Consider the following 55,895-nt stretch of genomic DNA (forward strand, 5'->3'; position numbering starts at 1 on the left):
GTCAAGCAGAACGCCGACAACGCGCGCCAGGCCAATCAGCTTGCGGTGTCCGCTTCCGAAGTGGCGGTCAAGGGCGGCAGTGTCGTCTCGCAGGTGGTCGACACGATGGGCTCCATCAATGCATCGTCGCGCAAGATCGTGGACATCATCGGCGTCATCGACGGCATCGCCTTCCAGACCAACATCCTTGCCTTGAATGCAGCAGTCGAAGCCGCCCGCGCTGGCGAGCAGGGCCGCGGCTTCGCCGTCGTGGCCTCCGAAGTGCGCAGCCTGGCCCAACGCTCAGCCGCCGCAGCCAAGGAAATCAAGACGCTCATCGGCGACTCGGTAGAAAAAGTCGAGGAAGGCAGCAAGCAGGTGGCCGAAGCCGGAAAGACCATGGAAGAGATCGTCGACAGCGTCAAGCGCGTGACGGACATCATGGGCGAGATCACTGCCGCGAGCCAGGAGCAGACGTCCGGCATCGAGCAGATCAATCAGGCGATCACGCAGATGGACCAGGTCACGCAGCAGAACGCGGCGCTGGTCGAAGAGGCCGCCGCTGCGGCAGGCTCGCTGCAGGATCAGGCGGCCAGCTTGTCGCAAGCTGTGAGCGTGTTCAAGCTCGGCGCTGGCAGCGCCGCCGCAGCTGGGCGATGAGCGCCTCGGCGGTCTCGTCAGCCCGTTCGAGCTGGCGCACACGATCGTTGATCACGCTGAGCAGTTCGTGTTCGCCGCACACCAGGGTCGCACCGGACTCCGGCGCACCGTCCGTCATCTCTCCCGGGAAGGAGAGGTTCCAGTAGGGCCAACCCATCGGCCTCACTTCGATGTTGTAGGCATCGGCCAACGCGAACGCCGGCACCGCCACGGATTCAAGGAACTTGTGGTCCGGCGGGGCAAGGGCGACCACTCGCTGGCGAGTCACGGTGAAGGCAAACCGAACCGACGCTTGCATGTCCAGCATTCCGTCGCGAACCAGCGTGCCGAGGTCGGCCGGTGCGCTTCTTGTCCACGCCGCGGCCTGGCTGCCCAGGAATGCGAACGCACCGCCATCGCAGATCGCGAAAAGCCGTTCCGTCGGGCCCGGCGTTCGGGCATAGGCGCGGAGCAGCTCGCCCATGGCTGGCCGGCGGCGCACGTCGGCATACAGCCGATGCGGGTCATAGCCGAACCGAAAGAACGCCGCGTGGCATGCGTCTTCGGGAGAAACCCCGCCGTTGACGCCTGAGAGTCCCTTCAGGTCGGCCATGCACTGCCTCAGCATGCGGTCCACCACCGTCAACGCCTGACCGGTGATCGCCGCCAGTGCCGCCGGGATGGGTTCGACCTCGCCCGCTCGGTCGCGGATGATGGGGTGGAGTGTTCGCGTTGCGGTGGTCGTCATTGAGCAACCTCGCTTCAAAGGATCAGGGTGACGTGAAGGAAAAATAATCTCATGAGCGAAGCCCTGGCGGCGAACCGTCTAGAAAGCGCCACTCAGCAATGGAGACTACTTCACGAAACGAAGAAGCAAATGCTGGCTGCGATCTCAGCGCGTGAGGCCGACCGAGCCCAGGAGGAAACGCACGAGCAATGCCAGCAGGAAGAGCGTGCCGACGCTCACCGCCCACAGGGCTGCCAACCATCCGAGCCTCCGCAGCCAAAGCTGCCAGCCGCGCCGGGCCTCAGTGGTAGCCATCGCCATGCCGCACCTTGCCGCGGAACACCCAGTAGCTCCACGCCGTGTACATCAGGATGATCGGGATGATCATCAGCGCCCCGACCAGGGCGAAGCCCAGACTTTGAGGCGGACCGGAGGCTTGCCAGATCGAGATGTCCGGCGGGATCACGTTGGGCCAAAGGCTGATGCCCAGTCCGCTGTATCCGAGGAAGAGCAATGCCAGCGTGAGCACGAAGGGCGACGCATGCGCGTCACCCCGCAGGTCCTGCAGCAGCCGCCACACGACCAAGCAAACCAGCAGGGGCACCGGCGCGAAGTAGAGCAGGTTGGGCAGCGTGAACCAGCGCGCTGCGATTGCGGCATGCGCCAAGGGCGTCCACACGCTCAGCGCGCCGATGACGCCGAGCATCACCCACACCAGCGGCCGTGAGAGCTTGCGCATGCGGTCGTGCAGCTCGCCCTCGGTCTTCATCAGCAGCCAGGTCGCGCCCAGCAATGCATAGGCCGCCACCAGCGCCAGCCCCGTGAAGATCGCGAACGGGGTCACCCAATCGAAAGGCCCGCCGGCGAAGTTGCCGTCCACGACCTTCAAGCCATTGAGGAAGGCGCCCAGGGTCACGCCTTGAAAGAAGGTGGCAGTGATCGAGCCGCCGATAAAGGCCGCATCCCACCAGCGACGCTTGCCGGCACGTGCCTTGAAGCGAAACTCGAAGGCCACGCCGCGGAACACGAGCCCCACCAGCATCAGGATGAGCGGCAGGTAGAAGGCGCTGAGGATGACCGCATACGCCAGCGGAAATGCAGCCAGCAAACCGGCACCGCCCAGCACCAGCCAGGTCTCGTTGCCGTCCCACACAGGTGCGACGGTGTTCATCATGACGTCGCGGTCCGCCTTGGCGGGAAAGAACGGAAAGAGGATGCCGATGCCGAGATCGAACCCATCCATCACGACATACATCATGATGCCGAACAGGATGATCACGGCCCAGATGAGGGGAAGGTCAATACCCATTACACGGCCTCCGGTGCGGCGAGATCGCCTTGTTCATCGATGCCATCGGACGCGGCCGAGAGCGGGCGCATCGGTTGGCGCGACTCTCCGGGCCCGCCGTGTGCCGGCAGGTCGCCTTCGTTGGTCGATGGCCCCTTTGCAATCAGGCGCAGTCCGTAGGCAGTGCCCGCGCCGAACACGACGAAATACACCAGCACGAACAGTGCGAGCGTGAAACCCACCTGCGAAGCCGAATGCTGTGGCGAAGCCGCCTCGGCAGTGCGCATGAGTCCGTAGACGATCCAGGGTTGCCGTCCGATTTCGGTCGTGTACCAGCCCGCCAGGATCGCCGCCAGGCCCGCGGGCGAAAGGGCGAGGGCGAAACGCAGGAACCAGCGATGACTGAACAACCGCTGTCCGCGGCGCAACCAAAGTCCCCAGAGCGCCAGCGCGATCATCAGCAAGCCCATTCCGACCATCGCGCGAAAGGTCCAGAACACAATCGTCGAGTTCGGCCGGTCTTCCCTGGCGAAGTCTTTCAGCGCGGGAATCTGCCCGTCCCAGCTATGGGCAAGAAGCAGGCTGCCCGCGCGCGGAATCTCGATCGCGAAGCGAGTCACTTCGGCTTCCATGTCGGGCCAGCCGAACAGCAGCAGCGGAACGCCTTCGCCCTCCGGCGTGCGCTCCCAGTGGCCTTCGATCGCGGCCAGCTTGGCCGGCTGGTGCTCCATCGTGTTGAGGCCGTGCTGATCGCCGATGAGCGCCTGGATCGGTGCAGCCACGAGCAGCATCCAGAGCGCCATTGAAAACATCGTGCGAACACCGCTGTTGTCGCGCCCCCGCAGCAAGTGCCATGCGGCCGCGCCGCCCACCATCAGCGCGGTGGCGATGTAGGAGGCGACCACGGTGTGCGCGAGGCGATAAGGAAAAGACGGGTTGAGGATCACCTTAACCCAATCGACCGGCACCACCCGGCCGTCGATGATCTCGTGGCCCTGCGGCGTCTGCATCCAACTGTTGGATGCGAGGATCCAGGTCGCCGACACCAGCGTGCCGACGGCCACGGCGAGCGTCGCGATGAAGTGCAGGCCGGGCCCGACCCGGTCGCGCCCGAACAGCATCACGCCGAGAAAGCCTGCCTCGAGGAAGAAAGCGGTGAGTACCTCGTAAGTGAGGAGAGGCCCGGTCACGCCACCCGCGAAGCGGGAGAAGTTGCTCCAGTTGGTGCCGAACTGGTAGGCCATCACCAGGCCCGACACCACCCCCATGCCGAAGGCCACCGAGAACACCTTGATCCAGAACTGATAGAGATCGATGTAGACCTTGCGGTGAGTGCGAAGCCACAGCGCCTCCAGCACGGCCAGATAGCTTGCCAGGCCGATGGTGAGCGCCGGAAAGATGATGTGAAACGAGATCGTGAAGCCGAATTGGATGCGGGCGAGCGTGAGTGAATCCATCTCTTGGCATCTCCATGGAAGGCTGCTGCAGCGGTTCTGCGAGAAGTGCTATTGAACATGAGGGCGAGCCCATTGGGAATAGGACAAGTTGTCCGCGACACCGTTTGCCGTTCCCGCTAGGATGTGACGCGCCACGGGAGGACAGCAAAACACCTCATAGGATTCGCAGCCCATGCCGATCTCGTTCAACAGGCACGGACCCTTCTATCGACTGCAGCGCAGGCTTGGCCTTCTCAGCGAAACCGACCTCAGTGTGCGTCGCCGCGCGATGCTGTTCGTAGCGGTGGCCTGGATACCGGCCGTGGTCCTTGCAGCAACCCAGGGGCTCGCGATCGGTCCCCACCACGAGCGGGCGATCCTGCTCGACTACAGCACCTACGCCTTGGCGATCGCGATCGTTTGCTTCGTCGTGATGGAGCAGTCATCGGACACGCGCATGGCCCGCCTCGTCAACGAGTTCGAGGCGCGCGGGATCGTGACTGAAGCGTCCCGCATCTGCATGGCGAGGGCCAAGGCGAACATGGGCCGACGCACCGGCTCGTCCCTTGCCGAAGCAGCCATCCTGGTGTTGGCGTACGCCTTGGCATACCTCTGGCTCCTGAACGCGCCCATGACGACCGATCAGGGCGCCTGGCATGGACGCATGGTCGACGGCTCCCTCCAACTCACCCTTGCCGGCTGGTGGGTGGCCCTTGTCTCGCTGCCTCTGTACTGGTTTCTCTTCGGCCGCTGGCTATGGCGCTTCGTCACCTGGGGGATCATGCTCTTCGATATCTCCCGTTGCGGACTGCGCCTCGTCGCCACCCACCCGGATCGCTGCGGCGGCCTCGCCTTCGTGGGACAGTACCCAAGAACCTATGTGCTGTTCGTGTTCGCGGAAAGCACCGTCGTGTCGGCGACCGTGCTCAAGGCGGTGGTGTATGGCGGCGCCAGCTTGATGGGATTCAAGTTCGCGCTCCTTGGGATGATCGTGCTCTTCGCGCTTGCCTTTATCGTTCCACTGGCGGTGTTCATGCCGCAACTGGTTGCGCTCAAGCACCAGGGACTTGCGCACTACGGCTCATTGGCGAGCAAGCACAACCTCTCGTTCGATGCGAAATGGATCTCCGGCGAGGAGCCGGCCGAGGAGTTGCTTGGGTCTCCGGACCCATCCTCGCTGGCGGATTTCGCGGCGGGCTACGACCTCATCAGGCGAATGCTGCCTGTGCCGGTCAATCTGGAAAGCGTGATCCCGATCGTCATGGCTGCGCTCATACCGCTGATTTGCGTCGCGCTGACGCAGGTGCCGGTTGTCCAGGTCGCCGACGAAATCAAGAAACTGATGCCCTTCTGAAGTCAGGAAGTCTTCTTGCGCAGCAGTTTGCCCAAGCGCGTCCTCAGCGGGGCGGGCATCGCACTCTTGCCCGCACGGTAGGCATCGCGCTGCACCTGCAAGGCGGCTGCCAGAGCGGCGACGCTTGCACTGTCGTAGCGCCAGATGCCGGTGACCACGAAATGCGCCGCCTTGGGCGTTACCCGGATGTCCTGGGCGCCAATGCTCTGCAGAATCTCGGACCGCGCCTTGGCCAGCAAAGCCTCGCGGCCATCGAAGTCGGCGATCTCGCGACTGAGCTCGATGCCGATCGTATGAATCGACGGGCGCAGATCAGCGATGAAGCTGACCACCTCGGCCAACACCAGCTTGGGGAGGGCACCGATCCGAAAGCCCTGGAAATCGACGGTGATGAAGTTCTCGATCAACACCTCCGCTCCGTCCGGACTGAGCCTCACGGACTGAACACGTCCGATCAGCGTCTGCCCGTCGAAAACATGGATGGGGTCGCCAAGATCGTATTGGCAGCCGCCCGGGCCGGTGAGGCGCAGTCCCACCGCCGTCATTCGACGCGCAGTCCGAGTCTGCGTCCCTTGCCGTTGGCATGGGTCCTGATTGATCCGCGGATCGCGGTTTCCAGCGAGTTCATGGTGATGACCATGCGCTGAGCTTAGCCGGATCTGCCCGCGCTCCTTCCGGTCGAATTGAAGGGACGGCGAATGGAAAGTGAATTCAATAGAACTAGTTTGCCCATTGCAGGCTTTCGCCCAATGTCAATTTCCATCTGATTCAAGTCCTTTTCCACACATTGGCTCTGCGCAGCTGACTTAGGATGACCGCACGGAGAGTAGTTATTGATGGAAACGAATTTACAAGACGGCGACCTGGGGCGCTGGGGTGGCCAACTCGCCGTGCTGACGGCCGAGGCCGATTTACGTGGTCTCGAGCACCTGGAACGCTCGATGAGCGCGCTGCTTCGCGTGGTGCGCGAGCAGCTCAACCTGGAAGTGGTTTTCGTCGGCGAATTCGTTGGCGGCGAGCGCGTGTTCCGTCACGTTTCGGCGAAAGCGCCGGCCCCGGTCATCCAGATCGGGCAGTCGCACGCGCTGGACAAGACCATTTGCCAGCGCATCGTCGATGGGCGAATGCCCCGGCTATTGAAGAGCGCGCGGCAGGAGCGCGCGCGTTACGGATTGCCGGAGCACTACGACGTATTGGGCGGACATATCGGCGTGCCGGTCAGGTTTTCAGACGGCAGCCTCTACGGCGTTCTCTGCGGCTTCAGCTTTACCGCCTGCGATCACCTGGACGAGCGCGATGTGCGACGGCTTGAAATGGCAGCGGGTGCGGCAGCGCGCCTGCTGGCGCAAGCCGAAGGCCACGATGTCGATCGCACATTCGAGCGCGATTCAGTGAACTGAGAGGCTGCCGGCGCCTCAGATCGCCCCACAAAGGGCAAATGCATAAGCGGCGTCTTGGGCCGCCACGAACCCCGGTTGGCCGGGAAGCCGGAGATCGGCGGTCGATGGCGGCGGCGCAATGGATGGATTGTTCGAGAAGCGCCTGAAAACGCCTTCGCGCTTCGACGTCGCAACCGCGGGCTTCGAGGAAGGCCTCACGGTGATGTCCTTGATGCGCTTTCTGTCGTGGCGGACGATGGCCTGCCGGTCGCCGTCGACGACACAAAGCGTGCCCCGCTCGGTCTCCAGCACGTCGCGAAACTGATCCCAGACCATCGGAACGGACGGCTTGATGCCGGCGAGCTCGCATCCCGTGCGACGTGCGAAGGCCGCGAGTTCTTTCGGCAATTCGAGCGGCACGCAGGAGACGAGCTGCCCGTTGTCGTCCGAAGGCGCTGAAAAATAGAAGGCTGAAGAGCTCGCGTCCTGATCGAACAATTGCTCGAAGCGTGCGCGGGCATAGGCATCGCGCAGGCCCCGATCGATCAATGCGGGGGACCAGGGCAGCACGAAGTACTGCGTCTCGCCCGCTCCGATGATCCAAGTCAGTGCCCGGCCCGCCGGGCCCTGCCCGATCCAGGAAGCCAGGGCCTCCATGGCGGCGCCCCGGTCGCCATCGGCGAAATCGAAGTGAGCTTTGCGCGTGATCAGCGGCCTGAGCCAGAGGCGCGCCACCTCGCAAGCGATCAGGGTACGCGGCGCGAGATGCACGCGTATTTCCGCACGGCTCAGAAGCGACGTCATGGCCGGCGCCCCATGCGGCGACCAGGCGATGCGGCGAGCTTCGCTTGTCGCGGGCTCACGCAGCGAGTCACAGGCAGTTTCATGCCTCGATTTGAGGCGAGCAGCCGCAACCCGATAACTAGCAATTCTGGTAGGTAGCCCGCGAAAACCCCCTCGCGTGCGACCGCTCTGTGACAAAGTACCTGCGAGCCCCAGCCCTCGCAGCGCGGCGGCGCGTTGGATCAAGCGCGGGCAGGAGCGAATCAGTTCAGCAGCCCGGCCATCAGGGCCTGGACCACGGCGGCTGTCTTGTTCGCCGCCTTCATTTTTTGAACCGCGTTCTTGATATGAAAGTTGACCGTCGGGATCGAAATGGAAAGGATGTCGCCGATTTCCGCGGCGGTCTTGCCATCGGCGCTCCACTTGAGCACCTCGATTTCACGCGCCGTCAGGGCGGCATCCGGCTGCACCACATACTTCGGCTTGAGCAATCGCGACATCGCAAGGTGCGCCGCCTGCACCAGCCAACGCATTTCGCTTTCCTTCGACGCGAGCTCGTTCGCAGTCAGCGGATCGCCCGAGCGCGACAGCGTCAGCATCCCGCCGATACCGAAGCCGTCCAGGCTCGACTGCGCCCAGCCGACCCGCAGGCCTTGCTCCCTCGCTTCGGCCCAGAACTCCTTCGAAGATGCGAATACATCGTCAGTCCACAGCAGCGGGCGCTGACTGAGACTGCCATGTCGAACGCTGGGGTCAATGGCCAGATAGCCGGCCTTCTGATATCTCTCCTGCCACGCTTTCGGGTAGTTGTTCAGCGTGATGACCTTCGGGTTCGACACGGGCACGGCGAGTCGAAGGCCGTACGCGCAGTGCTCGAAGCCCAGTTCGCGGGCCGCCGCCAGCAAGGCCTCGAAGACGACGTCCTCGCCGGACGCTCGATCGAGCGCCGTGAGCAGGTTTTCGTTGAACGCACGCATGAAGGTGGGCTCGTTGGCAGCTTTGGCGTCGCGTCGGCGGCTGGGTGGAAGAGGGACTCTCGGGATATGCGGCAGCAGTGCGAATTCTCGCGCCTGCGTGAAACAAGCCACCAATCTAGCGGAAACGCATCACCGCCGCTGCGACGCCTGCATCGCGCGGCCTCCAAATCAGGACCGTTTGCACGGTTCGACGCACTTGCACAGGAGCCACGACATGATCATTCCCTTGTCCACTGGACTGCTTCGGATCGCACGACGCGATCTCGACCAGCTGCAGCTGGCCCATCTGGTCTCCGGTCTCGACGATGACGCGGGACAGGCCCGCGCCTGTGGGGCGGTCATCGCGCTGTCGGGCTACACGGAGTGGGTCTGTCCCGCACAGCCCCGCCTCAGCCTCGGGTGGGACTGGCAGTTCGACGAAGCCGCGTCGCCTCCGCAAATCTGCAGAATCGGACTGCCGCGCACCAACATCCTGCTGCTCGACGGCGATGGAGCGGCCTTGCCATGGAATGAAAGCCTGCAAATGCTCGCCAATTTCATCGACGGCTTTGCCTGGAATGCGCTGGCTTTCCGGGCGGTGTGCGAGCGCTACGCCGCCTGACCTGTCAGAAATGATAGTTTCGCCGCCGACTCATGGCGGCTGAAATCTTCCCGACCTACAACCGGGAACAAGCAATGGCAATGGAAATATTGGCAGGACGGCCGACCGAGATGGCGCCGCACATCCTCGACGAAGTCGCACGCTACCGCCACAAGGTGTTCGTGGAGACGCTGGGCTGGGATCTCCTCACCGAAGAAGGGAAGGAAAGAGACCAGTTCGACCGCGACGACACGCTCTACCTCGCCGCGCGAGACGTCGGGCAGAACATTGTCGGAACCGCGAGGCTGCTGCCCACGGACCGGCCTTATCTGCTGGGCGACGTCTTCCCCCAATTGCTCGGCGGCGAGCCTGTTCCTTGCGATCCGCGGATCTGGGAGCTTTCGCGATTCGCCGCCGTCGACTTCGCGGCGACGCAAGGCAATGCGCTGCACCAGTTTTCGTCGCCGGTAGCCGTCGCGCTTCTCGAAGAATCACTGGCGATCGCCCGCCGAAGCGGCGTCGAGCGCATCATCACGGTCTCCCCGCTCGGCGTCGAACGACTGCTGCGCCGCGAAGGCTTTCGTGCGCATCGCGCAGGCCCGCCGATGATCGTCGGCGGCCACCCGATCTTCGCGTGCTGGATCGAGGTGACGGAGCGCGCTGTCGAAAGCTGAAAGGGAGCGGGCTCCCTGGCGTCATTGACGCACCCGCCAAGGACGACGCCCGCCGGCGGGCAGTCGATGCTGTCCTTCATGCAGTCAGAGCCTTGTCCGGCAGGTTGCGCGCGGGGTGCGGCTAGATTTGCTGCAGATCAAGGAGACCCCATGGCAGACCTCGTCAAGGCCGCGAAGCATCCGCGTGCGGCAGGGAATCGCTGAAATGGCCACCGGCGGCAGAACGCTCTGGAAAGGCGCCATCACCTTCGGACTGGTCAACATCCCCGTCGGGCTTCACACCGCAACGACGGAACAAGGCGTGGACTTCGACTGGCTGGACAAGCGCAGCATGGACCCGGTGGGCTACAAGCGAATCAACAAGAGAACGGGCAAGGAGATCGACAAGGACGACATCGTCAAGGGCGTCGAATACGAAGACGGCAAGTACGTCGTCATCTCGCCTGAAGAGATCGAGGCCGCCTATCCGCGAACGACCCAGACCATCGAGATCCAGCGCTTCGTGGACGCCAATGCGATCCCGTTCGTCTACCTGGAGCGCCCCTATTACGTTGCGCCGGTGAACAGGGGCCAGAAGGTCTACGCACTGCTCCGCGAGGTGCTCCTGAAGACAGGGAAGATCGGGCTGGCCAAGGTGGTCATCGCCACCAAGCAGCACCTGGCAGCCTTGGTGCCCAGCGACAAGGCACTCGTGCTGAACCTGATGCGGTGGGGCGACGAGGTGAAGTCGCTCGAAGGGCTCGACCTTCCAGCCGCGGGTGCGAAGTCTTCGAACATCAGCGCTGCCGAAATGAAGATGGCCGAACAACTCGTCAAGGACTTGTCGGGCGAGTGGAAACCCGAAGACTTCCAGGACGAGTTCAAGCATGCCGTGATGAAGCTGGTCGACAAGAAGGTCAAGGCAGGCGACACCGAAACCGTGATCGAACCGCAGGAGGAAGCGCCCTCCGAAGGCGCTGAAATCATCGACCTGACCGAACTGCTGGCGCGCAGCCTGAAAGGGGACAAAGCCCCGCGCAAAGCCACCGCAAAAAAGGCCGCTCCACGAAAGGCGGCGAGCCCCTCCAAGGCAAGGAAGGCGGCGCCCACTAAATCGCGCAAGGTGGCTTGACCATCGGCCGCCCTGATGACCATGGCCAGCCTGCGCCGCATTGCCGTCACGGTCGACGAAATCCGTGAAGGCCGCTTTGATTGGGTGCTGATGGAAAAGGACACCGAGTCCCATGAGTGGAAGCCGATCCGCCGGGCCGATTCATCGGCAGCCACCTATCACGAAGCCATGGCCGCGGGCTTGATGGCGCTGCAGGCCATGGTGGGCGATCTGGACACGGGACCGCGGGAAGGGACTGCGGAGAAGCCTCCGGACGAAGCTGCGGAGCAGCGCGGCGGCAAGCGCTTCGGCTTTGGCGGCCTGCGGGAGTAGGGCCGCTCACAGGAGCTTGTCGATGGTCGCGGGCAGGTCGCGAATGCGCTTGCCCGTGGCGTGAAAGATGGCGTTGACCACGGCGGCCGCCGTCCCCACGATCCCGATCTCGCCCAGTCCCTTGACGCCGAGCGGCGTCACTTCCGGATCGGGCTCTTCAACGAAGATGACTTCGATGTCGTAGATGTCGGCGTTCGCTGGCACGTGGTATTCGGCAAAGTTGTGATTCATTACCCGGCCGAGCCGGTGATCGGTGAATGCGTCCTCGTGCAAGGCCATTCCGATGCCCATGACCACACCGCCAAGAATCTGGCTGCGTGCAGTCTTCGGGTTGATGATTCTTCCCGCCGCCACGGCGGACACGATGCGTGTGACCCGCACGACGCCGAGTTCTTCATCGACCTTCACCTCCGCAAAGATCGCGCTGTGCGTATTGCTTGCCTTGAGCATCTGGCCGATCTTGTCGCCGATGCCGGGCTTGGCAGTTTCCTCGGCGCTCAACGCATTCTTGCCGGACGCACGCATCACGTCGGCGATGCTCACGGAGCGTGACGGGTCGGATTTCAGCTCGATCATTCCGCCCCGAAACTCCACCTCCTCGAGCTTCGGCTTGCCGAGGGGCTTGCCGTCCATCTCGTGGGCCGCGTCGATCAGTTGTCTGCCGATCGACTGGCAGGCGAGCTGCACCGCAGCACCGGCCGATGCCGCCATCCATGAACCGCCTTCGACGGGCGATGCAGGCAGCGCGCTGTCGCCGAGTTGCGGCGTGATGCGCGCCAGCGGCAAGCCCAGGGTGTCGGAGGCGACCTGGGCCATCACGGTATAGGTGCCGGTGCCGATGTCCGAGGCCGCGCAGGCGACGACCAGATCCCCTTCGGCGCTCAGGCGTGCACTGGCCGTGGTTTTCATGAACATCGCATCCCACATGCCGGTCGCCACGCCGAAGCCGACAAGCTCGGAGCCCTCTCGCATCGATCGCGGCGCGGGCGAGCGGCGGTCCCATCCGAACCGGGCTGCCCCTTGTTCGTACGCCTGGCGCAGCGCTTTCGACGTGAATGGCTTGTCGCCCATCGCATCGACCTCGGAGTAATTGAGCAGACGGAACGCCAGCGGATCCACCTTGGCGAGGCAGGCCATCTCGTCGATGGCGATCTCGAACAGCGTCATGCCGGTGGCTGCGCCGGGCGCGCGCATGTCCCCGGGGGTGTACGTGTCCACGGGCGCGAGGGTGTACTCACCCGATGCGTTCTCGCACGCATAGTTCATCAAGCCCCAGTTGCAGACCACCTCCATGTAGTTCTCGAAGCGCGATGTGGACGTGGTCGCATCGTTGACGATGGACTGCAGCCGGCCCTGCGCATCCGTCGCCAGGCGCACCGACTGGAGCGCCTCCGGCCGGTGCACGTGGGTGAACATCTGTTGGCGCGTGAGCACCACGCGCACCGAGCGTTCGAGCATCTTGGCCGCCAGGGTCGCGAGATAGACCTGATATTGCGGCCGAAGGCCGGAGCCGAACGCGCCGCCGACGTAGGGGTTCAGCACGCGCACGTCATCGGGGGAGAACCCGAAGACCGAAGCAAGGTAGGACTGGACATTCTGCGAACCCTGCGTCTTGTCGTAGACGGTGATCTTGCCTCCGCCTTCCCAGATCACGGTCGATGCGTGCATTTCCATCGGGTTGTGGAAATGCAAGGGCAGGTGGTAGTCAGCGGCATGCTTCAGCGGCGCTGCGTCGAACCCCGCCTTGGCATCGCCACGTGCCTTGGGCGACTGGAAGGTGCCGCGCTTTCTGACGGGCTCGAACTTTTCCTTGAGAGCGACCATGAAGTCCGTGTTGTGGGGCTCTGGCGCGTAGGTCACCCGCACCAGCGCTGCCGCATCGCGCGCCGCTTCCAGCGTTTGCGCCACCACCAGCGCCAGCGGTTGCCCGCTGAAGACGACGGCGCCGTCGTAGAGCGGGCGAAACGGCGAGCCAGGCACCGCGACCTCGTCCTGGTAGCTGCGGTCCAACCATGCAACGTGCGGGCGGTTGAAATGGCTGATCACTTCCACCACGCCCTCGATGGCCCGGGCCGCCGAGTCGTCGATCGACAGCACTTTGCCCTTGGCGATGTCGCCCGAGACCACCCAGCCGTACAGCAGGTCGGCTGCGCTGTGCTCGGCCGCATAGCGAGCCCGGCCCGTCACCTTCTCGAACCCGTCCACCCGGTTGATGGCGTCACCGATGCGGGCACTCGTATTGGATGCGTTCATGTCATGCCACGCGTTTGTCGTTTTGAGATTGAGGGGTCTTTGCGGCCGCCTGCCGCAACGCTCGCACGATGGCGCGTCGTCCGAGCTCGATCTTGAAGTCGTTTCCGCCTTGGCCCGAAGCGCCCGCCAGGAGCCGATCGGCCGCTTTGGCGAAGATTGCGTCGGAGGGGGTCGCGCCGGTCAGCAACGCCTCCGCCTCGGGCACGCGCCAGGGCTTGTGCGCGACGCCGCCGAGTGCCACGCGCGCTACCTCGATGCGACCATCGCCATCGAAGCGCAGAGCCGCAGCGACCGAGACCAGTGCGAACGCATAGGAAAGCCTGTCACGCAGTTTCAGGTACGTGTAGTGCTCGCTGAAGTCTTCCGCGGGCAGGTCGATCGCGGTCACGAGTTCGCCGGGTTGGAGCGTGTTGTCGCGCGATGGATCGTCTTCCGGCAAGCGATGGTATTGGGCAAAGGCGATCGTGCGTTCTCCCGCCGGGCCCTGCACGCGCACTTGGGCGTCCAGTGCGGCCAACGCAACGCACATGTCCGACGGATGCGTTGCGATGCAATGTTCGCTCGCGCCGAGAATCGCGTGGATGCGCGTCACACCACCGATGGCTCCGCAACCGGAGCCGGGCGTGCGCTTGTTGCAGGCCGTCGCGGTGTCATAGAAGTAGTAGCAACGCGTGCGCTGGTTGAGGTTGCCACCGTTAGTCGCCGCATTGCGCAGTTGGGGGCTTGCGCCGGCCAGGATCGCCGATGACAGGAGCGGGTAGCGGGCGGCCACCCGCGCGTCGTAGGCGGTGTCGGCGTTCGTCGCCAACGCGCCCAGGCGCAGGCCGCCGCCATCGATGTCGGAGATCTCTCGCAGTGGCAAGCGGCGGATATCGACCACGGTGGCCGGCCGTTCCACGTTCTCCTTCATCAGGTCGACGAGGTTGGTCCCGCCCGCGAGAAAGCGCGCGCCCTGCACGCCGGCGAACTGGATCGCCTGGGCTGTGTCATGCGCGCGGCTGTATTCGAAGCGGTTCATCGCTGCGCCTCTTCGCGCTCCATGACGGACATCACGGACATGATGGCATCCACGATGTTTGTGTAGGCACCGCAGCGGCACAGGTTGCCGCTCATCAGCTCCCGCACTTCGTCTCGCGTGCGGGCTTTGCCTTCCTCGAGCAGACCCCGCGCCGAGCAGATCTGCCCCGGCGTGCAATAGCCGCACTGGAATGCATCGTGCTCCATGAAGGCCTGCTGGAGCGGGTCCAGCCCTTCGGCGCCATCGCTTGACGCCATGCCTTCGATCGTGCGAACGGACGAACCGTCCACGCTCACAGCCAGCACCAGGCAGCTGTTCACCCGGCGGCCATCGAGGAGGACCGTGCACGCGCCGCACTGGCCGTGGTCACAACCCTTCTTCGTTCCCGTCAGTTGCATCTCTTCGCGCAACAGATCGAGCAAGGTCACCCGGGGCGGCACTCGTGTCTGGTGGTCGACGTTGTTGACGTGCAGGTTGATGGGGATGGCCTCGTTGCTGGCGATCCCGCTTGCAGGTGTGGTTTGGGTGTCCATGGCGGACCCTTGCTTTCATCGCCTGCTTTTGGGCGCCGGCTCGTCGCTCGGGAGATTCGAGTCCGACAGCTGTTCGGAAGGCGGCCCGAGCCGGCCGCTGTCGGCGCCTTCGGCTGCAGAAGTGCCTCCAGCTCTTTGCGCCTTGCCGCGACCGGACATGATTTCGTCATCATCGAAGTCCAGCGGCTCGGGCGCGCCTTGATCGGGCCCGCGATCGACCCGCCCCCGGGAGGGTGGTTGCGGGCCATGGGGACCGATCGCGTCCGGCAGACCGTCGTCCTCGATCATATGCTTGGGCGATGTAGCCATGTGTACTCCTGGGTTGATTTGCCGCAGCAATGCGCGCAAGGACCCATGTTCTCGCCCACAGCCGCCCGCACTGTGGGCGAGCCCGCCTGGCGCTTGTAGGAGTGGTCGACAGCGGCTCTGCGGCTAACGAGGCAATGCGTACGCGATGACGCTGTCTCCGGCCTTCGTGCCGAGCGAACCATGCCCGCCTGCGACCACCAGCAGGTATTGGCGGCCGTCCGCGCCCGAATAGGTCATGGGCGTTGCCTGACCCCCAGCGGGCAACCGGCTGCGCCAGAGTTCCCGACCGTCCGTCATGTCGTAGGCCCGGACGTAGTTGTCCAGCGTGCCGGAGAGGAAGGCGACCCCGCCTGCCGTCACAACAGGACCGCCAAGGTTGGGCACGCCCATCCTGAAAGGCAAGGGCACAGGCGCCAGATCCCGCACGGTGCCGTTGCGGTGCTTCCAGAGGACCTTCGCCTGATCGAAATCGACGCCAGCAACATAGCCCCACGGCGGCGCTTGGCACGGAATGCCCAGCGGACTCACGAACGCGGAGAGCTTCACCGCGAACGGCGCACCGAAGTTCTCGCCAAGTGCGGGAAGACTGCCCTTCGGACGCTCCTTGCCCTGCACCAGCAGGGACGTTTCGTCTGTGCGCGGCACGAGGCGCGAGACGAAGGCCAGGTAGGTCGGCGTCGTGAAGCCCATGCGGCGCACGGGATCCACCGCAATGCCGCCCCAATTGAACACGCCGAAGTTGCCTGGATAGACCAGCGTGCCGCGCGTGGAGGGCGGCGTGAAGCGGCCTTCGTAGCGCAGGCGATGAAACGCGATGCGGCAGTAGAGCTGGTCGAACATCGTCGTGCCCCACATGTCCTTGCCCGTCAGCGGCTTCGGGTCGAAGGAGAGGGTGGAGCGGGGCTGGGAAGCCGCCGCCTTGTCGCCGGTCGCGGCACCTTGCGGGGCAGGGGTCTCGGTCACCGGAAAAACCGGCGTGCCCGTGCGGCGGTCGAGAACGAACAATTCGCCTTGCTTCGTGGGCTGTACCAGCGCGGGCACGACGCTGCCGCCCACCTGAAGGTCCACCAGAGTGGGTTGCGCGGGTACGTCGTAGTCCCAGAGGTCGTGGTGCACCGTCTGAAAGCTCCACCGCACACGCCCGGTCGCAAGCTCCAACGCGACCACGGCCGACGAGAAGCGCTCCACCGCTTCGCTGCGCTGGCCTCCCCACTGGTCCGGCGGCTGATTGCCCATCGGCACGTAGACCAGTCCCAAGCCTTCGTCCACGCTGGAGATGGACCAACTGTTCGGCGAATTCGCGGTGTAGCTTTCGCCAGCCGCAATCGGCGCCGTCGCTTCGGGCTTGGCCGAATCCCAGTTCCAGACGAGGGCGCCGGTGTCGATGTCGAAAGCGCGGATCACGCCCGACTGTTCGTTCGTCGAGACGTTGTCCAGCACCGTTCCGCCGACGATGACGAGCTTGCGCGTCACCACGACGGGCGACGTCGAGTAGTAGGCACCGGGCTGCCGGTTGGGCATGTGAGCCCACAGGTCGATCTGGCCCGTTCCGCCACCGAAACTCGCGCAGGGCGTACCGGTATCCGGATTGAGCGCCAGCAGCCTGCCATCCGCGGTCGGCATGAAGAGCTTGCCAGGACAGGCGCCTGCCGCCGCATTGCCGGCCGCAGCATTGGCGGCCGCCGCTTCGGGTGGCTGGTACGACAGGCCTCGGCAAGTCAGATGCTGAAGCGCGAGGTGGCCCTCGATGGCGACCTTCGGGTCGAAGCGCCAGACCTCCGCACCCGTGGTGGCGTCGAGCGCCAGGACGCGTTGATGTGGCGTACACAGGATGAGGCGATTGCCGATCTTCAGCGGCGTGACTTCGAAGGTCGTCTCCTCGGGGTCGCCGGGCCGGCCACGCACGTCGCCGGTGTGCATCTGCCACGCGATCTGGAGCTTGTCCACATTGGCAGGCGTGAGTTGATCAAGCGGCGAGTAGCGCTGCCCGAATGCGGTGCGGCCATAGGCATGCCACTCTCCCGAAGGCAGATTGGCATCCGCTTGCGCAGCAGCCGAGGACGCAGGCCGCGATGCGATGCGGCCAGTGATGTCGTGCGGGTCATGAAACCACGATGCAACGGCGACCACCGCAAAGACAGCCAGAACGGCGGTGAGGGCCAGCCCCGTGCCTCGCCAGGGCGACACCCGGGATGATGGCGTTCGCCAGCCCAGCCCGCGCGTGACCCATGGCGTCAACAGCAGGAGCCCGAGGACGAACAGCATGTCCATCCGTGCTGCGAGCGGCCACCAGTCCAGACCTGTCTCCCACAGCGACCAGATCAAGGTGGCGGCCACGATCAACGCATAGAGCCACAGGGCCTCTTGCGCCCTGCGCACCAGCAGTACGCCTGAAAGCACGAGGCCGATGCCTGCGAGCACGTAGTAGAGGCTGCCGCCAAGCGTGGCCAGCCATACGCCGGCCGCGCCAACCACCAGACCGATCAGGAGCAGCAAGCTGCCGAGGATATTCGTACCGCTCCACCAGCGGTGCGTGCGCTTCTTATCGTTCATCAAGATCTCCTCGCGGGAGTCTTCGAATGGCACGATGCGCTCGCTGTCAGGTGCGGCCCCGCTAGGGTGTAGGAGACCGGCGGCGCGCACGCCGGTCCCGGCGCCTTACCTTTGGTAGTAGCTCTGCAGGTTGCGGCGGTATTTGTCCGGTGACTCGACCCACATGACGGAGGCCGCGATCGTCGGATTGCCCGCGAAGCTCAGGCTCGTGCTGAGCTGGCCCGATGCGTTCGGCGACGCCGCCTTTTCGAGGCTGTCGACTTGCGTCTGAGCGCCGTCCCTGCGCCGCATCTGCACATAGGCTTGCGTGAGCGGATTGAGGTTGCGCGCATTGAAGGCGATGGTCCCGCCCACAGACGAGTCGAAGGCATTGAAGGCGTCGATGGTCGCCTGCTCGATCGCCGGGAACACCGAGCCACCAGCGGCCTCTGCCAGCGTCAGCGGGCGGCGCTCCATCGTGACGCGGTAGATGCCGTCCGATGTGCCGGTGGGGAACGACACCTGCGCGCCGCCGGCGCCATAGGCGGTGAGCGTGTATTGCGCCTTGTCGGGGATGGCGGCAATCTGCGCATCGGTCAGCGCCGAAGCTTGCGCGCCTGCACAGGTGGAGGCCACCATGTAGGTTTCCATGTTGGCGCCGTCGATCATCCAGCGGCCTCCCAGCGCGGGCGGCATGTATCTGAGTCCCGCGGGCGGCAGCCCCGGGCCCTTGACCACGATGTAGGCAATGGCGCCGCCATCGTTGCTCGCGTCCGTATCCTCGATGTTGAATTCGAGGCCGGTGTTCACGCACGGGGTCGAGCCCGGAAGTCCATGATGCACGGCCGTAGTGTTGAACCAGTCCAGGTTGAGCACGCGCTGGTCGCCATGCAGGCGCCATATGCCATCCGTGCCCTTGCGCACCTTCCAGTTGTCGAGCCGGCCGAGTTCCACGCCCTGCGGCGTCTTCACCGAGAACGAAAGGTGTGCGGTGACCTTGCTCGGATCGCTGTAATCGATCTGGCGAATCTCGACGTCGGTGAATGACACGCCGACGAAATCGGAGTTGTTCGTCAGCTCGGCCAGCGAGTCCGCGAGATTCATGTCGTTCCACCGGAAGCCGCTCGTCATGAGGGGCGACAAGGCACCCGAAGAGGGCAGGCCGTTGGCGTACTTGGCCGTGAAATCCTTCAGCACCTGCTTGACCAGTTCCTGGTCACTCGCGCCCGTGGCGACGTTGGTGCTGCTCAAGGCCGCCGGCGAAGTTTCGGCTGCAGCCTTGACGTCCAGCTTGTCGACGACCGCGATGGTGTTGACGACATTCGAAATGGTGGCTGTATTGGCGGCCGTGTCATAGCTGACGCGGATCACGTCCAGCGCCTTGTCAAGCGGGTCGGAAAGCGGCGTGAATGCGGTGTGAAGCAGGTCGATCGCAGTATCGACGCCCAGCGCGCTCAGCACCGGCAACAGCTTCTCCTTGAGCTTCGCGACTTCGGCATCGATCTGCCCCTTGCTCGCCAGCTCGGCTTTGCCGCTCTGCTCGAAGTTGTCGAAGTAGGCTTGCGCAAGCTGCCCGGCGACGTTCGAGACGATCAAGTCCGTCAGTTGCGTGATATTGATGCGCCCGTCGAGATCGGCCGCGGTGGCGATCGAGTGGACGATGGCGGTGGTGCCGTTCACCGAACCCTCGGCACGAAACACGAACGGCGCCGTCATGCCGCTGACGTCGACCGAATAGCTGCCGTTGGTGCCGATCGGTGCGGTGCGCGTCACGCCTTTGGCGTCCTTGACCGTCACGGTGCCCACCAGCGGTGCGCCGACGGCGGCAACGCCCGAGATCTGCGCGCCGGTCTGTGCAACGCCGTTGCCGTTCGTTCCGTTGCTGGTGCCGGTGTTCGTGCCGCCCGTTGCTGCCGTGCCGTTGGTGCCGACCGCCACCGCGCCAAAGCCGCCGCCACTGCCGCCGCCCCCACACGCGGCCAAGCTGGCCACCAGCGCCATGACGGCGCCATGAACGCCCCAACGCCTTGCTGATTTGATCGATTTCAATACCTGCTCCATTCCTGCTCCATTCGCCAAAGTTGTTGTTTGTTGCGGAGAGGAGGCTATCGGCGTGGCTCACTGCCGACATCCTCAGTTCATGGGGTGGGCCCCCCCACATTCGGCGGGGCGATCGTGCGAACATCCACGGAAAGCCGCAAAAGCAACATCGCTCGCCCTGAGATGACCCACCAAGCCCCTGTCCGTGTCGCACTGGTCGAAGACGACCCCGCCATGCGCGAAGCCTTCGAACGCGTGATCCGGGCGGAGCCCAGCCTGCGCTTTGCCTTTGGCGCCTCGACTGCGGGCGAACTGCTGTCGTGGTTTGCGCACAACCCGGTCGACGTGCTGCTCGTCGACCTGGGCCTGCCGGACTGCTCGGGACTGGAGGTCATCCGCCGCTGCCGTGACGTTCAGCCCGCCTGCGCGATGATGGTTCTCACGATCTTCGGCGACGAGGCCAACATGCTCAGCGCCTTCGAAGCCGGCGCCAGCGGCTACCTGCTCAAGGACGGCACCGAAGCCGACCTGGCCATGCACATCCTGAGTCTTCATGGGGGTGGTTCGCCGATGTCGCCGACCATCGCGAGGCAACTGCTCGTGCGCTGGCAAGGCCGTCAGGCCGCCGCGCAGCCGGCGACGGCACCGTCATCGAATGAGTCGCTGTCGCCGCGCGAATCCGAAGTGCTCGCGCTCATCGCTCGCGGCTTCACCTACACCGAGGTGGCGGAACGCCTTGGCATCCTGCTGTCCACCGTGCAGAGCCACGTGCGCAACATCTACGGCAAGCTCGACGTGCACAACAAGGCCGAAGCCCTGTTCGAGGCGCGGCAACTCGGGCTGCTGAACTAGCGGCCGCGCGCATGCTCTTTTGGCCCTCGAACCCGGTGGCGCACGCTTGGCGGCTTGTCGCCCGCTGCCTCTCGGCGCTGACAGTGATCGTCCTTTGCCTTGCGCCGGGAGCCACCTGGGCTGGACCTGACGAACTGGGCGATATCCGCACCTTCGAGAGCGCCGAGGCCGTCCTCGAACCGGAGGGCTTGCCGCCGAGAGAGGGGCCCGTCGATCTCGGTCGCCGCTGGGACGCGGACTTTCCGGGACGCGGCGGTCGCGCCAGCTACCGCATCATGCTGCCGCCGAGGCGCAGCCCCGAGCCGATGGCGCTGCTGTTCTCGCGCGTCGGCAATCAGGTCGACGTGCTTGTCAATGGCAGCGTGATCCGACACTGGGGCACCCTCGGTGATCCGCTGTTCGACGCGGCCAAGACACCAGTGATGGTGACGGTCCCGGCATCGTTGCTGCACAGCGATCGCGAAAACGAATTGCGCGTCGAAGCCACCATCCAGCCGCAGCGCCTGGGGGGCCTCTCGGTGTTCCGCTACGGACCCCAGGCGGCAATCGAGCCGATCTACGACGCGCACCGGCTGCGCCGTGACGTCGCGATGCTCGTCTTCGCTGCGGGCCTTCTCGGCATGGGCGTGTTCACGGGCGTGCTGTGGCTTCGGCAGCGGGAGCCGATGTATGGCTGGTTCAGCCTCGGCGCGGCGCTCGGCTTCATTCGCATCCTCGACCGTGCGTGGCCCGACGTGCCCGTGCCCTGGCCGCTGCTGGGCGCAATGGTGGCGATCTGCTTCATGTCGCACATGGCGCTGATGTGCCGCTTTGCCCTGCTGGCCGTCGAGCCTGCCGCACGCTGGGCCAGCCGGAGCGTCGACATCGCAATCGTGCTCAGCTCGGTGCTCGCCTGCCTGTCTTTCGGCATGCGGCAGCCGTTGCTGCTGACATTGGCACTGTGCTCGATCGTTCCGATGTCCCTGTTGTCGCTGTGGACCGTCATCCGCCGCGCATGGCTTGGCGGCGACCCAAGGCTCCGGGCTTGGCTGATTGCTGCTGCGCTCACGGCTTCGATTGCCGCGGGCCTGCACGACCTCATTGCAATCCGCATCGCGAGCGCGAACGGCTTGCGGACCACCTACGTGCAGCACGCGATGTTCGCGTTCGTGCCAATCATGGGCTGGATCATTGCCGAGCGCTACAGCCGCACGGTGACGAACTTCCACGCGCTCAACGCCAATCTCTCGCGCCGCGTCGACGAGCGAGAGCATCAGCTCAAGGCTGCGTTCGACGCGCTGCGCGAGCAACAGCACCATCAGTCCGTATCGAACGAGCGGCAGCGCATCATGCGCGAGATTCACGACGGCGTCGGATCGCAGTTGGTGGCTCTGCTCAACATGGTCGCCCGCCCCGGCGCCGATGCCGGCGCGTTGCGCGAACACGTCCAGGTGGCTCTCGATGAAATGCGCATGGCCGTCGACTCGCTGCAGCCTGCGAACGACGATCTCGCCACCGTGCTCGCAACGCTGCGCTATCGCCTGCAGCCGCGCCTGGAGGCCGCGGGCATCGCGGTGGTGTGGGAAGTCGCCGAGCTGCCGGAGCTGCGTGAGCTCTCGCCCAACGTCGTCATGCACGTGCAACGCATCCTGCTCGAAGCCTTCACCAATGTGCTCAAACATGCGCGGGCATCGCGCATCGTCGTGCGTGCGCGACTGCGCGAAGACGAGCCTGCCGTCACCCTCCAGATCGAGGACAACGGCGTCGGGCTTCGCCACCCCTCTGCCGGTGCGGCAGAACCGGCAAGACGTCGAGGCGGACGCGGGCTCGACAACATGCGCTCGCGCGCCGCGGCCATCGGCGCTCGGCTGCGTGTGGAGCAGCCTCCTTCAGGGGGCGTTTGCATCACGCTGAATCTCAAGGTCGAGCGCGGCGACTCGGTCTTTTCGGGGCTTTCGAGGCCGATGGAACTGACGTAGCGCCGAAAGCCGATCAGCGTCTTGAGGCCCTAGCCGATTTCAGCACGCCCGTGTGTCCGACCCGAATGGCCAGGCTCGTACAGCGTGCCTTGCGGATGCTTCGGGTCTTCCCATTTCTGCTGCCGATCGACCTGCCTGGCCGACATCTTGTCGGCTACCGAGGGCATGATCTTCGACATGGTCGTGTTCAGAACGGACATGGAGCCGACCTTGATATCGCGCCCGCCCTCCGTCGCCGCCTTGAGAATCGCGCGTGCGACATCCTCCGGATCGATCATCGGATCCGGCAGCTTCGGCTCCTGGTCCATGTAGTTCCTGGCGTGCTCCGGGTAGGGCGTGTTCACCGCGGTGGGCTGGATGAGCGTGATGCTCACGGGGCTTTTGTCGACGTCTTCGATCTCGGCCCTCAGCGCATCGGTGAACCCCTTCACCGCGTGCTTGGACGCGGAATACATGCCCTGCAGCGGAATGACGGCGTCCGATGCCTCGCTGCCGAGATTGATGAGCGCGCCGCCTTCGCGCTTCAGATGCGGCAAGGCAATCAAAGAGCCGTTCACGACGCCCCAGAAATTGATGTCGAACATTCGGCGGCTGTCCTTTTCGTCGACCTGGTCGAGGCGTCCGAAGATCGAGACGCCGGCATTGTTGATCCAGGTGTCGATGCGGCCGAAGGTGTCGATCGCCACGCGCGGCACTTCTTCGAGCTGCCGGCGATCGGAAACGTCAGCAGCGACCACCACCGCCCGCCGCTTGCCGTCGATCGCGTTCCCGTTGAGCTCCGCCGCGAGTCGATCCAGCACTTCGGTACTTCGGGCGACGAGCACCAGGCACGCGCCGCGTTCTGCTGCCTGACGGGCGGTGCATAGGCCGATCCCGCTGGAAGCTCCGGTCAACACGACGACCTGCCGGTCGAGAGGCTTGAGATGAACTGACATCGGTTCTCCTGATTGAAAGCTGTGGAGAGCCAATGTTTTCTGCCGTTTGCGATGCGCGTGCCGTCACGGACACCGCGGGTCTGCGTAGGACGTCATTGATGAGCACGGTCGTTTCAGCAGCAGAATCCGAAGTCGCTTGTTCTGTGATCCGCGTGGACGCAGTGTGCGAGAGCCAGCGCAGCGACGTCAAATCATTCCGCCATGTCCAGGTAGCCCTTCGAACGCATCCACTCGCTGTTAAACATCTTTCCAAGGTACCGAGTGCCGTGATCATGAAAAATCACGACGACCACATCGTCCTTCGTGAGCTTGTGCGAACACTGCAACAGACCCGCCATGGCGGCGCCCGATGAATTGCCCGCGAAGATGCCTTCCTTCAGTGCCACCTCACGAGTCATGAGCGCCGCATCCCTGTCTGTGACCTTCTCGAAGTGGTCGATGACAGAGAAGTCCACATTTGCCGGTACGAAGTCCTCGCCAATGCCTTCGGTCACGTACGGGTAGATCTCATTCTTGTCAATACAGCCAGTGTCCTTGTACTTTTTAAGCACGGAACCGTAGGTGTCAATACCCCATACTTTTATGCGGGGGTTCCTCTCTTTCAGGTACCTTCCCGTTCCCGATATGGTTCCTCCAGTCCCGACGCCCACTACCAAGTGAGTTACTTGCCCCTCAGTCTGCTCCCAGATCTCGGGGCCCGTCGTTTCGTAGTGCGCGAGAGAGTTACTGGGATTGTCGTATTGGTTCGGCTTCCATGCGTTGGGAATGTCCTTCTCCAACTGAGCGGAAACCGAGTAATAAGACCTGGGGTCTTCCGGCGCGACGTCGGTCGGGCATACGATAACTGTTGCGCCCAGGGCCTCAAGGGCGTTCACCTTCTCCTTCGACTGTTTGTCGGTGGTGGTGAAGACGCACTTGTAACCCTTGATGATTGCCGCGATCGCTAACCCCATCCCAGTATTGCCACTTGTGCCCTCGATAATCGTTCCTCCTGGTCTCAAGCAGCCAGACCGCTCCGCGTCCTCTACCATCCTGAGAGCCATTCGGTCCTTGGTCGAATGACCAGGATTAAAGGTCTCCACTTTTGCCAGCACGGTGGCAGGGATGTGTTCGGTTAGCCTGTTTATTCGAACCATCGGGGTGTTTCCGATAGTCTCGAGAATGTTCTTTTTCCACATCGTTGTTTCTCCGTCGCCCGATAGCGATTTCAGTGATTCCCAAACTCGAATATGCCGTCAAGTTCGATGAGCCGAAATGCATCGACGTCATTCAACACTTGCTGCTTGCGCTCATGGGAAAGCATAAGAATCCCGGGCTGGGTATCAAGGCTTCTTGACACATGAACCGCCGAACCTATTTGGGGAAGCCCAACTAGGCACTTGAACGAAGGCAAAGCGCTGATGCGTTCCATGTTCCTGTAATTCTTGAGGATGCCCGAGCGTCTGCTGATAAGCGAAACCGATACCACATGCTTGCAACTGTGGCGGTCAAAGTAAGACTCCGCCAAGCCGCGGTTTAGATAGGAATCGACCGAAGCGCTCACATGAGAATAGCCTTGTGCATCGTTCATCACTTCGTGCTGAATGCCACCGGCTGGCCTCGCACCTACTTCGATGAGCGTTGGAACACCATCGTTGACCATAAGCTCTACGTGACAAGGCCCAAACCGAATTCCCAAAGCATCCAGTACCGACCTTGTGTACTCGATCAATGTCTCTTCGAGTAGGCCGCGCTCCTGCAGAAGTAACTCATAGTCGTAGAGGTAGGTCGAGCCCGCGTCTTCTCGATTGTCCTCCCATATCTCGGCGACGGCGTGCTGACCGTCATAGCTGACCGTATTGACGATGTACTGCTGGCCAACCAACAGTTGTTGGATCAAGACGCTTTCATTGATCGATCCGAAGATATTGCGTGCTCGATGGATGCGATGAAACGCCGACACCAGTTCTGCGTTCGTCTTGCAGATGTAGACACCGTCCGATCCCGCGCTCTCACAAGGCTTGACAACCGCGGGAAGACCCAACTCTTCACTGATGCCTTCCAGCTCTTCCAGACTCCCTACGCGAAACGTTCTTGCTGCCTTGACGCCACAGGCGCGAAGTGACTCGACCATGTCGAACTTGTCTCTTCGTGAGGAACTCTTGGAGCGTCCGTTAGTTGGCGTTCCAAGGTCCTCAGACAACTGATCCGCCAGTGCGACTCCTGTCTCACAGCCCGGCACCACGAATGACAGGTTATCGATCGATTTCAGTTCATATAGCAGTTTCGCGTAGTCACCCGCGTAGACGAAGTTTGCCTTGTAGTGTTGCGCGCAGAAGCTCTTTCGCAGGTATTCGGTCTGGTTTTCCGTGCTCTGCACGTGATAGACGTTGAGACCCCTTTCGCTCAGAAGCGTTACGTATTGCTTGCCGCTGCCGTAGCCGTCCACGATCAGCCATGAGCCGGACTTGTTTCGAGGATCTTGGTTCATAGTGAGTTGTTCCGAAGTAACCGAAGTGCGTGTTGTCGATGCTGAATCAGAATGTGACTCACCGCTATGCCTGCGACAGTCACCGACATGAGAACCGTGTCGAGCTCGATGGATGCGTCTCCAATCAGGAGGGCATATAACCCCAGACTGAAAGCCGGTGAGGTGGCGATCAGCAGCGCGGTCAGTACAGGCTCGCACCTTTCTATGCCCTTTTGCAGCAGCCAAAGGGTCAGGATCGTTCCCGCGCTGGTCGCAAGCAGTAGTACCTGGTAGTTGCGACTAGCCACATCCAGCAGTTCCGCGGCTGGCGACGACATGCAGAACGCGACGACGAGCAAGATGTAGAAGCGATGTGCCATGATCCTGCGTGCAGGGACTTCCAAGTCCGCCAGTCGCTTTGACACAACTGTTGTGGCGGCAATGGAAAAGGAGCACATCGCTACTAGAGCAAGGCCTGTTGCCGCTTGGGTGCCTTGTAGCGAGAGAACGTTAGAGAACGCCCAGGCCACTGCGCAAGAGAACAGCAGGACGGCGGACAGCCAATCGGCGCTTGATGTCGCACTGGCTGAGCGCAGCAACCGATTGACGATCCAGGTCGCCAGGGGAATGATGCCCGCATACAGTGCGACCACCGTGGGCGCCGTAAGGTATTTCAAAGAGAGATACCACCCCAGCCAATTGCTCGCAGTGGCCAAGTTCAACCAAACGATGTTGGCCTTGAATCCCGACGTCTCTGCAGACGGAACGTTGGGGCCTTTCACGAGGTTGGTGACAGCGTAGAACAGAGCGGTGAGACTGAAAACAATGAGCAGATAATCAAACGGATTCTCGACCTTGATATGCTGCTCAAGATAAATGTCTCGTATATCGGAGATCAAGACGAAGCCCAGTACGCAAAGCACGCCCGTCAAGAGGCGATAGCGCGCGCTATCCATAGATGTCCTGCATACTTCCGTGGTCAACGGAGTTGAACCGCTCCGACTCGGCCGCGTAAGTGAAGCAGATAACCTTTCGGGTATCGGCTCGCAGCATGGGTGAGACTCGATGCATCACTCTTTTCCCAAGAAGTACGTACGCGGAACCCGAATCTAGAGCTAAGGACCGCACGGGCTTCTTGCGCAGATAGTCCTCCACCCGGGCGGCATCTTTATCCCAGCATGTTCGGTCGACGCACTCGACCTGAGCCCCATTTTCCCGTTGCGGCGCAGTTAGCACTAGTACGACCGAATAGCTGTAGTCGTCCCAATGCCATCCATGGGTGTCACCTTCCTGGTTCATGCGATTGACAACTGCTTGCTCAGGCTCATAGGGCGCCACAATGACCGCGCTTTGCGCCAATTTTTCGAAGAACAAGATGACATCCCGATCGAAGTAAAGCTTCTTGATCAGGCTGGAATTCTTGAAGACATCATTTCGGCCAACGCTTACATACCTCCTCGGCGTGTTGCCGGTCGAGCGAACTTGTACGTCAATCCGTCTGCCGAAGGAATCCAGCAGATCATCGGCCTGCTGATTCAGCTCGGAAAGGAGCGTTGACGGCAGAAAGTCATGCAGTTGAACGACGCCGTTCACCTTCAAGGCAAGACCGAGCGAGTCCGTGTCGTATTGAGCGAGATGGGTAGCCATGTCGGCGAGGTCGAGAATGGCGTTTGCTGTCGGCATATTTTTTCCGTTGAGGAGTGAGGTAGTGGCCGGGCTGGCGGGCATTAGCAAGACGCGATGCTTTGGCCTACCTTCAGGACGGCGCCGCGGGTGCCCACCTGCGCGCCGGTATCGCGAACCTGGATGGTGAAATCTCGGATAACGCCGGGTTGAAACAACAGGCAGATGCTGCTTCCGCCATAGCTGAAGTGGCCGATCTCATCGCCTTTTTCAAGCCGTTGCCCAACCTGAACGGACATCCGAATAGACGACACTTCCGAAATGCCGACGGCAACAAGGCAGACCATGCCAATGGCAAGACTGTCACTCTCAAGAAACACGAGCGCCCGCGTATTGACGCAGCTCATGTACGCCTGTGAGTAGGTGCCTGCGGTCAGATCCTCGCCGACCGATTCAGCGTTGCTGAACATCAAGCCTTCGATGTGGACGATCTTCTTGATGCATCCTGCAACGGGGGACCAGAAGCGGTGATAGTTGCGTCCATCTAAGAAGCTTTGATAGACGGTCCCGCCCACAAACAGCCGGAACAGCGGGTCGCCGGCCAACATGTGTTCAAGAGAGTAGGGCTGGCTCTTGATCCAAAAACGGTCAGCGCGCTTGATCTCGTGAACCACCTTGTACAAGGTACCGTCATTCGGAGAAACAATGATCCGAGAGTTTTCAGGCTCCGCAATTGGGCGGAATTCGCGCCTGATTTGCCTATGAAAGAAGGCATTGAAGGAGCCAAATCCGCAGTGGGGCGCCGTCGAATCTGGGATCAGACATTCATTTAGTTGGTGATGTGCCCATGAGGGGGCGGACAACCATCCACCTTCCTCAGTGTGAAGCACGTCTCTGGATTGCGGCGAATCGAGGTGGAGGCACCAACTCTGGAGAATGACCCTGAGGCAGGTGTTGAACCCGTCCATACGAAACAGAGCTTGCCCGGCGGGTGTCATCATCATGCGCACGAACAGCGTGGAGACGGGGAAGAAGTTTGCTCGCCGAGGGTCTGCGTGGAACGACGGTGCGCGGGTCGACAGTAACTGCAGCGCGCTCAGCAGCTCCGGGATGGTGCTCACCACGCGATACGGACTCGGAACTTGCTCCAGCATCTCAATGGCGTACATGCGCGTGATCGCATCGCGCCGAAGCAGATGATCCAGCGCCCGTATCGGCGTAGAGCATTCATCCGGATCCACGTATTCACGGTGCACCTCTTTGCCGACGTCCAGAAGGAATGCATCGACCTGTGCTCGCTCGTGCGGAGCGAACCCCGGAAAGACAGATTCTGTTTCGGTCATACGTTTCTCATCCCTTTCGTTTCTTGTCCTGTCCACGCGACCATTGCGCGTAAATGGGCGGGCATCGATGTGCTTCGATTGATGACGCTGTCGCCGTTGATGCGGATGCCGTTTTGGGTCACAAGGTCGAACCGGTACTCGGATCCGACAATGCCGACTCGCATTTCTATGTCCTCCTTGGCCAGTGTCGAGATTCGAAAGGCTCGTCGGCTATGAGAGAACTCTGAAATTGCAATGGCGAAGAGCGTTAGGGAGACGCTGATTCATTCATCGTCGCGTCGACGCAGCGCATTGCGCTCACTGTCGGCGGGCAGGACTATGACCATCAACTGCCCGGACCGCTGGTGCCGAAAGCGCCGCCGCCATACGGCGGCATACGACAGACTGGCTGCGCCATCAACGTTCATGAAGAGCAAGGCGACCGGCCGCTAGAAATGATGGGCGGGGCCACAACGATCCACACGCGTGCGGAGCACGCTTCGTTCGTGCTGCCGCCTATCGTCCCGGCCAAATGATTCGGGACTGATGCATGCGGTGGCAGGGACCGCTGCGATGAACTCGCCGACCGCGCGAAGCTTCGGGGCCGCTTCGACTCAGCCGTGCCCCAGCTCGCTGCGGCGCTCCATCAACAGGTCGCGGAACTTCTGCGCTGCCGGGGACAGCGAACGGTCGGCATGGAAGACCAGCACCACTTCGCGTTTGACCACAGGCCGCACGATCGGGCGCATGGTGAGACCCAGCGCATCGACCACGCGCCGCATCGAGGTGGTGAGTACGCCCACGCCCAGCCCGCCTTCGACCATTCCGAGGATGGTCATGGGCAGCGAGACTTCATAGGTGAAGGGCAGGGACACGCCGTCGCGTGCCAGCGCAAAGTCCATCTGCTCGCGCACCGGGTTGCCGGGACGCGGACCGATAAGCGGCACCCTGCGCAGCTCTTTCCAGGTGATTTCCTCGGCGCGCGCCAGTGGATGGTCCGTCGGGAGGATGGCGTGGAAGGTCTCCGACCACAGCAGGCGCATGCCCAGGTCATGGCGCGCGCCGAACGCAGTGCCCAGGCCGAAATCCACATCACCGGCGCGGACCATGTTGAGCACTTCTTCCTGCACCACGTCGTGCATCACGACCCGCACGCCAGGATTGCGATCGCAGAACTCCCGGATCAGGCGCGGCATGACCAGTGCCGCCTGCACCGATGAAACTGCCAGCGAGACACGGCCGCGCCCCAGTGTCTTGAGCTGAGCGGAGCTGCCAATCACGCTGTCGAGGTCGGCCACGGCCTTGCGTGCGAGCGGAAGAATCTCGGCGCCGGCATCGGTGAGGCGCAGCATCCGCGTGTGCCGGTCGAACAGGCGCAGCTCCAGGTTGGCTTCGAGTTCACGCACGAGCGTGCTCACCGTGGATTGCGTGAGATTGAGCGCGTCCCCCGCGCGGGTGAAATGCTGCGCCTCGGCAACCGCGATGAAGGCGCGCAACTGGCGCAGGGTGACGTTCATGGATTCATGGAGTAGTTCAATGAATATATAAGGATTCGGCCATTTATCAAATGATTTGGGCCTGCCACTATGCGTCGCATGCCCGTGGCGGAAAAGGCTTCGCCGGGTTGGTGTTCCGCGTTCTCAGGAGCCCACGATGTCCAAGTCTCGCCAGGCGTCACTGCGCAGCCAGCCAGTCGCACAGCATCTCAAGCTGTGCCCGCTCCGCCGCCAACTCCGCCGCCTGCAACTGCGCCCTGACAGCGTCCCGGCGATCCGCATCGGCTTTCACGGATTTCATCGCCCGGTGCAGCGCACGCAGCGGCTGCACGATTTGCTCACGCCATGTGCGCACCAGGGCCTCCGCTTCGCGCAATGCGGGCTCATCCAACGCTTGGCCCCGGTCGGCGGCCCAGCAGCAGAAGAGGTGCAGCACCACGTCCAGACCTTCCTCGTCCTGGCGCCGCAGCAGCTCCCGCGCCGCACGGGGCTGGGCGTAGGCGCGGACGATGTAATCCCAGGCGTCGTCATGGATCATGGCGCTCGCGAGTATGCGGCAGCCTGACCGCATGAACAGCCGGGCATCCGCCATGACCACGCCACGCCGACTCATCGTCGCCATCACGGGCGCATCGGGATTCGTCTACGGCCACCGCTTGCTGCAACTGCTGCAGCCGCTGGACATCGAGGTGCACCTGATCGTCAGCCGCGCAGCACAACTCACGATGGCGTGCGAGGCCCAACTGCATCTCTCGGACGTCACCGCACTGGCGGAAAAGGTTCACAAGAACGAAGACATCGGCGCCTGCGTGGCCAGCGGGTCCTACCGCACGCTGGGCATGATCGTGGCGCCATGCTCGATGAAAACGCTGGCCGAGATCGCCTCGGGCACCGGCGGCACGCTGGTCGCCCGCGCGGCCGACGTGATGCTCAAGGAGCGTCGGCGCCTGGTGCTGCTGGCGCGCGAGACGCCGCTCACGCTGGTGCACCTGCGAAACATGACGACGGTCACCGAGATGGGCGCCATCGTCGCGCCGCCGGTGCCGGCCTTCTACGCGCAACCGCGCGACCTCGAGCAGATGGTGGACCACACGCTGGGCCGCGTGCTCGACCTGTTCGACATCGACGTCGGCGCAGTCAGGCGCTGGACGGGGCCCGCTTCGGGGCGTTCCTTCGACGAAGCAAATTCAACCTCCTCTTGACCATGAAGTACTTCGACTATGCGGAGCCCGCCACGCTGCATGAGGCCGTGGGCCTGTTGCATGCTGCCGGCGGCCAGGCGAGCCTGATGGCGGGTGGCACCGACCTGATGGTGCAGATGAAGGAGCACGTGCGCTCGCCAGCGCGCGTCATCAACATCAAGAAGATCCCGGGCATGGACGACTTCGGATTCGATCCGAAGTCGGGATTGACGCTGGGCGCGCTGGTCACGGTGCGCCAGGTCGAGACCGCGCCCGTCACGCTGCAGCACTACGCCAGCCTCGCAAAGGCCAGCACCGACTTTGCATCCATCCAGGTGCGCAACCGCGCCACGGTGGTAGGCAATGTGTGCCGCGCCTCGCCCTCGGCCGACACGCTGCCGCCGCTGATTGCCGACGGCGCCGTGCTGCGCATCGAAGGTCCTGCAGGCAGGCGCGAATGCCGCGTCGAGGACTTCTGCATCGGCCCCGGCCGTACCGCGCTCGGAGCAGGCGAGATCGTGACGCACATCCTCATTCCCGCTCCACCGCCGGGCACCGGCAAGGTCTACATCAAGCACGGCCGGCGCGCGCAGATGGAGCTGGCCACCGTGGGTGTCGCTGTCACCCTGACCCTGCAGGACGCCACCTGCACTGGCATCGCCATCGTATTGGCCGCTGTGGCGCCCACGCCGCTGCGAGCGGTTCGGGCCGAGGCGCTGCTGCGCGGCCAGCCGCTGACCACCGAACGGATCGCCGCCGCCGCGCATGCAGCCAGCGAGGAGGCACGCCCCATCGGGGACGTGCGCGGCAGTGCCGATTACCGGCGCGAGATGGTGCGCGTGCTCAGCCGCCGTGCGATCGAACAAGCCGTCGAGGAGCTCGCATGAAAAGCATCGTGACATTCACCGTCAATGGCGAGGAGCGCGAGATTGCGGTCGAGCCGAACCGCAGCCTGCTGGACGCGCTGCGTTGCGAGACGGGTTTGACCGGCACCAAGAAGGGCTGCGACGTCGGCGAGTGCGGCTCCTGCACCGTCGTGATGAACGGCAAGCCGGTCAACTCCTGCCTGGTGCTGGCACTGGAGGCGCAGGGCGCCACGCTCACCACCATTGAAGGCGTGCAGTGCTCGGCCGACACACTGCATCCGCTGCAGGAGAACTTCATGCGCTGCGGGGCGGCGCAATGCGGCTTCTGCACGCCGGGAATCATCATGGCGGCCAAGGCGCTGCTGGACGAGAACCCGGCGCCCACCACCGACGAGATCCGATTCGCGATCGCCGGCAACATCTGCCGCTGCACCGGCTACACCAAGATCATCCAGGCCATTGCCGAGACGGCGCAGGGGGTGCGGTCATGAACAAGCCCACTGTCGAGCATGGCGTCGTCGGTCGCAGCGTCAAGCGCACCGATCTGCTGGGCAAGGTGACCGGCGAGGCCAAATATGCGGGCGACTTCTCCTGGCCCGGCATGCTTTACGGGCGCATCAAGCGCTCCAACGTGGCGCATGCGCGCATCGTGCGCATCGACACGAGCCGCGCGCTGGCGCTGCCGGGCGTGAAGGCGGTGCTCACGCATGAGAGCGTGCCGCGCGTGCTGCATGCGGGCTCGCCCCACCCGCGTTCGGCTTCGGTCACCTGCGACCAGTACATCCTGGACGATCGCGTTCGCTACTGGGGAGAGGGCGTGGCGGCAGTGGCTGCGACCACCGAGGAGATCGCCGAGGCCGCGCTCGATCTGATCGAGGTGGAGTACGAGGAATTGCCGGCGGTGTTCGATGTGCAGGAGGCGCAGCGCCCCGAATCGCCCGCCATTCACGACCGTGGCTTCGGGCACAACCTGGTGCTGGCGCCGCAGGTGTTCGAGCGCGGAGACGTGGCGCAAGGTTTTGCCGAAGCCGACTTCGTGATCGAAGGCGAGTACGAAGGAGGCCGCCCGACGCCAGCCTACATGGAGCCGAACGTCTGCGCCTGCCAGTGGGACGGCAACGGCAACCTCACCGTGTGGATCTCCACACAGACCGCCTTCATGGTGCGCGGCATCATGGCCGAGGTGCTGGGCCTGCCGCTGTCCAAGGTGCGCGTGCTGGTGGATCACATGGGCGGCGGCTTCGGCGCCAAGCAGGACTTGTTTCAGCACGAGTTTCTCTGCGCGCTGCTCGCGAAAGCGACGCGCCGACCGGTGCGCATGGAGTTCACGCGCGAAGAAACCTTCCTGGGCGGTCGTTCGCGCCACCCGATGCGCATCTGGCTCAAGCAGGGCTTCCGCAAGGACGGCACCATCACCGCACGCCAGGCCCGGCTGGTCTACAACTCCGGCGCCTACGGCTCGCATGGGCCCGGTGTCACCATCGTCGGCACGTCATCGCTGGTGTCGCTGTATCGCTGCGCCAATGTGCATCTCGAAGGCCGCTGCGTCTACACCAACAGCCCGATCGCCGGCGCGTTTCGCGGCTACGGCGTGGTACAGGCCTACTACGCGCTGGACATCCAGATGGATGAAGCAGCCGAAGCCCTGGGCATGGACCCGGCCGAGCTGAAGCTGAAGAACGCAGTCGGGGAGGGCGACATCGCTCCGTCCAACCACGCGCTGATCGGCCACGGGCTGGAGGACTGCATCCGACACGGACGCGAGCGCGTCGGCTGGCCCGCAGTGCGCCGCCATGCCCGCGACAAGGGCGTGCTCAAGACGGGCTGGGGCATCGGCTGCGAAATGCACGGCAGCAGTGCCTATCCCGGCATCAAGGAGCAGGGCAACGCGATCGTCAAGATGAACGAGGACGGCACGGTGGTGCTGCTGACGGGCACGGCAGGTCTGGGGACCGGCGCGCACACGGCTCTGTCGCAGATCGTCGCAGAAGAGCTGGGCGTGTCCTTCGACCGTGTGAGTTGTGTGCATGGGGACACCGACGTCGTGCCCTGGGACATCGGCGCCTTCGCGAGCCACACGACCTACATGGGCGGACGCGCCGCGCAGATGGCCGCTGCGAAGGTGAAGACCGAACTTCTGGAGCGTGCCGCCACGCTGATGCAAGTGGCGGAATCGGCAGCCGACGAACTGGAGGTGCGTGACGACCACGTGTTCGTGCGCAGTCACCCGGACCGTCGCATGAGCATCAAGGACGTGGTGGGCCCTCGCAAGGGAATCCCTGCAGCGCAGTTCGTCGGCAGCGCCACCTACCACCCGACCAAGTCCTATTCCTTCGCCGCGCATTTCGTGGAGGTCGAAGTCGACACCGAGACCGGACGCATCGGCGTGCGCCGCGTGGTGCCCGTGCACGAGATCGGCAAGGTCATCCACCCTGTGGGCGCGGCCGGGCAGATCGAGGGCGGAATCCAGCAGGGCATCGGCCATGCGCTGTACGAGGACTACCAGATCGACATGAAGACAGGCCGCTCGCTGAACGCCAACTTCGTCGACTACAAGATGCCGCTGTCGATGGACATGCCGCCGATCGAGACCGTGCTGCTCGAAACCGCGCCCGACCCGGGCGGCCCGTTCGGCGCCAAGGGCGTGGGCGAAGACCCGATCGTCGCCATCGGGCCAGCCATCGCGAACGCCATCTACGACGCCATTGGCGTGCGCTTTCGCCATTACCCCATCAAGCCCGAACAGGTGCTGCAGGCGCTGCGCGAGAAGCAGCAGATCCAAACCGAAGAAGGAGTGTCCGCATGACCACCCCCGTCCAACGCCCGGTGCCCGTCACCATCCTCACGGGCTTTCTGGGAGCCGGCAAGACCACGCTGCTCAACCACATCCTGACCGAGCGCCACGGCCATCGCATCGCGGTGATCGAGAACGAGTTCGGCGAAGTCGACGTGGACTCCGACCTCGTGCTGGCTTCGGAAGAAGAGATCTTCCAGGTAGCCAACGGTTGCATCTGCTGCGTCGTCGACGTGCGCAACGACCTCGTCAAGATCCTTCAGAAGCTGCTGGAACGCAAGGATCAGTTCGACCACATCCTGGTCGAGACCAGCGGCCTCGCCGATCCGACGCCGGTGGCCGCGACCTTCTTCATGGACAACGAAGTCGCGAAGAAGGTGGTGCTCGACGGCGTGGTGGCGCTCGTCGACGCGCTCCACGTGCAGCCGCACCTGGACGACCCGGCGCTTGCCAACCACGACAACCAGGCCGTGACGCAGTTGGTGGTGGCTGACCGGATCCTGCTCAACAAGACCGACCTCGTCGACGCGGCACAGCTGGATGCCCTCGAAGCACGCATTCGCACTCTGAACGGCAGCGCGCCGATCCTGCGCACGGCCCACGCCAACGTGGACCTGTCGCTGATCCTCGGTCTGCAGTCCTTCGAGTCGGACGCGCTGTCGATGACCGATCCGCACTTCATGGAAGAGGCGCACGGGCACGACCATGGACATCACCATGAACATGTCTGCGACGCGCAATGCGAGCACGATCATCTCCCGCATTCACCCACTCACACGCACGACCCATCGGTCAGCTCCGTCTCCTTCACCTTCGATCGCCCCTTCGACGCCGAACGCCTGCAACGCTCGCTGCACGAATTGCTCGCCATCCGCGGCGACGACATCTTTCGCGTGAAGGGGATCCTGCATGTGCAAGGCGACGAGCGTCGCCACGTGCTGCAGGGCGTGCACCGTCTGCTGGAACTCAAGCCTTCGCTGCCGTGGTGGGACGAGACGCCCGCCAGCAAGCTGGTCTTCATCGGCCGGCATCTGCAGGACCAGAAGCTGCGCGCACGCCTGGAGGCCTGCCTGAGCACTGACGACGCCCCACCCGCATCCCGATTCCAAGAGGCGCTGGAAGCCGCCTGAAGCGCTTCAACTGCAACTTCGCAACGTTCGACAAGGAGACATCACCCATGATCATCGACATCAGCTGCTACCCCACCGACCAGGTCGACCTGGCCTGGTGGCACGACGGCGAGGCCTACACCGCCGATCGCCTGCTGGCGACGATGGACGGCCCCTACTGGGTCAACGGCAAGCCGCGGCGCATCGACAAGGCTTTCATCCAGCCGCCGCAGGGCAACACCATCTACACCTGGACTGACGGCGACAAGTCGGGCCGACAGTCGATCGACGACTACATGGCCTACACGCTCAAGTGCGTGCAGGAGCACCCCGATCGCTTCATCGGCTGCTTCGTCTACAACCCGCGCTGTGGCGTGAAGAATGGCGTGGAGGCGATCGAGCGCTACGTCAAGGAGCACGGTTTCAAGATGGTGCAGATGCAGGCCAACATGCACGCCTATCGGCCCGACCGCGCGCTCGACTGGGTGCGGCCCGCCTTCGAAAAGTGCGCGGAACTGGGCGTGCCCGTGAAGCTGCACACGGGCGACGGCCCCTACAGCATCCCCACCGAATGGGTGCCGATGATCAAGGAGTTCCCGACCGTGAACTTCATCATGGCGCACTTCGGCGTGCAAACCGGCGGCGTGTACTGCTTCGAGCCCTTCCAGTGGGCGATGGAGCTGCCCAACGTGTTCTGCGAATCGGGCTGGTGCCTTCAATCGCGCATCGTCGAATTCGCCAAGGTGCTGCCGAAGAACAAGATCATCTTCGGCACCGACACGCCGCCCAACGAGCCCGGGATGTGGCTGCGGCTGCTGGAAGTGCTTTGCACCAACCCGCCGCAGGGCCTGAACCTGGACGAGGAAACGCTCGAGGATTACCTGGGCAACAACATCGCCCGCATGGTCGGCCTCGAGGCCACACCCGCGCCTCGCAGCTTCGAGGAGGCCTGCAAGCACCTGGGCCGGAAGATCGATCCGCAGCCCGTGATCGCCCTGTACTGAAAGAAGAGAAGCCGGAGACGACAACATGATCATCGACACCCACCTGCACCCCACCAACCTCGTCGACGAGGCCTGGCGCCACACGGGAACGCCCTTCAACGGCGAGCGCATGCTCAAGCTCATGGACGGCCCCTACATGATCAACGGCAAGCCGCGCCGCATCGACATGGGATTCATCCAGCCGCCGCCGGGCAACACCGGCTACCGCGATGGCAACCGGCGTGGGCGCGAAGGCATCCGCGACTACATGGCGTACATCGCCGAGCTCACGCAGAAGTACCCGGACCGCTTCATCGGAAACTTCACTTACAACCCGCGCTGGGGTCCCGAGAACGGCGCGGCGGAGATCGAGTTCCATCACAAGGAATACGGCTTCAAGATGATCAAGCTGCACGCCAACATGCATGGCTACCGGCCCGATCGCGCCCTGGAGTGGCTTCGCCCGGCCATGAAGGTGTGCGCCAAGTACAACATCGTGGTGCTGATCCACACGGGTGACGGCCCCTTCACCATCCCGACGATGTTCTATCCGATCATCCGCGAGTTCCCGATGGTGAACTTCGTCATCGCGCACTTCGGCATCCAGACCGGCGGCAATTACTCGTTCGAGACCTTCTGGATGGCGATGGACACGCCCAACGTGTACGTCGAATCGGGCTGGTGCTTCCAGGCGCGCATCGCCGAGTTCGCCAAGGAGTTGCCGCGCCATAAGCTGGTGTTCGGCACCGACAGCCCGCCCAACGAGCCTGGCATGTGGTTGCGCGAACTCGAGATGCTCTGCAGGCCCGCGCCGCACGGCATCGGCATCGACGAGGACACGCTGGAGGACTATCTCGGCAACAACATCGCACGCCTGGTGGGCATCGAGACCACCTCGCCGCCGCGCAGCCTCAACGAGGCCAAGCTGCGTCTGCTCGACACTTACGGCCGGCCCGCGAAATGAACCACCGCCCCGATCCGCGCGCTGCGGATCTGGCCGGCAGCGGCCAGGACCTGCATCGCTTCGTCGATACCTATCGCGCGTTGTATGCGGAGGACGTGCTCACGGTGAAGGAGCCGGCAAGCGCCGATCAGGACGTTACCGCTGCGGTCTGGGCGCTGGCCGCGCGGGGTCGTCATCCGGCGCTGGTGTTCGAGCGGGTGGAGGGCCTGCGAGGCTTTCAGGGGCCGCTCGTGACGAACCTTTTCGCGTCTCGCGAGCGGGTAGGCCGCATGCTGGGCGGCGTGCCCGCCGCCGGCATCCACGCCGAGTACCAGGCGCGCAGCCGCCGCAGGGTGGCCCCGCGCGAGGTGCAATCCGGCGCAGCGACGGAAGTGGTGCACACCGGGGGCTTCGACCTGGCGAGCGTGCCGGCGATCCGGCACTTCGCGACGGACCGGGGCCCCTACATCACCAACGCGGTGGTGATTGCCGAAGACCGCGAAGCCGGCATCGGCAATGTGAGCTACCACCGCTCGATGGTGCACTCGCCGCAGGAGATCGCCACCAGCCTGCATTCGCGCGGTCACCTCTGGCGCATGCTGCAGGCCAGCGCCGAGCGCGGCAAGCCGCTGCCGGCCGCGATGGTGATCGGCGCGCATCCGCTGTTCATGCTCGCCGCCGCCGCGCGGCTGCCTTACGGCGTCGACGAGCGGGAAGTGGCGGGCGGCCTGTTCGGCGCGCCGCTGGAAGTCGTACGCACGCCGCGCCACGGCATCGCGGTGCCTGCGCATGCGGAGTTCGTCCTGGAAGGCGAGATCGATCCGCAGGCGCACGCCGAAGAGGGGCCCTTCGGCGAATTCACGGGCTATTCGTCGGACCGCTCCACCAACAACCTGCTGCGCGTGCAGACGCTCATGCGCCGCAAGAACGCATGGCTGCTGGATGTGGTGGGCGGCAACTCGGCCGAGCACCTCAACCTCGGGCGCATCCCGCGCGAATCGGAAATGGTGGAAAAGCTCAAGGAGCGCTTTCCCGGCGTGACGGCGGTGCACTACCCCAGCTCGGGCACGCACTTCCACGCGTACGTGGCGCTGCGCCAGAGCCGGCCGGGCGAGGCGCGGCAGGTGATGCTGGGCCTGCTGGGTTGGGACCCGTATCTGAAGACGGTGGTTGCAGTGGACGAGGACGTGGACATCACGCGCGACGAAGAGGTGCTGTGGGCCATCGCCACCCACCTCCAGCCGCATCTCGACGTGGTGGTGGTCGACGGGCTGCCCGGCAGCGCGCTGGACCCCTCCGCCTCGGGCGTCGGCACCACATCGCGCATGGGGCTGGACGCGACGCGCGGCCCCGACTTCGACGGCGTGCGCGCCCGCATCGACGAGGCCGCCATGGCGCGCGCCGAATCGCTGCTGGCGCACAGCGCAGGAGCGTGGGCCGCCTGAGCGGCCTGCACAACGGCTCGGCCGTGAGGCTCGACGGGTGCGCCAGACGCCCGCGTACCGGCCACGGATGGATTGCACCGAAAGAGACACGGAGACAAGACATGACGAACGCCACGAATACGATCGATGCGCCGCAGGTGCATCCCGTCGACGAAATCCTCCCGCTGCACAAGATGGCCGCGCTGGGCCTGCAGCATGTGCTGGTGATGTATGCCGGCGCAATCGCGGTGCCGCTGATCATCGGCGGCGCGCTCAAGCTGCCCAAGGACGACATTGCCTTTCTCATCGCAGCGGATCTCTTCTGCTGCGGCATCGTCACCATCATCCAGAGCATGGGAATCGGCAAGGTCGGCATCCGCCTGCCGATGATGATGGGCGTCACCTTCACCGCCATCGCGCCCATCATTGCCACGGGCTCCAATCCTGAATTGGGCATGCGGGCGGTGTTCGGGTCCGTCATCGTGGCGGGGGTCTTCACGCTGCTGGTCGCACCCTACATCGGCCGCATGGTGCGATGGTTTCCGCCGGTGGTCACCGGCTCGGTCGTGCTGATCATCGGCATCTCGCTCATGCGCGTGGGCATCAACTGGGCGGCCGGCGGCAATCCGACCATCAACGGGCCGTCGGGGCCCATGCCCAACCCGGCGTACGGCGTGCCGATGCACATCGCCATCTCCGGGCTCGTGCTGTTGATCATCCTGGCCATCGTGGCGTGGTGTCGGGGCTTCCTGGCGAACATCGCCGCACTGGTGGGCATCGGAGTCGGCTTCTGCATCGCTGCGGCCCTGGGTGGGGTGAGCTTCGCCGGCATGGCGGACGCGCAGTGGGTGCGCGTGATCACGCCTTTTCACTTCGGGTTGCCCACACTGGACGCGATGACCGCCATCACCATGTGCGTGGTGATGCTGGTGATCATGATCGAGGGCGTGGGCCAGTTCCTGGCGCTGAGCGAGGTGGTCGGCAAGCCGCTGAACGCAGACGACATCGCGCGCGGCCTGCGTGCGGACGGCGTCGGCGCCATCGTCGGCGGCATCTTCAACACCTTCACCTACACCTCCTATGCGCAAAACGTGGGGCTGGTGCAGGTCACCGGTGTTCGCAGCCGCTGGGTGTGCGTGACGGCCGGCGCCATGCTGATCGTGCTCGGTTGCCTGCCCAAACTGGCTTTCGTGGCCGCATCGGTGCCGCAGTACGTGCTTGGAGGCGCCGCGCTGGTGATGTTCGGCATGGTGGCGGCCGCGGGCATTCGCATCCTCAGTCACGTCGATTTCGTCGGCAACTGCAGGAACGCCTACGTGGTGGCGCTGAGCCTCGGCCTGGGCATGATCCCGCTGCTGGCCGACCGCTTCTTCTCGCAACTGCCCGATCTGCTCGCCAAGTTCTGCCAGAACGGCATCCTGCTGGGCACGCTGTCGGCAGTGCTGCTGAACCTGATGCTCAACGGGCGCGATCGTGCGGCCGAGGCCGAGCCGCAGCAGCAACTGCGCGAGGCCGTCTGAGATGGCCGCGCCGCAATTGCAGCTTTGCGGCATCCGCAAGGTCTACGGGCCGGTGGTCGCCAACGACGGCATCGATCTTTCGGTGCAGCCCGGCGAGATTCACGCGGTGCTCGGCGAGAACGGCGCGGGCAAGTCCACGTTGATGAAGATCATCTATGGCGTCACCGCGCCGACTTCCGGCAGCATTCGGTGGCGCGGCGATGAAGTGCAGGTGGCGAGCCCGAGCCGTGCGCGCAGCCTGGGCATCGGGATGGTGTTCCAGCACTTCCAGCTCTTCGAGACGCTCACGGTCGTACAGAACGTTGCGCTGGCCTTGCCGGGTCGGCCCGACCTTCACGACCTGGCGACGCGCATCGATGCCGTCGGCCGCCGCTACGGCTTGCCGGTGGATCCGCGGCGCCTCGTGCATACGTTGTCTGTCGGTGAACGCCAGCGGGTGGAGATCGTTCGCTGCCTGCTGCAGAACCCGCGGCTCCTGATCATGGACGAGCCCACTTCGGTGTTGACTCCGCAAGCGGTGCGAAAGCTGTTCGAGACCCTGCGTCAACTTTCGGGCGAAGGCTGCAGCATCCTCTACATCAGCCACAAGCTCGATGAGGTCCGTGAGCTCTGCCACAGCGCGACGGTGCTGCGCGGCGGCCGCGTGACGGGGCACTGCACGCCCTCGCGCGAGACGCCGGCCTCGATGGCCAGGATGATGATCGGCAAGCAGCTCGTCGGCTGCGAGCGCGGGCAAGCGACTGCCGTGGGCGAAGTCCGCCTGTCGCTGCGGCTCAGCCGGCCGGCGCCGCACGCTTTCGGCACCGCGCTGCACGAAGTCTCGCTGGATGTGAAGGCGGGCGAGATCGTCGGCATTGCGGGCGTCTCGGGCAACGGGCAGCAGGAGTTGCTTCGCGCCATCTCCGGCGAAGCGCCGTTGCCCACTGGCTCGTCATGCATGGTGTGCCTTGTCGGAAAGCCCGTGGGCCATCTGGGCAGCGCGGCGCGGCGGGCTCGCGGGCTGGGCTTCGTGCCTGAGGAACGTCTGGGGCGTGGCGCGGTGCCGGGCATGAGCCTCGCCGACAACTTCCTGCTCACGGCGCATCGGCAGGGCCTGTTGCGCCATGGACTGATCCGGCGCGAGGCGGTACGCGAGTTCGCGCAGCGCTGCATCGATCGCTTCAACGTCAAGTGCTCCGGTGCGCAGGCGCCCGCCAACTCGCTCTCGGGCGGCAACCTGCAGAAGTTCATCGTCGGCCGTGAACTGCTGCAGCAGCCACGGGTGCTGGTCGCCGCGCAGCCCACCTGGGGCGTGGACGTCGGCGCCGCGGCCTTCATCCGCCAGCAGCTCGTGGCACTGCGCGACGTGGGTGCCGCAGTGCTGGTGGTATCGGAGGAACTGGAGGAGCTGTTCGAGGTGTGCGACCGCATCGCCGTGATCGCCAACGGCCGTCTTTCGCCCGCCGTTCCGACCCAGCAAACGGATGCGCAAACCATCGGCCTGTGGATGAGCGGCATGTGGCCCGAAGGCGGCGCGGCAGCAGCGTGTGCCACGAACGGCTCGGAAGAGGAGGTGCGTCATGTGGCCTAGATTGGAAGTGCGTCCCGAGTCCTCGCGGCTCATGCGCTGGCTTTCACCGCTGCTGGCGGTACTGCTCACGTTGGCGGGCGGCCTGGCGCTGTTCGCAGCATTGGGGCAGAACCCGCTTCACGGCCTGCGCGTCTACTTTCTCGCGCCCCTGGGTGACTTGTACGGCTGGAGCGAACTGTTGCTCAAGGCAACGCCGCTGATGCTGATCGGCCTGGGCCTGGCGGCGGGATTTCGTGCCGGCGTCTGGAACATCGGCGCCGAGGGCCAGTTCATCGTGGGCGCGTTGTTCGCCACCGGCGTGGGCCTCCAAGTCGGCGACCATGCCGCACCGTGGGCGCTTCCGGCGATGGTGCTGGCGGGCGCACTGGGCGGCGCACTGTGGGCCGCCATTCCGGCATGGCTCCGCAATCGGTGGGGCACCAACGAGATCCTGGTGTCGCTGATGCTGGTCTATGTCGCGCAACTGATGGCTTCATGGCTGGTATACGGGCCGTGGAAGGACCCGAACGGCTACAACTTTCCGCAGACGCGCAGCTTCGGGGACAGTGCCCTGCTGCCCGTGCTCGTCGAAGGCACACGCCTGCACGCGGGCTTTCTGCTCGCGCTGGTGATGCTTGCGGCCGGCTATGTGTTCTTGCAGCGCAGCTTCGAGGGCTTCCAGATGCAGGTGGGCGGGCAGGCAGCCGATGCGGCGCGCTATGCGGGCTTCTCGGCTCGGCGTGCCGTCTGGCTGGGGCTGCTGATCGGCGGCGGCCTGGCGGGCGTTGCCGGCATGACCGAGGTGGCCGGCCCCATGGGCCAGCTCACGGCGCAGATCTCGGCCGGCTACGGCTTCGCGGCGATCATCGTCGCCTTCGTTGGCCGTCTGCACCCGGTAGGCATCTTCTTCGCGAGCCTGCTGATGGCGCTGCTCTTCCTGGGCGGAGAACAGGCTCAGCAGCAGTTGAACCTGCCTTCTTCGATCTCGAAAGTGTTCCAGGGAATGTTGCTGTTCTTCCTCCTGGCTTCGGAGCTGTTCATCGGCTATCGGCTGCGCTGGGAGCGCAGCGCATGGAAGGAGCGGGTATGGATGCGTCGCTGATCTCGTCGGTGGTGGCGGCCACGCTGGTCGCGGGTACGCCGCTCATCATCGTGGCCGTCGGCGAGCTCGTCGTCGAGCGCTCGGGCGTGCTCAACCTGGGTGCCGAAGGCATGATGGCCGTCGGCGCAGTTGCGGCTTTCGCGGCGGCGCACGGCGGGTCCGGCCCCTGGACCGCAGCGGCAGTGGGAATGGCAGCGGGTTGCGCCATGTCGCTGATGTTCGGCTACCTGAGCCTGACGATGCAGGCCAACCAGGTCGCTTCGGGGCTCGCGCTCGCCATCTTCGGCGTGGGCCTGTCGGCCTTCCTGGGCAAGCCTTACGAATCGGCGCCGCTGAACGCGGTGCCGCCGTTGCACATCCCGGGCCTTGCCGATCTGCCGCTCGTGGGGCCAGCGCTGTTCAATCAGCCCGCACTTGTCTACGTGTCATGGGCACTGGTGGCCGGCGTGGCGTGGTTCCTCGACCGCAGCCGTCCGGGGCTCGTGCTGCGCGCGGTCGGCGAATCGCCTTCGGCCGCGCACGCGGTGGGCTATCCGGTGATCGCGATCCGCTATGCAGCCGTCGCCTTCGGCGGCGCCATGGCGGGATTGGGTGGTGCGTTTCTGTCGGTGTTCTACACGCCCCTATGGGCCGAGGGCATCGTGGCTGGCCGCGGCTGGATCGCGCTGGCGCTGGTGGTGTTCGCCACATGGCGGCCTTGGCGCGTGATGCTGGGGGCCTATCTGTTCGGCGGCGTGCTGGTGTCGCAGCTTTTCGTGCAGGGTTCCGGAATGTCGCTGGAGGTGCCTGCGCAGTGGCTCACGGCCCTGCCGAATCTGGCCACGATCGCGGTGCTGGTACTGATCTCGCGCAACCCGGCCACCATCCGGCTCAACTCGCCAGCCTCTCTCGGACAGCCCTACCGGCCCGAGCGCTGAGCGCTTCTTTCGCTTGCTTTCCACAACCCAACGGAGATGACGATGAACGCTTTCATGTTGCCGCGGCTGCGCCGCGCTCTCGGCCGAGTCGCACTCGGCGCCGGGATCCTGGCCGCACTCAGCGGTTCGGTAGCTGCGGCCGAGCCGCTGCGTGTGTGCTTTCTCTATTCGAATCCCATCGGCGAAAGCGGCTGGACCTATCAGCATGAGCTCGCCCGCAAGGAACTGGTCGCCGCGATGGGCGACAAGATCACGACCAAATACGTCGAGAACATCGCCGAGGGACCGGACGCTGAACGAGTGATCCGCAACTTCGTGCAGGACGGCTGCCAGCTCATCTTCACACCCTCGTTCGGCTTCATGGAGCCCACGCTGAAGGTGGCGCGCACGGCCCCCAAGGTGATCTTCATGAACGGCACCGGCTACAAGACCGCGGCCAACGTGGGCGTATACAACGCGCGCTACTACGAAGGCCGCTACCTTGAAGGTGTGATCGCCGGGCACATGAGCAAGTCCGGCTCGGTAGGCTATGTGGGCGCTTTCCCCATCCCCGAGGTGCTGCAGGGCGTGAACGCCTTCACCCAGGGCATGCGCAGCGTCAACCCGAATGCGCAGGTGCGCCTGATCTGGGTCAATGCGTGGTACGACCCGGGCAAGGAACGCGATGCAGCGAATGCGCTCATCAAGCTGGGCGTCGACGTCGTGGCTTACGCGACATCCGGCGTGTCCATCGTCACGACCGGCGAGGAGAAGGGCGTCTACACGCTCGGCTATTACTCCGACGTTTCGAAGTTCGGTCCGAAGACCAACCTGACTTCAGTGGTGCAGACCTGGGGCAGCTACTACATCAACGTGGTCGAGGACGTGCTGGCCGGCCGCTGGAAGGCTGGCAACGTGCAAGGCGGCATGCGCGAAGGAATGATCAAGCTCGCGCCGCTCAACCCGGCCATTCCCGCTGACGTGCGCGCGCAGGTGACGAAGATGGGCGAGGACATCGCGCAAGGCCGGCTGCAGCCCTTCGCCGGCCCGGTGATCGACCAGGACGGCAAGGTGCGCGTGCCCGCGGGCCAGACCATCTCCGAAGCCGATCTCGCCAACATGAACTACCTGGTGCGCGGCGTTGAAGGCCTGCTGCCAAAGCCCTAGCATGCCAACGACAACATCGCGAGTCCTGATTCGACATGCGCAGGCAGTGCTCACAGGCATGCCCGGCGACGCGGCGCGCAGCAGCGCGACCGACCTGCGCATTGCCAATGGCTTGATCACGGAGATGGGCCGGGGCCTTGCGCCAGAAGATGGAGAACGGGTGCTCGACGCCACTGACTGCGTGATCTACCCGGGGTGGGTCAACACGCACCACCATCTGTTCCAGTCGCTGCTCAAGGGCGTGCCGGCGGGTATCGACCTGACGCTCAGCCCCTGGCTGCAGGCCGTGCCCTTCGCGCTGCGCCGCGGCTTCGACGAGAAGCGCATGCGGCTCGCCGCGCGCGTTGGCTTGGTCGAGCTGCTGCGCTCCGGCTGCACGACGGTGGCCGACCATCACTATCTGTTCCAGCCCGGCGCCGAGCACGATGCGGCGGCGCTGCTGTTCGAGGAGGCCGATGCCCTGGGGCTGCGCTTCATGCTGCTGCGCGGCGGCAGCACCGTCACGCGCAAGCTCGAAGACAGCGAACGCCTGCACCAGCAACCGGAGACGCTCGACCAGATGCTCACCGCCGTGGAGCGCACCGTCGCGCGCTACCACCAGAGCGGCCCGGGCGCACGCACGCGTGTGGCAATGGCGCCCACTTCGGCGCACGTCTCACTGCGCAAGGAAGAGCTGAAGGTGGCTGCACGGGCCGCTCGCGCGATGGGCATTCCGCTGCATAGTCACATGTCCGAATCGGTGGCGTACTACGAATACTGCCGCGAAGTGCACGGATGCCTGCCCATTGAATATCTCGCTGAGAACGAATGGCTGGGACCGGACGTATGGCTTGCGCACCTGGTGCACCTCACGCCGGGCGAGATGCGGCTGTTGGGCGAAACCGGCACCGGCATCGCGCACTGCCCGCAGAGCAACGCGCGGCTGGCTGACGGCATCGCGCCCGCACCAGTATTGGCTCGGCTCGGTTCGCCGGTGTCCATCGGCGTGGATGGGGCTGCATCCAACGAGGCGGCCGACATGATCAGCGAGCTGCACTTCGCGTGGCTGGTTCACCGAGCGCAGGCTGGCGCGCAAGCGAAGCCGCATCCGGAAGGCGAGGGCGAAACCGGCGCCGACGCGGTGACGGTGGAGCAGCTCGTGCACTGGGCGAGCAGCGGCGGCGCACGCGTGCTGGGCTTCGAAGGCGTGGGCGCGCTGCAAGTGGGCAAGGCGGCCGACCTCGCCGTCTACAGCCTGGACGACCCTCGCTACTTCGGACTGCACGACCCCGCGATCGGCCCCATCGTCAGCGGGGGCCGACCGCGCTTGCGGTGGCTGCTGTGCGCCGGCGATGTGATCGCGGAGGACGATGCCATTCCCGGGCTGGACTTGGCGCAGTTGCAAGCGCAGGCGCGGCAGGAAGTGCGCGCTCTGGTCGAATCGTTCGGATAGGCAATGGTGGGCTGACGCAGCCTCATCCGTGCAAGCTGCTGGCGAGTCGCTGCAGTTGTTCGAAGGCGCTGAAACGCGCCTGATGGGTCTCGGCAATGGTCCCGCGCTCAGGCTCGAAGACCCTGCCGATCCTCGACATGTCGGCCATCGCACTCTCGATATCGCCGAATAAGCCACCCGCCACGCTGCCCAGCATGGCAGCGCCGAGCAGGACCGGCTCTTCCGCCTCGATGGCGATCACGGGCTTGCCGGTGGCGTCGGCGAGCAATTGCCGCACCAGATCGAGCCGGCCCGCGCCGCCGCTGATCATCACGCGCTCGACGGGCGCACCGGCGGCGGCCTGGGCTTCGATGATCTGGCGCAGTCCGTAGGCGATGCCGCAGATGCCGGCGATGTAGAGCGCGACCAGGCTGTCGATGTCGCGCTCCATGCCAAGGCCGGCAATGACGGCTCTCGCATGCGGATTCGCGAGCGGCGCGCGATTGCCGAGAAACTCCGGCACCACGTGCAGACCGGCTGCGAGGCCGACCACCTCTGACAGGCTGCGAGAATGTTGCGCGGCGAGCCCCGCCAACAGCGTCGGCAAGGATTGCCCCGCAGCCTCAGCCTCGCGCCGCGCTTCGGGGGCCAGCGGATGCATCGACAACAGTTGCTCGATGGCGGCGCCCGCGACCGACTGCCCGCCCTCGTTGAGCCACGTCTGCGGCACCATGGCCGAGAAATAGGGCCCCCAAACACCGGGCACGAAGACCGGCTCGCGGGTGCTGGTCATCGTGCATGACGAAGTGCCAAAGACATATGCCAAGGAAGCGAAGGGATCGCCGCCGACGCCGACCGTGCCGATGCCGCCGGCATGCGCATCGATGACGCCCGCGGCAACGGCCGTTCCCGCGCGCAGACCCAGTTCGGCCGCAGCGACCGGCGTCAGTCCGCTCCCGAGCGAAGTCCCTGGCGCGACGATGTGGCACCCGATGCGTTTGAAGCCTTCATCCGCCAGCACGCCCAGGCCGATCGAGCGGAAATAGCCCGGGTCCCAGCGGTCCTCGTGTGCGAGGTAAGTCCACTTGCAAGTCACCGTGCAGGTGGAGCGGGCGAGGTCGCCTGTGGCCCGCCACGTGAGGAAATCCGTGAGATCCAGGAAGTGCGATGCGTCGGCAAAGACTTCGGGCTTGTTCTCCAGCAACCACAGCAGCTTCGGCGTTTCCATCTCGGGTGAAATCCGCCCGCCGACATACTTCAGCGCGTCATGGCCGCCGGCATTGATCCGCTCCGCCTGCTTCACTGCGCGGTGGTCCATCCATACGATGATGTTGCGCTCGGGGTCTTCACTGGGCCCCACCGGCAGTGGCCGGCCGCCTTCGCCGACGACGACCAGCGAGCAGGTCGCGTCGAAGCCGACCCCGGCCACCCGGTCAGGCGCGATTCCCGAAACTGCGAGCGCCTCGCGCACCGATGCACACACGGCGTTCCAGATTTCGTTGCTCGACTGTTCGACGATGGAACCCGGCGCATGGAACAGGTGGATGTCGCGCTGGGCCGAAGCGATCATGTGCCCCACGCTGTCGAACACACCGGCGCGCGCGCTGCCGGTGCCCACGTCGACGCCGATGACGTGGTCGCGTTGCATCGCAGTCGTCGTCGAGGCCATCAGAGATCCACGCTGTTCGGAAGAATCACGATGTCGCGAACGGTCACGTTGCGCGGCCTCGTCAGCATGAAGACAACGCAATCGGCCACTTCCTTCGGCTGCATCAGGCTGCCGGCGGCGAGCGCTTCATCCATCTTGGCCTTGGGCCAATCGTCGAGCAAAGCGGTCACGACCGGCCCCGGGGCCACCGCACCGACGCGCACGCCGTGCTTGGCAAGCTGCCGGCGAGTCGTGTGGACGAAGGCCTGCACCGCGAACTTGGATGCCGTGTAGATCGGCTCCCACGCCACGGGGACGATGCCGGCGATCGAACTGGTGAAAACGATGTCGCCCGATCCTTGCGCGACCAGGTGCGGAAGCACCGCATGCACCGAACGGAACGCCGCACTGACATTCAGGTTGATGACCCGGTCCCACTCGTCGGGATTGCCTTCGACCACATCGCCGCCGACATACGCGCCCGCATTGGCGTGAAAGATGTGAAGGCCGCCCGCGAGCGCGATGATCCGGGGCAGCAATGACGAGTTCTCCTGCGGCTGGAGCAGGTCGACCTGCAGCGCCAACGCATCGGGGCCGAGTTGCGCGCATGCCTGCGCCAGCTTGTCGCCGTCGCGGTCGATCAGCACGACCTTGGCTCCGGCTTCGATCAGCGCGCTCGCGCATTCGAGGCCGATGCCCGACGCCGCGCCGGTAATGGCCGCGACGCGGCCCTTCAGGGATTCCGTCATGGTGCGAGTCTCCGGAGTGGGTCAGGACCTGCCGTGCAACAGACGCGACTGCCGCGCCAGCGAGTCGACGATGACGGCGATCGCCAGCACAGCGCCGGTGATCATGTATCGCAGCGACGACGACAGGTTGAGCAAGGTCAGGCCGCTTGCAATCGACTGGATCACGATGATGCCGAGCACGGCCGAATAGGCGCTGCCGCGGCCACCGAAGAGGCTGGTGCCGCCGATGACGGCAGCGGCAATCGCGTTGAGGTTGACGTCGCCAGTGCCTGCCTGCTGGCTTGCCGAGGCCAGGCGGGCGGCGCTCAGCACACCGCCGAGCGCTGCCAGAGTGGCGCACAGCACGAACGCGCTGGTGAAGATCATGCGTACATTGATGCCGGCCCTTCGCGCAGCCTCGCGGTTGCCGCCGATCGCAGTCATAGATCGTCCCCAGCGAGTGCGTCGCAGCGCATAGTCCATTGCCACCGCGAGAGCGACGAAGAGGCCGAACATCAACGGAACGCCCCGTCCCTGGTTCAGGTAGGCGACGACCGCCTCGAGCAGAACGGTGATGGCGATAGCGCGCACCGCCAGGCTGCTCACCGAAGGCGCCGAAAGGTTCGCGGCCTGCCGGCGCGCACGCGTGCGCAAGCCCATCCACAACATCACCACGCCCGGCAGCAGGGCCAGCACATGCGAAACGACGGCCGGTATGACGACGAGTTGGCCGAAGTCGACGATCGCCGAGCCATAGGGCAGGTTGATGGAACCGCTGTTGCCGAGCAGATAAAGCTGCAAGCCCAGGATGGCGAGCAGGCCGGCCAGCGTGGCGACGAAGCTCGGCATGCCCAGCCGGTTGAACAGCAGCGCATAGAGCGCGCCAATGAGCCCTCCGACGGCCAGCGCGCAGACGATGGCCGCAGCCAGCGGCCACTCCAGGTTGACCCAAAGCACGCCGACGAGTGCCGAGGCGAAGCCGCTCATTGAGCCAACGGAAAGGTCGATCTGCCCGACCATCAGCACGCAGACGATACCCAGCGCGATCACCCCCGTCGTCGAGCAATCGAACAGCAGGTTGACGAGGTTGTCCGCGGACACGAAGACCGGGTTCAGGGTGGTGAAGACAGCACAGATGAGGATCAGCCCGACGATGACCGGCAGAGAGCCGAGATCCCCCGAGCGGATGCGCTCGATCAGCGCCGAGACCTGGCCCGCGAAGCCTTCGGCGTGCTTCACCCGCACGTCGCTGCGGTCGAGCAATTTGGGCGGCGGTGCAGCGGCCTGTTCTTTCGTGCTCATGGTGCCTCCTGGCTCTGCACGTGCGGCTGCTCCAGCCGGCGCGATGCACGGCGCGAGACCGAGTTCTCCGTCGCACCGGTGATGGCCGCCACCAACTCCTGGTTGGAAGAGTCGGGATAGAAGACGCCGTTGTTGCGGCCCAGCCGCAGCACGACGATGCGATCCGCGACGGCTCGAACGTCCTCCATGTTGTGGCTGATCATGATCACCGCATGGCCCCGATCGCGCACCCGCTCGATCAGGTTCAGGACTTCAGCGGTCTGGGCGACACCGAGGGCGGCGGTGGGCTCGTCGAGCATGATCAACTGAGGATCGAGCAGGAGAGAGCGCGCGATGGCGACCGTCTGGCGTTGGCCACCGGAAAGCGATGCGACCACGTCGCGCACATCCGGGATGCGGGCGGAGAGTTCGTTCAGCAGCGTCCAGGCCTTGACCTCCATCGCTACCTCGTCGAGGCGAAACGGCTGGAGCTCGCGTCCCAGATAGATGTTCGCCACGACGTCGAGGTTCTCGCACAGCGCCAGGTCCTGGAACACCGTCGCAATGCCCAGGTCGAGTGCCGCGGCAGGATCGTTCAGCGTGACCTCGCGGCCGCCGAACGTGATCGTCCCAGCCGTGGGCTGGTGCACGCCGGCCAGCACCTTGACGAGCGTCGACTTGCCCGCACCGTTGTCGCCTACCAGGGCGACCACTTCGCCGGCGTGTACGTCGAGGTCGATGTCCGTCAGCGCGGAGACCGCCCCGAACCGCTTGGAGATGTTGCGAAGGCTCAGTACCAGTTCACCTGGGGAGCTTCGGGGACGCTTGGCATCAGTCATTGCTTGGGAACCTGCTCCATATCCGACGTCACAAAGTCCCAAACTCAGTCGGCAATCCCAAGCTTCTTGCAACCTTCCGCATAGCGGCCGGTGCACAGTTCCTTCGCGGTGGCGATCTTCTTGTCGATGATTTCCGCCTTGAGGTTCTCCGCCGTCACCACGGCGGGCTTGAACAGCTGCGATGGCGTGTTGTAGAGCTTCACCTCCGACGCCGCTTGCTGGCCCGAAAGGAACCCGACGGCCACCTTCGCGGCAGCAGCCGCCACGATCTCGCTCGGCTTGGAGATGGTGTTGTATTGGTCACCGGCGATGATCAACTGCAAGGCAGCTGTGGTCGCGTCGTTGCCCGTGACCGGCGGCACCGGATTCACGCCGGCTGCCTTGAAGGCCGCGATGGCACCGCCGCCCGTGCCGTCGTTGGCTGCCACCACGCCCACGATCTGCGACGGGAAGCGGGTGATCTGTCCGCTGACCCACTGCTGGGCCTTGGGGGGCGCCCATTCCGGCGTGTCGAACTCGGCCAGCGTCTTGTAGCCGCTGCCTTGCAATCCAGCGTGGATGCCCTTCTTGATCAGCCCCGCGGCAGCGTCGGTGGGCGAGCCGTTGACTTCGAGGAGGCCGCCTTTGTCCGTGGGCACCTTGTTGTCCTTCAGATGCTTGACGAGCGACTGCGCGATGTCCTTGCCGATGCCTTCGTTGTCGAAGGAGACGTAGTAGTCGGCCGGCGTCGAAGGCACGGGGCGGTCGTATGCGATGACCTTCACGCCCTTGCTCTGCGCGAGCTTGACCAGCGAGGCCGCGGACGTGGAATCCACCGGGTCGAGCACGATGACCTTCGCGCCCTGAGACAAGGCCGAGTTGAACTGTTGCTGCTGCTGCGCGACATCGCCATTTGCGTTCTGATAGAGGACCTTGCACTCCGGACACAGCTTGCTCATTTCTGCCTTGAAGCCCGGATAGTCGTGTTGTTCATAGCGCGTCGATGCCTGGTCGGGCATCAGGAACGCCACCGTGCCCGACGGCGCCGCGGAGGTGGCTGTAGAGGCCAGGAGGCCGAATGCGAGCAAGCTTGCTGCCGCGATGGGGTTGGATAGCTGGGTCATGGACTGTCTCCTTTTTTTGCGATCTCGGCACACTGAAAAATGCCGTGGGGTTTGCGAATCGATCAGGCGGCCTTCGCGACGAACGAGTTCTCCGCAAGCAAGGCCCTGAAGCGAGAAGGCGGAATGCCCTTTTCACGGAGGAACTGCCGGTTGAAGTTCGAGATGTTCTTGAAGCCCGCGGCAAAACAGATGTCCGCAACCGAGGCCGATTCGCCGCTCATGAGCAGCTGCGTGGCGAGATTGATGCGGAGCCGATTCACGTAGCGGCTGAGCGCCATCCCTGTGTGGCGGCGGAAGCTGCGCGAGAACGCGCTGGGGGTGAGCTGCGAGATCGCAGCCAACTCCTTCTCGCCGAAGGATTCGGTCAGGTGATCGCGGATGTATTCGAGCGCCTCGTTGATTCCGGTGGCCACGAAGCCCGATGGATCGGGCAGGTACGCGCTGCTGGTCAGCGCGCGGCTGCTTCCCTGCGCACGGGTCAGCGTGCCCAGGATGCACACGAAGAGTTCGATGCGGCGAATATCGGTCGCACCGATGAGTTCCTTGATCATCGGCCCCACCAAAGCGGCTGTCTCCGGCGTGAACAGGACGCCACGCCGACTCATTTCGAGCACCGGAAGAAATGCCGTGAGTTCGGGCAGCAGCGTGGCGGCATCGCGGATGAACTGCTCACCAAACTGAAGGACGCGCCCACGAAGAGGCACGAAGGCACCCGAAGGCACGTCGCTGACCCAGTTGTGCGGGAGATTGGGTCCGGTGAGCACCAGGTTGCCCGGCGCGAACTCGCCGATGAAATCGCCCACGAAATAGCGGCCGGTCGTGGCGACGACATGGTGCAGTTCGCACTCGGGGTGGAAGTGCCACCGAACGGTCCGGAACGGATAGCCGTGCTCCCAAGCCTTGAAGGATTGCGCTCGTCCTATCTGAACAACTTCCAGGTCCGGCTTCATCGGCATCTCTCCTTCGCCGGGCACCCAGCCATCGTTGGCTTGGCACCCGTTGTCTCGAGGTTGGTTTCGCTTGGTTTCGCGCACCTTTGGACGCATGGTAGGAGCGTCGCCACCCGGGCCGCAACTGCATTTCCCCATGTCGACCGATATTTTTTTGCTCTTTCCGGCCCGCGCAGGGGCGCTTCGGGTATCGAAGGCGGTCAAGCCGCGGATGCATCCGTAGGACCAATCGACGCGTCCAAGCGCCATTCTGTGACTCTGTGCCGCGCGCGGCTTCCTACAGCGCGTGCAATCCCGCCAACGTATCTTGTCTGCATGCACAGTTGAAAGGAGTGCTCATCATGTCGATTGCCATACCCCAGCCTGACTTCGAGGACGCACCGAGCCTTCAATTCAGTGCTTTGGATGCTCGCATCGAAGACGATCCAGCGACCCCGGCTTCCCCGGTCGACGAAGACGAAGATGACGATCCCGTCAGAGAAGACTGCGGCCGCGCGAGCCGATCGAGCCTGACGCGCCAGTTGCTCGTCGTCAAGGACGACCGCCGGTGAAGAATGCCTACACGAACGTTCATTCGCAGCCCACAGAGGCACCGACGATGAACGAGTGAGGCTTCGCAGGGACAACAGGATGCTGCCCAAGTTGTTGTCGGTCCGCGCTGCCAGGTTCGGATTGGCGGCCGGATTCGCGGTTTCGGCATTGAGCCTCGCCGCGCCATGGCCTGCGGCCGTTCACGCTCAGCCGTCCCGCGGACAGGCGGCGCCTTCCCAGACCGACCCGCACATAATCGTCAAGCCGCCTGCCAGGACGGATCCACAGATGACCCAGCCTGCGCCCGCGCCTCGCGACGTCGATCCAGGCATGGTGGAGAAGCCGCCTGCCGATGCCGGCGCAAGCGACGGCAGTTCGAATGGCAAAGGCAACCGCAACGGCAGCAAGCCTCGTCAGGCTCCATCGGCTCCATCGGCGCGATCGCCCGGAGACAACTGCGCTGGCTCCGCCGCACCTTGCAAGCAGGACCCCGCGCGGCAATGACAGCGTGCAGCTGATCGGCCCCGGTGACCGGCTGCTCTTCACTGCCGCTGAAAGGATGCGCCATGGATGCGGCACACCAAAGCGAAATGCAGCACCACATGGAGGGCATGCGCGCGCAACATCAACAATTGCTCTGGGTCCATTTCGGCGTGGTCCTGCTCGGGATCTGGCTGCTCACGTCACCCGTGACCTTCGGCATGCCGCAGGTCGGCGAGCTTCCGGTACGCGTTGCGGAGGTGACTCGGTCGCGGGGGCTGCAGCCGATCGCCGAGCGCCTGCAGTGGATGGCGTGGAGCGACATGGCCAGCGGCGTTGCGATGATCGTCTTCGGCAGCCTGTCGCTCTGGTTTCGCCAGCGCTGGGCCCAATGGGGAACCTGCGCCGTGGGGCTGTGGCTGCTTGCCGCACCCTTGCTCTTCTGGTCGCCGCTCGCGTCGCAATATGCGAACGACACGCTGGTTGGGGCCTTCGCGATCGCGCTGTCCATCCTCGTGCCGATGATGCCGGGCATGGACATGGCAGCCATGATGGCGCCAGAGGACATTCCTCCGGGTTGGAGCTACTCGCCTTCGGCCTGGTCGCAACGGCTGCCCATCATCGCGCTGGGCTTCGTCGGGTTCTTCATCGCGCGCTACCTGGCGGCTTACCAGTTGGGGCACATCGCGGCCGTATGGGACCCCGTCTTCAGCGACGGCACACGCACCATCATCACGTCGGACGTGTCGAAGGCCTGGCCCATCCCGGATGCCGGCCTCGGTGCGTTGAGCTATCTGCTGGAAGGGCTGTCGGGAATGATGGGCGGGCGCG

At 64.4% G+C, this 55,895-nt stretch carries 54 protein-coding genes (1 of these 54 running past the window's edge); 26 read left to right on the forward strand and 28 right to left on the reverse strand.

The genetic code is table 11. The features are described 5' to 3' along the window. The coding region (locus AC1DEK_RS23845; RefSeq protein WP_478127777.1) for a methyl-accepting chemotaxis protein at positions 1-639 on the forward strand (639 nt) is incomplete at its 5' end. Here the strand turns inward: AC1DEK_RS23845 and AC1DEK_RS23850 are convergent. The 4 genes from AC1DEK_RS23850 to AC1DEK_RS23865 all read right to left on the reverse strand — a co-directional run bounded on the left by AC1DEK_RS23850 (position 599) and on the right by AC1DEK_RS23865 (position 4,090). Further along, positions 599-1,366 carry a hypothetical protein gene (locus AC1DEK_RS23850; RefSeq protein WP_478127778.1) on the reverse strand — a complete coding sequence of 256 codons (768 nt, stop codon included), beginning with the start codon at positions 1,364-1,366 and terminating at the stop codon, positions 599-601. The genes AC1DEK_RS23845 and AC1DEK_RS23850 overlap by 41 nt on opposite strands. A gap of 144 nt (positions 1,367-1,510) precedes the next feature. Beyond that, positions 1,511-1,660: a DUF2474 family protein gene (locus tag AC1DEK_RS23855; protein ID WP_478127779.1), complete on the reverse strand. Its 150-nt coding sequence runs from the start codon at positions 1,658-1,660 to the stop codon at positions 1,511-1,513. Beyond that, positions 1,647-2,654, reverse strand: a complete 1,008-nt coding sequence (gene cydB / locus AC1DEK_RS23860) for a cytochrome d ubiquinol oxidase subunit II (RefSeq protein WP_478127780.1) — start codon at positions 2,652-2,654, stop codon at positions 1,647-1,649. Before cydB ends, AC1DEK_RS23855 begins: the two co-directional genes overlap by 14 nt. Further along, positions 2,654-4,090 carry a cytochrome ubiquinol oxidase subunit I gene (locus tag AC1DEK_RS23865; protein ID WP_478127781.1) on the reverse strand — a complete coding sequence of 479 codons (1,437 nt, stop codon included), beginning with the start codon at positions 4,088-4,090 and terminating at the stop codon, positions 2,654-2,656. Before AC1DEK_RS23865 ends, cydB begins: the two co-directional genes overlap by 1 nt. Before the next feature lie 172 nt (positions 4,091-4,262). Here AC1DEK_RS23865 and AC1DEK_RS23870 point away from each other — a divergent pair, with 172 nt between their 5' ends. Next, positions 4,263-5,423 carry a hypothetical protein gene (locus AC1DEK_RS23870; RefSeq protein ID WP_478127782.1) on the forward strand — a complete coding sequence of 387 codons (1,161 nt, stop codon included), beginning with the start codon at positions 4,263-4,265 and terminating at the stop codon, positions 5,421-5,423. Between the two features lie 2 nt (positions 5,424-5,425). Here AC1DEK_RS23870 and AC1DEK_RS23875 read toward each other — a convergent pair whose 3' ends face one another. Beyond that, the gene (locus AC1DEK_RS23875) at positions 5,426-5,968 is read right to left on the reverse strand and encodes a hypothetical protein (protein WP_478127783.1); all 543 of its coding nucleotides are present in this window, start codon (positions 5,966-5,968) and stop codon (positions 5,426-5,428) included. A gap of 291 nt (positions 5,969-6,259) precedes the next feature. Here AC1DEK_RS23875 and AC1DEK_RS23880 point away from each other — a divergent pair, with 291 nt between their 5' ends. Beyond that, positions 6,260-6,823, forward strand: a complete 564-nt coding sequence (locus AC1DEK_RS23880; RefSeq protein WP_478127784.1) for a GAF domain-containing protein — start codon at positions 6,260-6,262, stop codon at positions 6,821-6,823. A gap of 15 nt (positions 6,824-6,838) precedes the next feature. Here AC1DEK_RS23880 and AC1DEK_RS23885 read toward each other — a convergent pair whose 3' ends face one another. Both AC1DEK_RS23885 and AC1DEK_RS23890 read right to left on the reverse strand, forming a co-directional pair. Further along, positions 6,839-7,606: a hypothetical protein gene (locus AC1DEK_RS23885; RefSeq protein WP_478127785.1), complete on the reverse strand. Its 768-nt coding sequence runs from the start codon at positions 7,604-7,606 to the stop codon at positions 6,839-6,841. Between the two features lie 242 nt (positions 7,607-7,848). Continuing rightward, positions 7,849-8,562 (reverse strand): autoinducer binding domain-containing protein, encoded by a 714-nt coding sequence (locus AC1DEK_RS23890; protein WP_478127786.1) that lies wholly within the window; start codon positions 8,560-8,562, stop codon positions 7,849-7,851. 214 nt (positions 8,563-8,776) lie between these two features. Here AC1DEK_RS23890 and AC1DEK_RS23895 point away from each other — a divergent pair, with 214 nt between their 5' ends. The 4 genes from AC1DEK_RS23895 (at position 8,777) to AC1DEK_RS23910 (ending at position 11,239) form a co-directional block, all read left to right on the forward strand. Further along, positions 8,777-9,163 carry a DUF4902 domain-containing protein gene (locus AC1DEK_RS23895; RefSeq protein WP_478127787.1) on the forward strand — a complete coding sequence of 129 codons (387 nt, stop codon included), beginning with the start codon at positions 8,777-8,779 and terminating at the stop codon, positions 9,161-9,163. 32 nt (positions 9,164-9,195) lie between these two features. Further along, complete coding sequence (locus tag AC1DEK_RS23900) at positions 9,196-9,816, forward strand: acyl-homoserine-lactone synthase (RefSeq protein WP_478127788.1); 621 nt, start codon at positions 9,196-9,198, stop codon at positions 9,814-9,816. Between the two features lie 205 nt (positions 9,817-10,021). Next, positions 10,022-10,927 carry a non-homologous end joining protein Ku gene (gene ku / locus AC1DEK_RS23905; protein WP_478127789.1) on the forward strand — a complete coding sequence of 302 codons (906 nt, stop codon included), beginning with the start codon at positions 10,022-10,024 and terminating at the stop codon, positions 10,925-10,927. A 15-nt stretch (positions 10,928-10,942) separates the two neighbouring features. Beyond that, positions 10,943-11,239 carry a hypothetical protein gene (locus AC1DEK_RS23910; protein WP_478127790.1) on the forward strand — a complete coding sequence of 99 codons (297 nt, stop codon included), beginning with the start codon at positions 10,943-10,945 and terminating at the stop codon, positions 11,237-11,239. A 6-nt stretch (positions 11,240-11,245) separates the two neighbouring features. Here the strand turns inward: AC1DEK_RS23910 and AC1DEK_RS23915 are convergent, their stop codons facing one another. The 6 genes from AC1DEK_RS23915 to AC1DEK_RS23940 all read right to left on the reverse strand — a co-directional run bounded on the left by AC1DEK_RS23915 (position 11,246) and on the right by AC1DEK_RS23940 (position 19,933). After that, the gene (locus tag AC1DEK_RS23915) at positions 11,246-13,492 is read right to left on the reverse strand and encodes a xanthine dehydrogenase family protein molybdopterin-binding subunit (RefSeq protein WP_478127791.1); all 2,247 of its coding nucleotides are present in this window, start codon (positions 13,490-13,492) and stop codon (positions 11,246-11,248) included. A gap of 1 nt (position 13,493) precedes the next feature. Next, positions 13,494-14,510: an FAD binding domain-containing protein gene (locus AC1DEK_RS23920; protein WP_478127792.1), complete on the reverse strand. Its 1,017-nt coding sequence runs from the start codon at positions 14,508-14,510 to the stop codon at positions 13,494-13,496. After that, positions 14,507-15,043, reverse strand: coding sequence for a (2Fe-2S)-binding protein (locus tag AC1DEK_RS23925; RefSeq protein ID WP_478127793.1), 537 nt, complete (start codon positions 15,041-15,043; stop codon positions 14,507-14,509). The genes AC1DEK_RS23920 and AC1DEK_RS23925 overlap by 4 nt, the downstream gene beginning before the upstream one ends. A gap of 15 nt (positions 15,044-15,058) precedes the next feature. After that, entirely contained in the window at positions 15,059-15,352 is a 294-nt protein-coding gene (locus AC1DEK_RS23930) for a hypothetical protein (RefSeq protein ID WP_478127794.1), read from the reverse strand. Positions 15,353-15,475: 123 nt separating this feature from the next. Further along, complete coding sequence (locus AC1DEK_RS23935) at positions 15,476-17,905, reverse strand: membrane-bound PQQ-dependent dehydrogenase, glucose/quinate/shikimate family (RefSeq protein ID WP_478127795.1); 2,430 nt, start codon at positions 17,903-17,905, stop codon at positions 15,476-15,478. 105 nt (positions 17,906-18,010) lie between these two features. Further along, complete coding sequence (locus AC1DEK_RS23940) at positions 18,011-19,933, reverse strand: hypothetical protein (protein WP_478127796.1); 1,923 nt, start codon at positions 19,931-19,933, stop codon at positions 18,011-18,013. Positions 19,934-20,107: 174 nt separating this feature from the next. Here AC1DEK_RS23940 and AC1DEK_RS23945 point away from each other — a divergent pair, with 174 nt between their 5' ends. Both AC1DEK_RS23945 and AC1DEK_RS23950 read left to right on the forward strand, forming a co-directional pair. Next, a complete protein-coding gene (locus AC1DEK_RS23945) occupies positions 20,108-20,776 on the forward strand; it encodes a response regulator (RefSeq protein ID WP_478127797.1) in 669 nt (222 codons plus the stop codon). Positions 20,777-20,787: 11 nt separating this feature from the next. Next, positions 20,788-22,734, forward strand: a complete 1,947-nt coding sequence (locus tag AC1DEK_RS23950) for a sensor histidine kinase (RefSeq protein WP_478127798.1) — start codon at positions 20,788-20,790, stop codon at positions 22,732-22,734. A gap of 29 nt (positions 22,735-22,763) precedes the next feature. Here AC1DEK_RS23950 and AC1DEK_RS23955 read toward each other — a convergent pair whose 3' ends face one another. From AC1DEK_RS23955 to AC1DEK_RS23995, 9 genes are all read right to left on the reverse strand, one after another. Continuing rightward, positions 22,764-23,669 (reverse strand): SDR family oxidoreductase, encoded by a 906-nt coding sequence (locus tag AC1DEK_RS23955; protein ID WP_478127799.1) that lies wholly within the window; start codon positions 23,667-23,669, stop codon positions 22,764-22,766. A 191-nt stretch (positions 23,670-23,860) separates the two neighbouring features. After that, positions 23,861-24,847 (reverse strand): PLP-dependent cysteine synthase family protein, encoded by a 987-nt coding sequence (locus tag AC1DEK_RS23960; protein WP_478127800.1) that lies wholly within the window; start codon positions 24,845-24,847, stop codon positions 23,861-23,863. Between the two features lie 29 nt (positions 24,848-24,876). Further along, entirely contained in the window at positions 24,877-26,139 is a 1,263-nt protein-coding gene (locus AC1DEK_RS23965) for an ATP-grasp domain-containing protein (RefSeq protein ID WP_478127801.1), read from the reverse strand. After that, complete coding sequence (locus AC1DEK_RS23970; RefSeq protein ID WP_478127802.1) at positions 26,136-27,074, reverse strand: EamA family transporter; 939 nt, start codon at positions 27,072-27,074, stop codon at positions 26,136-26,138. The genes AC1DEK_RS23965 and AC1DEK_RS23970 overlap by 4 nt, the downstream gene beginning before the upstream one ends. Continuing rightward, positions 27,067-27,801, reverse strand: a complete 735-nt coding sequence (locus AC1DEK_RS23975; RefSeq protein ID WP_478127803.1) for a HalD/BesD family halogenase — start codon at positions 27,799-27,801, stop codon at positions 27,067-27,069. Before AC1DEK_RS23975 ends, AC1DEK_RS23970 begins: the two co-directional genes overlap by 8 nt. Positions 27,802-27,845: 44 nt before the next feature. Then, positions 27,846-29,084: a phophatidylserine decarboxylase associated domain-containing protein gene (locus AC1DEK_RS23980; RefSeq protein WP_478127804.1), complete on the reverse strand. Its 1,239-nt coding sequence runs from the start codon at positions 29,082-29,084 to the stop codon at positions 27,846-27,848. Next, on the reverse strand, positions 29,081-29,248 hold the full coding sequence (locus AC1DEK_RS23985) for a hypothetical protein (RefSeq protein ID WP_478127805.1): 168 nt from the start codon (positions 29,246-29,248) through the stop codon (positions 29,081-29,083). Before AC1DEK_RS23985 ends, AC1DEK_RS23980 begins: the two co-directional genes overlap by 4 nt. A gap of 429 nt (positions 29,249-29,677) precedes the next feature. Beyond that, entirely contained in the window at positions 29,678-30,580 is a 903-nt protein-coding gene (locus AC1DEK_RS23990; protein WP_478127806.1) for a LysR family transcriptional regulator, read from the reverse strand. A 157-nt stretch (positions 30,581-30,737) separates the two neighbouring features. After that, on the reverse strand, positions 30,738-31,097 hold the full coding sequence (locus AC1DEK_RS23995; RefSeq protein ID WP_478127807.1) for a TIGR02444 family protein: 360 nt from the start codon (positions 31,095-31,097) through the stop codon (positions 30,738-30,740). A 52-nt stretch (positions 31,098-31,149) separates the two neighbouring features. On the opposite strand from AC1DEK_RS23995, the gene AC1DEK_RS24000 reads away from it, so the two are divergent. The 14 genes from AC1DEK_RS24000 to AC1DEK_RS24065 all read left to right on the forward strand — a co-directional run bounded on the left by AC1DEK_RS24000 (position 31,150) and on the right by AC1DEK_RS24065 (position 47,525). Next, positions 31,150-31,761 (forward strand): UbiX family flavin prenyltransferase, encoded by a 612-nt coding sequence (locus AC1DEK_RS24000; RefSeq protein WP_478127808.1) that lies wholly within the window; start codon positions 31,150-31,152, stop codon positions 31,759-31,761. Between the two features lie 2 nt (positions 31,762-31,763). Then, positions 31,764-32,627 (forward strand): FAD binding domain-containing protein, encoded by an 864-nt coding sequence (locus tag AC1DEK_RS24005; RefSeq protein ID WP_478127904.1) that lies wholly within the window; start codon positions 31,764-31,766, stop codon positions 32,625-32,627. Next, positions 32,624-33,097: a (2Fe-2S)-binding protein gene (locus tag AC1DEK_RS24010; protein WP_478127809.1), complete on the forward strand. Its 474-nt coding sequence runs from the start codon at positions 32,624-32,626 to the stop codon at positions 33,095-33,097. The genes AC1DEK_RS24005 and AC1DEK_RS24010 overlap by 4 nt, the downstream gene beginning before the upstream one ends. Continuing rightward, entirely contained in the window at positions 33,094-35,412 is a 2,319-nt protein-coding gene (locus tag AC1DEK_RS24015) for a xanthine dehydrogenase family protein molybdopterin-binding subunit (protein WP_478127810.1), read from the forward strand. Before AC1DEK_RS24010 ends, AC1DEK_RS24015 begins: the two co-directional genes overlap by 4 nt. Beyond that, positions 35,409-36,530: a CobW family GTP-binding protein gene (locus tag AC1DEK_RS24020; protein ID WP_478127811.1), complete on the forward strand. Its 1,122-nt coding sequence runs from the start codon at positions 35,409-35,411 to the stop codon at positions 36,528-36,530. Before AC1DEK_RS24015 ends, AC1DEK_RS24020 begins: the two co-directional genes overlap by 4 nt. A gap of 47 nt (positions 36,531-36,577) precedes the next feature. Continuing rightward, positions 36,578-37,513 carry an amidohydrolase family protein gene (locus AC1DEK_RS24025; RefSeq protein WP_478127812.1) on the forward strand — a complete coding sequence of 312 codons (936 nt, stop codon included), beginning with the start codon at positions 36,578-36,580 and terminating at the stop codon, positions 37,511-37,513. A gap of 25 nt (positions 37,514-37,538) precedes the next feature. Further along, positions 37,539-38,456, forward strand: a complete 918-nt coding sequence (locus tag AC1DEK_RS24030) for an amidohydrolase family protein (protein ID WP_478127813.1) — start codon at positions 37,539-37,541, stop codon at positions 38,454-38,456. After that, positions 38,453-39,880 carry a UbiD family decarboxylase gene (locus tag AC1DEK_RS24035; RefSeq protein ID WP_478127814.1) on the forward strand — a complete coding sequence of 476 codons (1,428 nt, stop codon included), beginning with the start codon at positions 38,453-38,455 and terminating at the stop codon, positions 39,878-39,880. Before AC1DEK_RS24030 ends, AC1DEK_RS24035 begins: the two co-directional genes overlap by 4 nt. A gap of 101 nt (positions 39,881-39,981) precedes the next feature. Then, positions 39,982-41,379, forward strand: coding sequence for a nucleobase:cation symporter-2 family protein (locus AC1DEK_RS24040; protein ID WP_478127815.1), 1,398 nt, complete (start codon positions 39,982-39,984; stop codon positions 41,377-41,379). Between the two features lies 1 nt (position 41,380). Further along, the gene (locus AC1DEK_RS24045) at positions 41,381-42,949 is read left to right on the forward strand and encodes an ABC transporter ATP-binding protein (protein ID WP_478127816.1); all 1,569 of its coding nucleotides are present in this window, start codon (positions 41,381-41,383) and stop codon (positions 42,947-42,949) included. After that, entirely contained in the window at positions 42,939-44,030 is a 1,092-nt protein-coding gene (locus AC1DEK_RS24050; RefSeq protein ID WP_478127817.1) for an ABC transporter permease, read from the forward strand. Before AC1DEK_RS24045 ends, AC1DEK_RS24050 begins: the two co-directional genes overlap by 11 nt. Continuing rightward, complete coding sequence (locus AC1DEK_RS24055) at positions 44,015-44,947, forward strand: ABC transporter permease (protein ID WP_478127818.1); 933 nt, start codon at positions 44,015-44,017, stop codon at positions 44,945-44,947. The genes AC1DEK_RS24050 and AC1DEK_RS24055 overlap by 16 nt, the downstream gene beginning before the upstream one ends. A 42-nt stretch (positions 44,948-44,989) precedes the next feature. Continuing rightward, complete coding sequence (locus AC1DEK_RS24060) at positions 44,990-46,093, forward strand: BMP family ABC transporter substrate-binding protein (protein WP_478127819.1); 1,104 nt, start codon at positions 44,990-44,992, stop codon at positions 46,091-46,093. Position 46,094: 1 nt separating this feature from the next. Further along, entirely contained in the window at positions 46,095-47,525 is a 1,431-nt protein-coding gene (locus tag AC1DEK_RS24065) for an amidohydrolase family protein (protein WP_478127820.1), read from the forward strand. Positions 47,526-47,547: 22 nt separating this feature from the next. Here the strand turns inward: AC1DEK_RS24065 and AC1DEK_RS24070 are convergent, their stop codons facing one another. The 6 genes from AC1DEK_RS24070 to AC1DEK_RS24095 all read right to left on the reverse strand — a co-directional run bounded on the left by AC1DEK_RS24070 (position 47,548) and on the right by AC1DEK_RS24095 (position 54,053). Next, complete coding sequence (locus tag AC1DEK_RS24070) at positions 47,548-49,173, reverse strand: FGGY-family carbohydrate kinase (RefSeq protein WP_478127821.1); 1,626 nt, start codon at positions 49,171-49,173, stop codon at positions 47,548-47,550. After that, positions 49,173-49,901, reverse strand: a complete 729-nt coding sequence (locus AC1DEK_RS24075) for an SDR family oxidoreductase (RefSeq protein ID WP_478127822.1) — start codon at positions 49,899-49,901, stop codon at positions 49,173-49,175. The genes AC1DEK_RS24070 and AC1DEK_RS24075 overlap by 1 nt, the downstream gene beginning before the upstream one ends. Positions 49,902-49,922: 21 nt before the next feature. Then, positions 49,923-51,182, reverse strand: coding sequence for a sugar ABC transporter permease (locus AC1DEK_RS24080; RefSeq protein WP_478127823.1), 1,260 nt, complete (start codon positions 51,180-51,182; stop codon positions 49,923-49,925). Then, positions 51,179-52,000, reverse strand: a complete 822-nt coding sequence (locus tag AC1DEK_RS24085; protein WP_478127824.1) for an ATP-binding cassette domain-containing protein — start codon at positions 51,998-52,000, stop codon at positions 51,179-51,181. The genes AC1DEK_RS24080 and AC1DEK_RS24085 overlap by 4 nt, the downstream gene beginning before the upstream one ends. Before the next feature lie 44 nt (positions 52,001-52,044). Beyond that, the gene (locus AC1DEK_RS24090; RefSeq protein ID WP_478127825.1) at positions 52,045-53,103 is read right to left on the reverse strand and encodes an ABC transporter substrate-binding protein; all 1,059 of its coding nucleotides are present in this window, start codon (positions 53,101-53,103) and stop codon (positions 52,045-52,047) included. Between the two features lie 62 nt (positions 53,104-53,165). Continuing rightward, positions 53,166-54,053 (reverse strand): helix-turn-helix domain-containing protein, encoded by an 888-nt coding sequence (locus tag AC1DEK_RS24095; protein ID WP_478127826.1) that lies wholly within the window; start codon positions 54,051-54,053, stop codon positions 53,166-53,168. 341 nt (positions 54,054-54,394) lie between these two features. Here AC1DEK_RS24095 and AC1DEK_RS24100 point away from each other — a divergent pair, with 341 nt between their 5' ends. From AC1DEK_RS24100 to AC1DEK_RS24110, 3 genes are all read left to right on the forward strand, one after another. Beyond that, on the forward strand, positions 54,395-54,604 hold the full coding sequence (locus AC1DEK_RS24100) for a hypothetical protein (RefSeq protein WP_478127827.1): 210 nt from the start codon (positions 54,395-54,397) through the stop codon (positions 54,602-54,604). A gap of 268 nt (positions 54,605-54,872) precedes the next feature. After that, complete coding sequence (locus tag AC1DEK_RS24105; protein WP_478127828.1) at positions 54,873-55,088, forward strand: hypothetical protein; 216 nt, start codon at positions 54,873-54,875, stop codon at positions 55,086-55,088. Between the two features lie 62 nt (positions 55,089-55,150). Beyond that, positions 55,151-55,895, forward strand: partial view of a vitamin K epoxide reductase family protein gene (locus AC1DEK_RS24110; protein WP_478127829.1) — the 5' portion only. The gene runs 683 nt beyond the window's last position; only the first 745 of its 1,428 coding nucleotides appear in the window; the start codon lies at positions 55,151-55,153; its stop codon lies off the right edge, out of view.

Source organism: Variovorax sp. 10N420 (assembly GCF_056394705.1).

Excerpts from the sequence above, each read along its gene's own strand:
- AC1DEK_RS23850 (WP_478127778.1), bottom strand. The coding sequence starts at position 1,366 with ATGACGACCACCGCAACGCGAACACTCCACCCCATCATCCGCGACCGA.
- AC1DEK_RS23855 (WP_478127779.1), bottom strand. The coding sequence starts at position 1,660 with ATGGCTACCACTGAGGCCCGGCGCGGCTGGCAGCTTTGGCTGCGGAGG.
- cydB (WP_478127780.1), bottom strand. The coding sequence starts at position 2,654 with ATGGGTATTGACCTTCCCCTCATCTGGGCCGTGATCATCCTGTTCGGC.
- AC1DEK_RS23865 (WP_478127781.1), bottom strand. The coding sequence starts at position 4,090 with ATGGATTCACTCACGCTCGCCCGCATCCAATTCGGCTTCACGATCTCG.
- AC1DEK_RS23870 (WP_478127782.1), top strand. The coding sequence starts at position 4,263 with ATGCCGATCTCGTTCAACAGGCACGGACCCTTCTATCGACTGCAGCGC.
- AC1DEK_RS23875 (WP_478127783.1), bottom strand. The coding sequence starts at position 5,968 with ATGACGGCGGTGGGACTGCGCCTCACCGGCCCGGGCGGCTGCCAATAC.
- AC1DEK_RS23880 (WP_478127784.1), top strand. The coding sequence starts at position 6,260 with ATGGAAACGAATTTACAAGACGGCGACCTGGGGCGCTGGGGTGGCCAA.
- AC1DEK_RS23885 (WP_478127785.1), bottom strand. The coding sequence starts at position 7,606 with ATGACGTCGCTTCTGAGCCGTGCGGAAATACGCGTGCATCTCGCGCCG.
- AC1DEK_RS23890 (WP_478127786.1), bottom strand. The coding sequence starts at position 8,562 with ATGCGTGCGTTCAACGAAAACCTGCTCACGGCGCTCGATCGAGCGTCC.
- AC1DEK_RS23895 (WP_478127787.1), top strand. The coding sequence starts at position 8,777 with ATGATCATTCCCTTGTCCACTGGACTGCTTCGGATCGCACGACGCGAT.
- AC1DEK_RS23900 (WP_478127788.1), top strand. The coding sequence starts at position 9,196 with ATGGCGGCTGAAATCTTCCCGACCTACAACCGGGAACAAGCAATGGCA.
- ku (WP_478127789.1), top strand. The coding sequence starts at position 10,022 with ATGGCCACCGGCGGCAGAACGCTCTGGAAAGGCGCCATCACCTTCGGA.
- AC1DEK_RS23910 (WP_478127790.1), top strand. The coding sequence starts at position 10,943 with ATGACCATGGCCAGCCTGCGCCGCATTGCCGTCACGGTCGACGAAATC.
- AC1DEK_RS23915 (WP_478127791.1), bottom strand. The coding sequence starts at position 13,492 with ATGAACGCATCCAATACGAGTGCCCGCATCGGTGACGCCATCAACCGG.
- AC1DEK_RS23920 (WP_478127792.1), bottom strand. The coding sequence starts at position 14,510 with ATGAACCGCTTCGAATACAGCCGCGCGCATGACACAGCCCAGGCGATC.
- AC1DEK_RS23925 (WP_478127793.1), bottom strand. The coding sequence starts at position 15,043 with ATGGACACCCAAACCACACCTGCAAGCGGGATCGCCAGCAACGAGGCC.
- AC1DEK_RS23930 (WP_478127794.1), bottom strand. The coding sequence starts at position 15,352 with ATGGCTACATCGCCCAAGCATATGATCGAGGACGACGGTCTGCCGGAC.
- AC1DEK_RS23935 (WP_478127795.1), bottom strand. The coding sequence starts at position 17,905 with ATGAACGATAAGAAGCGCACGCACCGCTGGTGGAGCGGTACGAATATC.
- AC1DEK_RS23945 (WP_478127797.1), top strand. The coding sequence starts at position 20,108 with ATGACCCACCAAGCCCCTGTCCGTGTCGCACTGGTCGAAGACGACCCC.
- AC1DEK_RS23950 (WP_478127798.1), top strand. The coding sequence starts at position 20,788 with ATGCTCTTTTGGCCCTCGAACCCGGTGGCGCACGCTTGGCGGCTTGTC.
- AC1DEK_RS23955 (WP_478127799.1), bottom strand. The coding sequence starts at position 23,669 with ATGTCAGTTCATCTCAAGCCTCTCGACCGGCAGGTCGTCGTGTTGACC.
- AC1DEK_RS23960 (WP_478127800.1), bottom strand. The coding sequence starts at position 24,847 with ATGTGGAAAAAGAACATTCTCGAGACTATCGGAAACACCCCGATGGTT.
- AC1DEK_RS23965 (WP_478127801.1), bottom strand. The coding sequence starts at position 26,139 with ATGAACCAAGATCCTCGAAACAAGTCCGGCTCATGGCTGATCGTGGAC.
- AC1DEK_RS23970 (WP_478127802.1), bottom strand. The coding sequence starts at position 27,074 with ATGGATAGCGCGCGCTATCGCCTCTTGACGGGCGTGCTTTGCGTACTG.
- AC1DEK_RS23975 (WP_478127803.1), bottom strand. The coding sequence starts at position 27,801 with ATGCCGACAGCAAACGCCATTCTCGACCTCGCCGACATGGCTACCCAT.
- AC1DEK_RS23980 (WP_478127804.1), bottom strand. The coding sequence starts at position 29,084 with ATGACCGAAACAGAATCTGTCTTTCCGGGGTTCGCTCCGCACGAGCGA.
- AC1DEK_RS23985 (WP_478127805.1), bottom strand. The coding sequence starts at position 29,248 with ATGCGAGTCGGCATTGTCGGATCCGAGTACCGGTTCGACCTTGTGACC.
- AC1DEK_RS23990 (WP_478127806.1), bottom strand. The coding sequence starts at position 30,580 with ATGAACGTCACCCTGCGCCAGTTGCGCGCCTTCATCGCGGTTGCCGAG.
- AC1DEK_RS23995 (WP_478127807.1), bottom strand. The coding sequence starts at position 31,097 with ATGATCCATGACGACGCCTGGGATTACATCGTCCGCGCCTACGCCCAG.
- AC1DEK_RS24000 (WP_478127808.1), top strand. The coding sequence starts at position 31,150 with ATGACCACGCCACGCCGACTCATCGTCGCCATCACGGGCGCATCGGGA.
- AC1DEK_RS24005 (WP_478127904.1), top strand. The coding sequence starts at position 31,764 with ATGAAGTACTTCGACTATGCGGAGCCCGCCACGCTGCATGAGGCCGTG.
- AC1DEK_RS24010 (WP_478127809.1), top strand. The coding sequence starts at position 32,624 with ATGAAAAGCATCGTGACATTCACCGTCAATGGCGAGGAGCGCGAGATT.
- AC1DEK_RS24015 (WP_478127810.1), top strand. The coding sequence starts at position 33,094 with ATGAACAAGCCCACTGTCGAGCATGGCGTCGTCGGTCGCAGCGTCAAG.
- AC1DEK_RS24020 (WP_478127811.1), top strand. The coding sequence starts at position 35,409 with ATGACCACCCCCGTCCAACGCCCGGTGCCCGTCACCATCCTCACGGGC.
- AC1DEK_RS24025 (WP_478127812.1), top strand. The coding sequence starts at position 36,578 with ATGATCATCGACATCAGCTGCTACCCCACCGACCAGGTCGACCTGGCC.
- AC1DEK_RS24030 (WP_478127813.1), top strand. The coding sequence starts at position 37,539 with ATGATCATCGACACCCACCTGCACCCCACCAACCTCGTCGACGAGGCC.
- AC1DEK_RS24035 (WP_478127814.1), top strand. The coding sequence starts at position 38,453 with ATGAACCACCGCCCCGATCCGCGCGCTGCGGATCTGGCCGGCAGCGGC.
- AC1DEK_RS24040 (WP_478127815.1), top strand. The coding sequence starts at position 39,982 with ATGACGAACGCCACGAATACGATCGATGCGCCGCAGGTGCATCCCGTC.
- AC1DEK_RS24045 (WP_478127816.1), top strand. The coding sequence starts at position 41,381 with ATGGCCGCGCCGCAATTGCAGCTTTGCGGCATCCGCAAGGTCTACGGG.
- AC1DEK_RS24050 (WP_478127817.1), top strand. The coding sequence starts at position 42,939 with ATGTGGCCTAGATTGGAAGTGCGTCCCGAGTCCTCGCGGCTCATGCGC.
- AC1DEK_RS24055 (WP_478127818.1), top strand. The coding sequence starts at position 44,015 with ATGGATGCGTCGCTGATCTCGTCGGTGGTGGCGGCCACGCTGGTCGCG.
- AC1DEK_RS24060 (WP_478127819.1), top strand. The coding sequence starts at position 44,990 with ATGAACGCTTTCATGTTGCCGCGGCTGCGCCGCGCTCTCGGCCGAGTC.
- AC1DEK_RS24065 (WP_478127820.1), top strand. The coding sequence starts at position 46,095 with ATGCCAACGACAACATCGCGAGTCCTGATTCGACATGCGCAGGCAGTG.
- AC1DEK_RS24070 (WP_478127821.1), bottom strand. The coding sequence starts at position 49,173 with ATGGCCTCGACGACGACTGCGATGCAACGCGACCACGTCATCGGCGTC.
- AC1DEK_RS24075 (WP_478127822.1), bottom strand. The coding sequence starts at position 49,901 with ATGACGGAATCCCTGAAGGGCCGCGTCGCGGCCATTACCGGCGCGGCG.
- AC1DEK_RS24080 (WP_478127823.1), bottom strand. The coding sequence starts at position 51,182 with ATGAGCACGAAAGAACAGGCCGCTGCACCGCCGCCCAAATTGCTCGAC.
- AC1DEK_RS24085 (WP_478127824.1), bottom strand. The coding sequence starts at position 52,000 with ATGACTGATGCCAAGCGTCCCCGAAGCTCCCCAGGTGAACTGGTACTG.
- AC1DEK_RS24090 (WP_478127825.1), bottom strand. The coding sequence starts at position 53,103 with ATGACCCAGCTATCCAACCCCATCGCGGCAGCAAGCTTGCTCGCATTC.
- AC1DEK_RS24095 (WP_478127826.1), bottom strand. The coding sequence starts at position 54,053 with ATGAAGCCGGACCTGGAAGTTGTTCAGATAGGACGAGCGCAATCCTTC.
- AC1DEK_RS24100 (WP_478127827.1), top strand. The coding sequence starts at position 54,395 with ATGTCGATTGCCATACCCCAGCCTGACTTCGAGGACGCACCGAGCCTT.
- AC1DEK_RS24105 (WP_478127828.1), top strand. The coding sequence starts at position 54,873 with ATGACCCAGCCTGCGCCCGCGCCTCGCGACGTCGATCCAGGCATGGTG.